The following is a 55869-nucleotide window of genomic DNA, read 5'->3' on the forward strand; positions in this document are numbered from 1 at the left end:
GGGTTGCTACTAACGTCTTGACTCTCGTGCCCCGGGGGGACAAAATAGCCCATTGGGGTCGCTATGTAATTTGTTGACCCGCAACGTCCACGGCGTCTTGGCCGCCCGCTGTCGTTCGACCGGGATGTCGCCCTTCAGACCGCGATGCTGACCTTTTGGCGTCATGGCTACGAGACCACGTCGGTGGCCGACCTGACCGCCGCCATGGGCGTGACGGCGCCCAGCCTCTACACCGCGTTTGGCGACAAGAAGCAGTTGTTCCTGGAAGCCGTGCGGCTGTACGCGGGCGATCCAGACGTCATGGCGCGGGCCATCGGCGATGCGCCCAGCGCCTTGGAGGCGGCGCGTGACCTGATGACCGCAGCCGCCACCGCCTATACCGGCGAGGAGACGCCCAGGGGCTGCCTGCTTGCCAGCGCGACCGCCAGCGGGTCGGCGGCGTCCTGCGACGTGCAACAGGCCGTCGCAGACATCCGGCGTGGCGTGCAACGGCGCCTTGATGAGAGAATTCAGCGAGACATCGCCGACGGCGCGCTCCCGTTGACCACGAACCCGGCCGAGCTTTCGGGGCTGGTCATGGCCGTCATACAGGGGATGTCCGTGCTCGCCCGGGACGGCGCGAGCCGCGCGTCCTTGCTGGCGACGGTCCAGGCGGCCTTGCGCGCCTGGCCTGGCATGGGCGCTGATCGATAGGGCCCGCCGGCGTCGCCGGCCGAGGTGGGTGACAGGCCCATGGGCCTGTCACCGTCCGCCCCTTTAGAGCATTTCCCGACCTGACTGCGTCAGGCCGTGAGCTCTAATCTTCTGTTTTGACGCACTTTTCTTCACACGAACCGGAACCACTTCGCTCGAAAAATGCTCTAGTGGTTATGCCTCGGCAGCTTGCTCGCCAGGTCCTGGTACTTGACCGCGAACTCCAGCACCGCGCCGGTTTCCAGCTGGCCGGTATGGGCGCGGTAGATTTCCTGCCAGGGCGTCATGGTGGCCGGCACGGCGGGGATGCCCTCCAGGCGCCGCTCGGCGATGGTCGCCTCGTCCACCAGGGCGTTGCACTGGCCGGTGTTGAGGTCGATGCGGATCCGGTCGCCGGTGCGCAGCCAGGACAGGCCGCCGCCGATCGCGCTTTCGGGCGAGGCGTTGAGGATCGAGGGGCTGTCGGCGGTGCCCGACTGGCGGCCGTCGCCCAGGGTGGGCAGGCTCATGATCCCGCGCTTCAGCAGGGCGTCCGGCGGCTGCATGTTCACGACCTCGGCCGAGCCCGGCCAGCCGATCGGACCGGCCCCGCGGATCACCAGTATGGTGCGCTCGTCGATCTCCAGCGACGGATCGTTGATCCGGGCGTGATAGTCGTCCGACCCGTCGAACACCACCGCCCGCGCCTCGAACGCGCCCGTATTGCCGGGCTCCGAGAGATAGCGGTCGCGGAACTCCTGGCTGATGACGCTGGTCTTCATGATCGCGAAGTCGAACAGGTTGCCCTTTAGCACCAGGAACCCGGCCCGCTCGCTCATCGGCGCCGCGTAGGGGAAGATCACCTCGCGGTCGCGGGTCTCGCGGCCTTCCAGGTTTTCCGCCATCGTCTTGCCGGTGACGGTCATGACGTCGCCGTGCAGGCGGCCGGCCTGCAGCAGCTCCCACAGCACCGCCGGCGCGCCGCCGGCCCGGTGGAAGCGCTCGCCGAGGTACTTGCCGGCCGGCTGCATGTTGAGGATCAGCGGGATGTCGTAGGCCGCCCGCCAGTCGTCGGCGGTGATGTTCAGGCCCGCGTGACGGGCCATGGCCACGATATGCGGCTGGGCGTTGGTCGAGCCGCCGGCCGCCGCCACCAAGGCGATGGCGTTCTCGAAGGCCTTTTGGGTTAGGATGTCGAGGGGCTTCACATCCTCATAGGCCAGGTCGACGATCCGCTGGCCGGTGCGATAGGCCATCTGGCCGCGCTCGCGATAGGGGGCGGGGATGGCCGCGCAGCCGGTCAGCGACAGGCCCAGGGCCTCGGCTACGGCGTTCATGGTCGAGGCCGTGCCCATGGTGTTGCAATGGCCGGCCGAGGGGGCGCTGTCGGAGGCGCGCTGGATGAACTCCTCCTCGTTGATCTCGCCGGCCGCCAGCTTGCGCCGCGAGCGCCAGATCACCGTGCCCGAGCCGACCAGCTCATTGTTGTGCCAGCCGTCCAGCATCGGCCCGCCCGACAGCACGATGGCCGGGATATTGACCGTGGTGGCGGCCATGATGCCGGCCGGGGTGGTCTTGTCGCAGCCGGTTGTCAGGACGACGGCGTCGATCGGATAGCCGTGCAGCACCTCGACCAGGCCCAGATAGGACAGGTTGCGGTCGAGCGCCGCGGTCGGGCGGCGGCAGTTCTCGAAGATCGGGTGGACCGGGAACTCCATCGGGATACCGCCGGAATCGCGGATGCCGTCGCGGATCCGGCTCACCAGGTCCAGGTGGATACGGTTGCACGGCGAGATATCGCTGCCGGTCTGGGCGATGCCGATGATCGGCTTGCCGCTGCGCAGTTCCTCAGGCGTGATCCCGTAGTTCATGAACCGCTCGAGGTAGAGCGCCGTCATGTCGATATGGTCGGGATTGTCGAACCAGTCGCGCGATCGGAACCGGCGTGGGGTACGGCCCGATGGGGTGTGATTAGAGGTCAAGACGCACCTCGTATTGGGGTTGGCCGGCGACGGCGACGGGCAGGGCGAACAGGCCGCCGCACAGGGGGAAGGCGGTGAGCTGGTCGTCGCTCAGCCCCTTGCGGGCGGTGGTGAAATAGACGGTCTTCAGGTCGGGCCCACCGAAACAGGGCTTGGTGACATTGATGGCCGGCAGGGTGATCCGGTCGACGACCTCGCCTTTCGGGGAGATCCGCACAGCGCCGTTGCCGCCCCACAGGGCGGTCCAGATGTAGCCGTCCGCGTCGACCACCGAGCCGTCGGGCCAGGCGTTTTCGAGCTCAAGCTTGAAGAACAGCCGCTTGTTCGACAGCGCCCCGCCCTCCATGTCGTAGGCCCAGATCACCTTCTCCAGCGTGTCGGTGTGATAGAAGGTCTGGCCGTCGGGACTGACGCAGGGGCCGTTGGTGATGCAGATGCCGGTGTCCTCGGCGATCGGCCGGCCGGCCTCGTCGAGGCGGTAGAGCGCGCCGCTCGGGTCCTCCTCGCCGTCGTCCATGGTGCCGAACCACAGCCGGCCCTCGCCATCCACCGTGGCGTCGTTGGGGCGATTGTTCAGCTCCGGCGGCTCGATCTCGCCCAGGAAGGTGAAGCCGATGTCGGGGTGGAAGTGATGCAGGCCGCTCTTCAGGCCCGCCACGAAGCCGCCGCCAGCCCGGGGCGCCAGGAAAGTCACTTGGTCGGGAGCGTCGAAGCTGGTCGTCTCGCCGCTGGCGGGGTGGAAGCGGTGGACCTTGTGGCTCTTGATATCGACAAACCACACGGCCTGTTCCTCAGCCGACCAGATCGGACCCTCGCCGAGCGTAGCCTTCAGGTCCCAGACGCAGAGGGGTTCGGGCATGAGTCTATCCATTTTTGAACCCTTCCCCCCGGAGGGGGGAAGGGTAGGGATGGGGGCGGCGCCGCCAGTTGGAAGCTGTGATTCCATCGCCCTATCCTGAACCGTTTCCACCCCCATCCCCAGCCCTTCCCCACTCCAGGGGGAAGGGGGCTCAAGGAGCAACCCCTAACGCCAGCCGGCGTCGATCCAGTATTCGTGACCCGTGCACAGGCTCGCATCGTCCGAGGCCAGGAACATCACCAGCGAGGCGATGTGGTCGGGCAGCAGCCGGCCCTTCAGGGCCTGGGCCTTGACGATCTCGGCCTCGCCCTCGGGCGTATACCACTTTTCCTGGCGCTTGGTCTTGACGTTGCCGGGCACCACGCAGGTGACGCGGATGTCGTCGGGGCCGAGCTCCCGGGCCAGGGCGCGGGTCATGCCCTCGATGCCGGCCTTGGCGGTCTCGTAGAGCACCAGGTCGGGCAGGCCGAGGTGCCAGCTGATCGAGCCGAAATTGATGATCGCCCCGCCGCCGCGCGCCTTCATGCCCGGCGCCACGGCCTGGGTGGCGAACAGCATGTGGCGCAGGTTGACGCCGATCCGCTCGTCCCAATAGGCGGGCGTGATGTCGGCCAGGCTGTGGCGGTCGTCATTGCCGGCGTTGTTGACCAGAACGTCGATGGGGCCAATCTCGGCGAAGGTCTTGGCCACGGCGTCCAGGTCGGTCAGATCGCAGCGGATATAGACCGGCGCGATCTCCGAGCCCGCGAGCCGCGCGGCCAGCGCCGAGGAATCTTCGTCGGCGACATCGAGAAAGATCACCTCGGACCCCTGGCGGACGAAGCCGGCGACGATGCCGGCCCCGATGCCCGAGCCGCCGCCGGTGATCACCACGCGCTTGCCCTTGAGGCTGGGATAGATAGCGGAAGACATGGAGATCACGACCAGGAGTAAGCGGTTTTGGTTTGGGTATAGAACTCGACCGCCGCGAAGCCCTGCTCGCGGGCTCCGTACGACGAGCCCTTCGAGCCGCCGAACGGCACGTGGTAATCGACGCCGGCCGTGGCCAGGTTGACCATGGTCATGCCAGCCTTGGCGTGGCGTTGGAAGTGGCGCGCGTGCTTCAGCGAGGTGGTGGCGATGCCTGCCGACAGACCGAACTCGGTGTTGTTGGCGACTTCCAGGGCTTCCTCGTAGCTCTTGACCCGGATGGTCGAGGCGACGGGGCCAAAGACCTCCTCATTGTTGATCCGCATCGACGGATCGGTGTCGGCGATCAGGGTGGGGTGCACGTACCAGCCGGGGTTTTCCAGCTTCAGACGCTGGCCGCCGGTGACCAGCCGGCCGCCTTCGCTCGTGGCGATGTCAATATAGCGGTAGCTGGTTTCCATCTGGTCCTCGGTGACGGCCGGACCGATCTGGGTGTTGGGGTCGAGCGCGTCGCCCACCCGCAGGGCCGCGACCTTCTCGGCCAGCAGGGCCACGAACCGGTCGTGGATGCCGTCCTGGACGATCAGGCGCGAGCTGGCCGTGCAGCGCTGGCCGGTGGCGAAATAGGAGCCGTCCAGGGCGATGGCCACGGCGCGTTCAAGGTCGGCGTCGTCGAGGATGATCAGCGGGTTCTTGCCGCCCATCTCCAGTTGCACACGGGCCTGGCGGGCCACGGCGGCGGCGGCCACCTGGCGTCCCACGCCCTGCGAGCCGGTGAACGACACGCCGTCCACGCCCGGATGCTTGACCAGGGCGTCGCCCATGGCCCCGCGCCCGAACAGCATGTTGAACACGCCGTCCGGCGCGCCGCATTCCTGGATGATGTCGGCCATGGCGGAGGCCGTGGCGGGCGTCGGGCCGGCCGGCTTGATGACCACGGTGTTGCCGAAGGCCAGGGCCGGGGCGGCCTTCCACGCCGGGATGGCGATCGGGAAGTTCCAGGGCGTCACCAAGCCGAAGACGCCGACGGCCTGGCGATAGGTCTGGATCTCGACGCCGGGGCGGGTGCTTTCCAGGTTCTGGCCGTGGCGGCGCAGGGCCTCGCCGGCGAAATATTTGAAGATCCGGCCGGCGCGGACTGTCTCGCCGACGCCCTCGGGCACGGTCTTGCCCTCCTCGCGGGCCAGCAGGCGGCCGATCTCGGCGCTGCGAGCGATGATCGTCGTGCCCACCTTGTCCAGCAGGTCCGAACGCACTTCGGGGGAGGATTCTGACCAGGCCGGGAAAGCCGCGCGGGCGGCGCTGACGGCGGCGTCAACCTCGGCCGCGCCGCCGTCGGGAAGTTGGGCGACGACGTCGTTGGTGTTGGACGGGTTGAGGCTCTGGGTCGGGGTGTCGCCGCTGACGCGTTGGCCGCCGATCAGGTGGTGCAGGGTGTCGGTCATGCCGGATTCCTAGAGACTAGAGCAGGCCGCGGCCGGCCAGATTGCGGATCAGGGCGGAGACGCCGAAGGTCCAAGGGGGGGCGAGATCGCAGGTGGTGACCTCGTTCTCCAGCACGCCCAGCTTGGGGGTGGCCACGCGCACCCGGTCGCCGATCTTGTGGGTGAAGCCCTGGCCGGGGGTGTCGCGGTCCTGGATCGGCGCGAACATCGTGCCCAAAAACAGGGCAAAGCCGTCGGGATACTGGTGTTGCTTGCCGAACGCCTGGCCGGCGAGGACGGCGGGGTCGCGGCTGATCAGGCTCATATTGCTGTGGCCATCGAGCACGAAATTGTCGCGGCCGGTGATCTTCAGGGTGACCTCGGCCGAGCGGACGTCGTTCAGGCTGAACCCGTCGTCGAACAGGCGGAAGAACGGACCGATGGCGCAGGAGGCGTTGTTGTCCTTGGCCTTGCTGAGCAGCAGGGCCGATCTGCCCTCGAAGTCGCGCAGGTTGACATCGTTGCCCAGCGAAGCGCCGCGGATCTGGCCTTGGCCGTCGCACAGCAGCACGACCTCGGGCTCGGGATTGTTCCAATGGCTGTCGCTGCGCACGCCGACCTGGTCGCCCCAGCCCATCGACGACAGGGTCGGGCCCTTGGTGAAGATCTCGGCGTCGGGGCCGATGGCCACTTCGAGATATTGCGACCACAGGCCGTCCTTGATCAGGGTCAGCTTCAGGCGCGCCGCGCCCTCCGAGCCCGGATCGACGGCGCGCAGGTCGCCGCCCATGCTGTCGGCCAGCTGGGCGCGGATCTTCAGGGCCTCGGCGGCGTCGCCGCGCGCCCGTTCCTCGATGACGCGTTCCAGGGTCGAGACGGCGAAGGTGACGCCGGCGGCCTTCAGGCACTGCAGGTCGACGGGGGCCAGCAGCTTGGCGGCCGCGCCCTGTGGGTCGGCCCAGACCGGGCGGACGTCCAGGTCTTCCAACTGGCCCAGGTCGACGCCAGCCGGGATCGTCTCGCCCGGCGCGAAGCGGTTCATCAGGTCGGAGGTGGTGGGGGCGATCTTGCTGACGTCCTCGATCCGGCCGCCGCGCACGAGAATCGGGGTCGGTCCGTCGCCGAAATCGACACGGCCCAGCAGGGTCGCGTCACGCCAATCCTCGGGAAGGAACTCCGAAATACCCACCGCGTCTTCTCCCTCGTCGAGCTTTGCAACCCTACCAAGGCCACGCTCGTTCCTGCAAACCCACCTGTTAGCGCTAACATGCCGGGGCGCGCAAGTCGGTGATTTGATATTACAAATGGCGGGGGCAGGTAAGTCGGTTCGGAGGCTTTTGTCTCGGGCGCGACGGGGACGGCGCGCAGGCCGCCCCGTCGAGGAATGAGGATGTGACGGCGCCTCAGGCCGCGTAGTTCATCGCCTCGAGGTCTTCAATCAGGCTCGGCCCGGTCGGGGTCCAGCCCAGTTCCCGTCGCGTCCAGGCGCTCGAGGCCGGCATGTCCAGGGTGATGAACCGGGCCATCCAGCCAAAATGGACCGCCGCCTTCTCCGGCGTCAGGGACACCACCGGAACCTTCAACCCGTCGCCGACCACCTCGGCGATCTCGCGGGCTGTCACGCCCTCCTCGGCCACCGCGTGGTAGCGGGCGCCGGGCTTGGCGTGCTCCAGCGCCAGCCGGTAGAGGCGGGCGACGTCCAGGACATGGCCCGCGGCCCAGCGATTGGCCCCGTCGCCGACATAAGCCGAGACGCCCTTCGCGCGGGCGATCTCCACGGCGGGGGTGATCAGGCCTTGCTTGACCGGGTCGTGGACCTGGGGAAGGCGCATGACCGAAACATTGACGCCGGTCGACAGGGCCGCCTGGCCGGCGACCTCCGAGGCGCTGCGCGGATTGGGATGCTCCAGGTTGAAGATGTCCTCGACGGCCGGCCGGCCGTCGCCCGGGCTGCCCATCCCCGCGCCCGAGGTAATGACCAGCGGGCGGTCGGTTCCGACCAGCGCCGAAGCCAGGGCCTCGATGGCCCGGCGGTCCTTGTCGCAATTGGCCAGGAAGTTCTCGAAATCGTGGTCGAAGGCGCAGTGAATCACGCCGTCCGCCTGGGCCGCGCCCGCCCGCAGGCTGTCCGGGTCCTCGAGGCTGCCGCGATGGCTGTCGGCCCCAGCGACGGCCATTTGCCGGGCCCCGGCCTCGGACCGCGTCAGGCCCACGACCTGATGGCCGGCTTGAAGAAGTTCGGGAATGACGGCGGAGCCGATGAAGCCGGTGGCCCCAGTGAGGAAAACACGCATGGAAACACTCCGATATTAGCTGTTCGAAGGACCATGACGCCCTGGACCGATACTGTTAAAGTAGTGACCTTATCAGGGTATAATAGCCAACAGGCTCAACATGACCGTCGATATTGACAATCGGCTGGGGACCTATCTGAAAAGCCGGCGCGGGCGCATGGATCCGGTCGCCCTGGGGTTTCCCGCCTCGCGCCGGCGCACCACGGGGTTGCGGCGCGAAGAGGTGGCCCAGCGCGCCAACATCAGCGCCACCTGGTATACCTGGCTGGAGCAAGGCCGGGGCGGGGCGCCGTCGGCCGACGTTCTGCATCGCATCGCTGGCGCGCTGATGCTGACCGATGTCGAGCGCGAGCATGTCTTCCTGCTCGGCCTGGGGCGGCCTCCCGAGGTTCGCTACAAGGCGCCGGAGGGGGTATCGCCCCGCCTGCAGCGGGTGCTGGACGGCATGACCTCCAGTCCCGCCATGATCAAGACCGCCACCTGGGACATCGTCGCGTGGAATCGGGCCGCCGCCGCCGTGCTGACCGACTACGGCGCGTTGGCGCCCGACCAGCGCAACGTGCTGCGGCTGATGTTCAGCAATTCCCAGGTCCGCGCCGCCCAGGAGAATTGGGAGAACGTCGCCCGGTTCGTGGTCAGCACGTTCAGGGCGGACGCCGCCCGCGCCGGGGCCGTTTCCGAGGTCAGCCAGCTCGTCGATGAGCTGTGCCTGACCAGCCCCGAGTTCAAGCGGTTCTGGTCCGAAAACGACGTCGGCCTGCATGGCGAGGGCGCCAAGCGGCTCCACCACCCTATCCTGGGCGTGCTAGCGCTAGAATATTCCGCCTTCGCCGTCGATGGACGGCCCGACCTCAGCATGATCGTCTATAATCCGGTCACGGCGGCGGACGCCGAGCGTATTGGTTCGCTGATCGCGCGGACCTAGAGCAAGTCGCGCGATATAGGAATCGCACGGCTTGCTCTAGACTTTTGTTTTCGCATCGCTTTTGCGGAAAACCGGTGGCCACTTTTCCGCGCGATGCTCTAGGCTTCCGGCGCCGGCCCGGTCGAATCCCGGACGATCAGCGTATGCGGGTGGACCAGTTGCCGGGGCTCGCCGGTCTTGGCGCGGTTGCGGCGAATCTCTTCCAGCACCAAGTCGACGGCGGCGCGGGCCATGGCGGCGATGGGCTGGTGGACGGTGGTCAGGGCCGGCCAGATATTGGCGGCGATCGAGGTGTCATCGAAACCGACGATCGACAGGTCGCCCGGCACGTCCAGGCCCAGGCGGTGAGCGACGCCGGCTGTGGCGGCGGCCATGTCGTCATTGCTGGCGAAGATGGCGGTGGGGCGATCCTCGACGGCCAGCAACCGCTCGGCCGCCTCCAGGCCAGAGCGATAGGTGAAATAGCCCTGCTCGATATGCACGGCGTCCTGCGTCATGCCTGCGGCCTTGAGGGCGGCCATGAAGCCGTCCAGCCGCTGCTGGCTGACCGTCTGGTTGGGGTGGCCCTTGATGAAGCCGAAACGCTTGTGGCCGAGATCCAGCAGATGCTGGCCCAGCTCGTAGGCGGCGGCTTCGTTGTCGATGCGGATGGTGGCCATGTCGGCGCTGGGCATGCCCGGGGCCACGGCCACGGCGGCGGCGCCGGCCGCCTTGACCTCGGCCAGGACCTGGGCGTTCTCGCACAGCGGCGCGGGCAGGATCAGGCCGTCGACGCCGGTCTTCAACAGGCGGGTCAGGGTGGCGCCGGCCAGTTCGGGCTCGGCGCATTTCTCGATCACCACCTGGGCGCCCGTGCGGCTGCTCTCGTCCAGCGCACCGACCAGGAATTCCGACAGGTAGCCCGTCGAGGGGTTGTCATAGAGCAGGCCGATGCGGGCCGGCGCCGAGCCGGCCAGGCTGCGGGCTGCGGGGTTGGGGGCGTAGTTGAGGTCGCGGATCGCCGCGTCGACCAGGGCCTTGGTCTCGGACTTGACCGTGGTCTCGCGGTTGATCACCCGCGACACCGTCATCGGCGAGACGCCCGCCAGGGCGGCGACGTCGCGGATGGTGGCGCTCTGGGTCGTCCGGCGCCTTTGACGCTCGTTACGTTCGTTCATGAATAGCCCGTCCCTTTATCGCGGCGGAGACTAGCCCTGTTCGGCCTCAACTTGAAAGACGCGCGCTTTTGTCCGCGGACGGTCTGTCCTAGGCTGCGCCCAATGACCCCCTTCGGCGCCATCATCCTGACCGGCGGCGGCTCGCGTCGCATGGGCGCCGACAAGGCGTTGCTCGACTGGAACGGTCAGCGGGCGGTGGACTGCGTGGTCGCCCTGGCGCGCGCGGCGGGCGCGGCGCGCGTGTTGACCGCCGGGCGCGATCACGGGTTGGAGCATGTAGAGGATCCCGAGCCCGACGCCGGGCCCGTGGGCGGGGTGCTGGCGGGCTGCGCGGCGCTGGCGGCGAGCGGCCTGACGCGAGCGCTGGTGCTGGCGGTCGATGCGCCGACCGTGACCTTGGCCGACCTCGCGCCGCTGCTCGCCGCGCCGGGGGTGGGGGCGTTTTACGAGGGGCTGCCGGTTCCGATGGTGCTGGCTTTGACCGCCGTGCCGGGTGACGCGGAGGTCGGCTGGCCGTTGCGGCGGCTCGTCGAGCGGGCGGGACTGGTCGCCGAGCCCTGCGACGAGGCCGTGCGGTTGAGGCTGCGCGGGGCCAACACGCCGGAGGAGCGGGCGAGGTTGATTGTTTTCCCTTCTCCAAGGGGAGAAGGATATTGAGGGCTGGCCACCTCCAGGCGCCGCGTCAGTAAACGTCGCGCCGGTACCGCCCCTCGTCGCTCAGCCGCTCCACGGCCTCCGCGCCCAGCACCGCGACCAGCGCGGCATGGACGTCGCCCGACATCCCCTCCAGCGACCCGCACACATAGATCGCCGCGCCGTCCGCCACCCAGGCCCGCAAGGCGTCGGCGGCCTGCATCAACCGGTGCTGGACATAGATCTTGCGGGTCTGGTCGCGGGAGAAGGCCAGGTCGAGACGTTCCAGCACGCCGCTGGCCCGCCAGGCCTCGATCTCGTCGCGGTGGAAGTAGTCGTGCGCCTGGGTCCGCTCGCCGAACACCAGCCAGTTGCGGTGGCGGCCGGCCGTCGCGCGGGCTTTTAGATGGGCCCGCAAGCCGGCTAGGCCAGTGCCGTTGCCGATCAGGATCAGCGGCCGATCGTCGGTCGGGCCATGGAAGCTTCGGTTGGTCCGCACACGCGCGGCGATCTCGGCGCCCTTCTCGGCGTGGACGGTCAGCCAGCCCGAGCCCACGCCCGGCCTGCCGTCGGCGCGTCGCATGGTCCGCACCAGCAGCTCCACCCCGCCGCCGGCCGGTAGCGAGGCGATGGAATATTCGCGGTGGGGCAGGGGCGACAGAGCGTCGATCAGGGCCTGGGGCGTCGTCGGGGCCGCGCCGTCTTGCGGCAGGCGCCGCCAGGCCAGGACCGCCGCCAAGGTCGCGCCTTCGTCGGCCAGCACCGCAGCGTCCGGGTCCAGGGCCAGGCCCGACAGCAAGGCGGCGACCTCGGCGGGGTCGTTGCACGGCCCGATCTCCAGGATGTCGCCAGCCTCCCAGGTCGCGGCCTCGGCGGGCTCCAGCCGAATGTGGAACGCCGCCTCGCCGGGGCTGCCCGGATTGAGCTGTCGACGCTCGGCCAGGCGCCAGAGACCATAGCGGGGTCGGGTCCAGTCGGGGCTGTCGGTGACGCCGGCCATTATCCCAACCTGGCCCTGCCAATGGCGCAGGGCGGCGGCGTCGCCGTCATCGACCTCGACCCGGTCGAACAGCGGATGGGCCCTACGCCGGGCCAACCAGGCGTCGAGCGTGCGGCCAAAGGCGCAGAAGTGGGCGTAGCTGCTGTCGCCCAGGGCCAGGACGCCAAAGCCAAGGTCGTGCAGGTCGGGCGCCGCGCTCATCACATCACGCAGGAAGCGGCGGGCGGTGTCGGGGGCGTCGCCTTCGCCGGTGGTGCTGACCACGAACAGGGCGCGCCCAGCTTTGGCCAAGTCGGCGGCGGTGACGTCGGCCAGGGCCTTCAGCGTCACCCTCGCGCCGCCGTCGCTGAGCAGCTTGGCGGTGGCCAGCGCCAGCTGCTCGGCGAAACCGGTCTGGCTGGCATGGGCTAGCAGGATCGCCGCGCTCTCTCCGGCCGACAGGGCGTGGGCCTCGCGGCGGACGGCGCGACGGCGGCGGGCCTCGCGCAGGGCGATAGCGAGGCAGAACAGGGCATAGACGCCTAGCACCAGGCCGGCGGCGCAAAGCCGGCGGGTCTCGGGAGACAGGGCGAGCCAGGCGCTCATGCGTCGAGCATCGCCGTCAGGGCCGGCGACAGGCGCTCTACCAGTCCGCCAGGACCGTCGGCCAAGACCAGCACGGCCAGGCCCCGCACCGTGGCCAAGGCCAGGGCGACGTCGGGCGTCATCACGGTCAGGGCTGTGGCGTAGGCGTCGGCGCGCATGCAGCTTTCGTCCAGGACCGTGACGCTGACGGCGCCGTGTTCGACGGGGGCGGCGGTGGCGGGATCCAGGGTGTGGGCGTAACGCCGGCCGTCATGCTCGAAGAACCGGCGGTAGTCGCCCGAGGTGGCGACCGACAGGCCGTGCAGGGCGACCAGGGTGCGCGGGTTCTCATTGGCGACCGGTGGCCGCTCAAGCTCGACCCACCACGGCTGGCCGTCCGGCTTGGCGCCGGTCCCGCGCAGTTCGCCGCCGACCTCGACGAGGTACGAGCGGGCGCCGGCGCGATCGAGCGCGGCGGCGACTTGATCGACCGCGAAGCCTTTGGCGACGCCGTTGAGGTCCAGTGTCAAGCCGCCGGGCTGGAACAGGCGGTCGCCGTGGAGGATCAGGCCACGCCAGCCGGCGGCGTCCTGGGCCTTGGCGATCGCCTCGGGCAACGGCGGCGCGCCGGTAAACGGGCGGGGCCCGAAGCCCCACAGGTCGACCAGGCCGCCCAAGGTGGGGTCGAAGGCGCCCTCCGTGGCCTCGGCGACTTCCAGAGCGCACCGCAGCACTCGAAGCATGGCCGGGGGTAGGGCAGTCCAAGTTCCGGCGGCGGCGCGGTTATAGCGCGACAGGTCGGAGTCAGGCTCCCAGGGGCTCATCTCACGCACGACGGTGTCGAGCTCGCACTGGACCATGGCGGTCAGGGCCCGCGCCTTGGCGGTGGGCGGGGCCACCAGCTTGACCGACCAGGTTGTGCCCATGGTCTCGCCACCAAGCGCCAGCACCGCGCCGCCGATCGGGCGGGCGGGCGGCTCGGCGAGCAGGGGGACGAGGACGCGGGTCATGGGGAGGGGCCGGCCCCACCGTCGTCATCCCCCGGACAGGTCGGGGGATTGACGACGTGGAGTGTTGGCCGACTAAGGCCGCAGCGCTTCGAGCGTGGCGGTGTAGCTGGCGCTCGTGCCGTCGCCCGCCAGGGGCGTGGCGGGGCCTTGCTGACCGGCGCCAGGATCGCCCATGCCAGGACCGCCGGGCGCGCCACCGGGACCACCAGGGCCGCCGCCTTCACCGCCGGCGCGACGACCGGTCTCGCCGGAACGCGCGACAGCGTTCATCCAGTAGAGGCCGGCCTCCGGGAAGGTGACCTTGAAGCTGCCGTCCGCGCCGGTCTTGACCTTGAAGTCGCCCGGCGTGGCGCGATAGCGAGCGCTGCCGGGGGCGAAGGTCACCTCCAGATCGGCCGCCGGCTTGCCGTCTAGCAGGAACTTGAAGGTCGCCGCCTCGCCCGACACCAGGTCGTTGGGATGGGTCACCGGGATCAGTTCCAGGCCCTTGCCGGTCGGCTTGAACACCGTGGTGGTCGGGGCGTCACGGGTGACGAAGGTTTCGTTGCGGTTGAAGCTCTTGATCGTCTTCAGGTCTGCGGCGCCGGCCGGAACCTGCTTGGCGAAGTCCTCGGGCGTGCCGCGGAAGCGCTTGACCGCGCCGTTCTCGGTCCAGCTGGCCATGATATTGGCCGAGGCCGCGCCGATCTTATAGGTGCCCGGCTTGGTCAGCTGGACATCGAAGGTCGAGCGGTACTTGGCGGTCAGGGCGTTCTGGATCTTGTCGACCGAACCGTCCGGCGCGGTGACGACCACGCCGTCCAGCCGCATCGGGTTATGGTCGGCATAGAACAGCTCGTTCGAGATCGCCGCGTCGAAGCTGACCCAGATGTCGCCCGACAGCACGGTGGCCGTGGGCGCGATCCAGCCGCGATGGGCTTGGGCCGCGAAGGGCAGGGCCAGGACGAAACCGCCCAGGGTCATGGACGCGGCGACGGCGAGAAGGCGCTTCTTGAAGGTCATGGCGTTTTCTCTCTTCTATTTGACGGCGACGGTGACGGCGCCGAGTTCGGCTGTCCCCTTGGCGGAGGCGGGCTTGCCGGGTTTGCCCCAGGCAAAGGGCACGCGGACGGCCTCATGGCCGCCGACCTCGCGAGCGGCCTCGACGACCAGGTTATACTGACCGGGCTTGAGGTCCTTCAGCGGTCCCTTGGCGCCGCTGAACACCAGCTTCTGCGGACCGGGCGCGCGGGTGGCGCCGCTCAGGCCGTCGGCCGGGAAGCTCATGGTGCGGCCGGCCTTGCGCCACCACTGGCGCATGTCCTTCAACCATTTGACGCCCTTGTCCTCCTTGGAGTCGGCGTCATACCAGACCGCCAGCGTCGCTGCGGCCGAGGCGTCCGGCGCCTCCACCCAGATGGCCACATAGGGCTTGTGATATTCCGCGACCGTCAGGCGCGGCACCTCGACGGTGACATTAAGGTCGGCGGCCAGGGCCGGGGTCGCGACGGCCGCGCCGGCGCCAAGAGCCGAGAAAGTCAGCAGGGACAGGGTGCGCTTCATGGATGGACGCTCACAGGTGGACGAAAAGAATGACGAGCAGCAGCGGGATCACCAGGCCGCCGGCCACCAAGGGCCAGGTCAGGGGCCGGGCCCGCGCGTGGAACTGCAGCAGGATCAGGCCGGTGACCGCGAAGATCACGCAGGCCCCGGCGAAGATGTCGATGAACCAGCCCCAGGCCTTGCCGGCGCTGCGACCCTTGTGCAGGTCGTTCAGCAGGCTGATCGCGCCGCGCGTGGTCTTCTCGTGCTCCACCGCGCCGGTTTCGCGGTCGATGCTGATCCAGGCGTCGCCTCCGGGACGGGCCAGGGCGACATAGACTTCTTCCGCCGTCCACTCGCCGTCGCGGCGGGCGATGTCGGCGTCGACGGCCTTGTCCAGCCAGGTCTCGACCCGGATCGGCAGCGGGCGCTTGCCCTCGGTCGGGCCCTTGGCCAGCAGGGCGATCAGGTCGGCGGGCAGGGTGGCCTTGTGGTCGATGACCACGGGCTTGGCCTCGATCTGGCCGGCATGGTTGAGGGTGAATCCCGTCACGGCGAAGCCCAGCAGGCCGACCAAACTCAGGGCCGCGCTGATCCAGTGCCACTGGTGCAGTTGCTTGAGCCAGAACGAGCGGCGTTGCGGAGCGGGAGCGGTCTTCACGTTATCCGGGTCGGGGGGAGGAGGAGCGCAGCTTCATGCCCATGTTTGAGAACGACTTGCAAGAGCAAGCTCTGCGAAGGGTCTGATCTCGGCTTTGCGGCCTCCCAAATACGGCGCCTGCGACGATAGCGCACGGGGACGGACCCGGCCTCGGAGACTAGATCTGTTCATGTGTTGTTAAGAAAAGCCGGGGGCCGTCGCGTGCAGAAAATCCTAGTCGCCGAGGACGATATCCTGCTGGCGACCCTTCACGAGATTACCCTGAGCGAGGCGGGCTTCGACGTGTTGGTGTGCCGCGACGGGCAGCAGGCGCTGGAGGCCATGGACGCCTTCGATCCCGACCTGCTGATCACCGACTTCTTCATGCCCCGCATGAACGGCGGCGAGCTGATCAAGGCCACCCGCCGTCGTCGCGGCGCGCGCACGGCCGTGCTGCTGGCCTCGGGCCGCGAAGAGCATTCGATGCAAGCCGACGAGCGCGGCGACGCCCGCCTGGAAAAGCCGATCACCCCCGGCCGCCTGCTGAGCGCGGTGCGGGCGCTGGAAGAGCGCTTCGTCGGCGGCGCGCTGGCCGCGTAAAGTCCGCAGCCAGGCGGCCTCGATCCTTCAATCCTTTGGGCACAGCCCCTTGGGCGTCCAGTCCGAGGTGAGGGTCGTCGGCGGACTGCTTTCGCCATGCAAGATCAGGGCGAAGCCCTGCCGCGTTTCTCGGCCAATCGCCATCAGCAGCATGGGCGGGCCACGCGGCACCATCAGCGAGTGGCCTTCGCCTCGGGCGACCTGAACGCCGGCGGGCGTTTCCAGACAGCTTGCGCCACGGATCGCATAGAAGGCTTCGGGTCCGGAATGCACATGCACCGGCGCGGTCATGCCAGGCGCGAAGGTCGATTTCAGATATTCGGCGCTAAGCTCGCCCGGCGCCGCCTCGATCGGCAGCGGGCCGATGTCGGCCAGATGGCGTCCGCCCTCGCGTTCAAGGCCCTTGCCCCCCACATCGAAGAGCCAGACCCGGCCAAAGGCCTGAACGACGGCGCCGTGCGGCGGCCTGACGCGTTCGGCGGCGGGCAGGTCGGCGAAGGTATAGATGTTCCAGTAGAGCGGCCCCGGCGGCGGCGTCCCCAGATCCTGGTGGGCGACGAGACAGGCCGGCCCCGGTGTCTCGCCGGCCTGCCCCTGACAGGTCCGCGAGGTGGCCTGGGCTTGGGCGGAAAGCGGTGAAAGCGCGAGAAGCGCGAAAACGCCCAAGGAGACGGTCAGAGGTTTGGAGGTCCAACTCATGGTTCTCGTCTCGATGAACAGTGCGGTCAGTTTTGCCAAATCCAGCGCCTGACATCCAGCCATAGTTGTCCCCGCTACGCCGGCTTCAGACCTGTCAGCTAACGCGGGTCGGTCAGGGCAGGGGGAGCCCGCTGCGTGGGCGGCCGTCAAAAAGGGAGCGAATCCGGTAGTCTCTGCAAAAGGCGACCTCGACAAGGCCGGCCTTAGGGGAGAAGTATCCTGCCTTTCGTCGTGGGAGCATGCCCGCGCGTCGCATTGGGGTCGTTTTTTGAAAACGCTGTTCCTTACCGCCTCCGCTCTCGCCCTGGTTCTGACGGGCGGCGCTTCCGCCCAGGACCGCGTGCCCGTCCAGGCGCCGCCCACCCCGCAGATCGCGGCCGCCCAGGATATCGCCTATCCCGGCGTGCTGAAACTGTCGGTCGACGCCACCGATCTGGACCGCAAGATCTTCCAGGTCCGCGAGACGATCCCGGTCGCAAAGCCAGGCCCGATGACCATCCTCTATCCGCAGTGGGTTCCCGGCGGCCACTCGCCCCGCAACGACCTGGACAAGCTTGCGGGCCTCGTCATCACAGCCAATGGCGCGAGCTTGCCCTGGACCCGCGACCCGGTCGCCGTCCACGCCTTCCATTTCGACGTGCCGGCCGGCGCGACCGAGATTCAGGTCAGCTTCCAGTTCCTCACCCCGGTGAAGGCCGATGTCGGCCGTATCCTGGTGACCGACGACATGCTGAACGTGCAGTGGCTGCAGCTGGGCTTCTACCCGGCCGGCTACTACATGCGCGGCATTCAGATCGAACCGACCGTCAAGCTGCCGGAAGGCTGGGGCTTCGGCACCGCGCTGGAGAAGGCCTCGGCCAGCGGCCAGACCACCACCTTCAAGACCACCACCTTCGAGACGCTGGTCGACTCGCCGATGTTCGCCGGCCGCTATTTCAAGCAGGTCGACCTGGACCCGGGCGCGGCTACGCCGGTGCGGCTGAACATCGTCGCCGACAAGCCCGATCTGCTGGAGATCAAGCCGGAAGCCCTGCAGATCCATCGCAACCTCGTGCAGCAGGCCTACAGGCTGTACGGCGCGCACCACTACGACCACTACGACTTCCTGCTGGCCCTGACCGACAAGATGGGCGGCATCGGCCTGGAGCATCACCGCTCCAGCGAAAATGGCGTCACCCCCAAATACTTCACCGACTGGGAAAAGACCTATGTGGGCCGCGACCTGCTGGCCCACGAATACACCCACTCGTGGAACGGCAAGTTCCGCCGCGCCGCCGACCTCTACACCCCGACGCTGAACGAGCCGATGCGCGACAGCCTGATGTGGGTCTATGAGGGCCAGACCCAGTATTGGGGCAACGTACTGGCCGCCCGCTCGGGCCTGCAGACCAAGCAGCAGGGCCTGGACTCTCTGGCCATGACCGCCGCCCTCTATGACACTCGCGCCGGCCGCAACTGGCGCAATGTGGAAGACACCACCAACGACCCGATCATCGCCAATCGCAAGCCGGCCTCGTGGACCAGCTGGCAGCGGAGCGAGGACTATTATTCGGAAGGCCAGCTGGTCTGGCTCGACGCCGACACCCTGATCCGCGAGAAGACCGGCGGCAAGAAGTCGCTGGACGACTTTGCCAAGGCCTTTTTCGGCGTCGAGAACGGCTCCTACGTGCCGCTGACCTACGACTTCGACACCGTGGTCACGACGCTGAACGGCGTGGTTCCCTATGATTGGTCAAGCTTTCTGAAGACCCGCATCCAGGGGCTCTCGGCGCGCGCCCCGCTGGATGGCCTGACACGCGGCGGCTACAAGCTGGTCTATACCGACACGCCCACCGAGTTCTTCAAGGCGGCCGAAACGCGCGGCAAGGTCGTCAATCTCAGCTATTCGCTGGGCATTACGGTCGGCGCGCTGGGCGTGCTGTCGGCCGTCAACTGGGACACCCCGGCCTTCAAGGCGGGCCTGACGGCCGGCGAGACCCTCGTGGCGGTCAACGGTACGGCCTATAGCGACGACGGCCTGAAGGACGCGGTCAAGGCCACGACCAAGACCGGCGCGGCGCCGGTCGAGCTGCTGATCAAGGACGGCGAGCGCTATCGCACGGTGAAGATCGACTATGCCGGCGGCCTGAAGTATCCGCGCCTGGAACGCATCGAGGGCACGCCCGCGCGGCTGGATGATATCTACGCGGCGCGGAAGTAGGCTGATTTCGCCCCGGCTTTCATGCGAAGGTCGGGGCGTCTTTCCTTTTCGTCCCTGTCGCGAGTTTCCGATGAACCGTATCGCCGCCCTGGCCCTGGGCCTTTGCCTGTTGTCGAGCCCCGCCCTGGCGCGGCAGGCCTCGCCGCCGCCGCAACTGGTCAACGCGGTCGACACCGCCAAGACGCTGGCCGACGGTCAGGCGTTCATGGTGAAGAACGCCAAGGCGCCTGGCGTGATCACCACCGCCTCGGGCCTGCAATACAAGATCACGACCTCGGGTCCGAAGACCGGCCCGTCGCCCAAGCTCGGCGACATCATCAAGGTGCATTACGAAGGCAAGCTGCTGGACGGCAGGGTGTTCGACAGCTCGTTCGAGCGCGGCAAGGCGGCGATCATGCCGTCGGACGGGCTCATCCCGGGCTGGATGGAGGCCCTGCCGCTGATGCATGTCGGCGATGAATGGACCCTGTGGATCCCGGCCAGCCTAGGCTACGGCGAACGCAACACCGGTCCGATCCCGGCCAACAGCGTGCTGGTGTTCCGCCTGCAGCTGATCGGGATGCTGGCGGTGGATTAGAAAAGGGGCTGGAGTGGCGGCGCACTTGCCCCCACCTGGCGATTGCGTCGCCTGTCCGCCCCCACAGGGGGCGGAGTTTCGCGCGACCTGAGCTCCGCCCCCTATGGGGGTGGACAGACGGCGAAGCCGTCAGGTGGAGGCAAGTCAGTGAGCCACCTAAATCCCCGCCCTTGATTTCATCAGCGGCTGAATCCGCGTCCCGAAGTTCTCCACCCCCGCAACGAAGTCGTCGAACACCAGCAGCACGCCGGCCGTGCCGTCGACGGCGGCGACCTCGTCGAGCATGCGGGCGACGCTCTCATACGACCCCACCAGGGTGCCCATGTTGAGGTTCACCGCCGATTCCGGGGCGGCCAGCTGGGCGGTATTGGTGGTGGAACCGGCGGCGGCGTTGGGGGCGGCCTGGTTGGTCAGCCAAGCCAGGGCCTCCTGGTCGGCGCCGGCGCGATAGGCCTGCCACTTGGCCATGGCGGCCTCGTCGGTCTCGTCGGCGATGATCATGAACAGGATGTAGGAGGCCACGTCGCGGCCGGTCTTGTCGGCGGCGGCCTTGAGGCGGTCATTGACCGAGCCGAAGGCGGTGGGGGTGTTGGTCCCCTTGCCCAGGGCGAAGCTGTAGTCGGCATACTTTGCGGTAAAGGCCAGGCCCTCGTTCGACGAGCCCGCGCAGATCAGCTTGGTGTCCTTCGGATGGGGGCTGACCCGGCAGTCGGTCATCTGGAAGTACTTGCCCTTGAAGTCCGACACCCCGGTCTCCAGCAGCTCGCGCAGCACCGTCGCGTATTCGGCCAGGTAGTTGTAGCGATCGGTATAGTGGCCCTCGCCCGGCCACAGGCCCATCTGGTCATATTCGGCCTTCTGCCAGCCGGTGACCAAGTTGATGCCGAACCGGCCCGGGGCGATCGAATCTATCGTGGAGGCCATGCGCGCCACGATGGCCGGCGGGATGGTCAGGGTGGCGGCGGTGGCGAAAATCTTGATCTTGCTGGTCACGGCCGCCAGGCCGGCCATCAGGGTGAAGCTCTCGAGATTGTGCTCCCAGAACTGGGTCTTGCCGCCAAAACCGCGCAGCTTGATCATCGAGAGGGCGAAGTCGAAGCCGTAGGTCTCCGCCTTCTGGACGATCTCCTTGTTGAGCTCGAACGTCGGCATGTACTGCGGAGCCGCTTCGGAGATCAGCCAGCCATTGTTGCCGATCGGAATGAAGACGCCAATTTCCATATCAATTCCCCCTGCCTAAGCTTGATGTTGTGTTGAGCGATTACTCGCCCATTTCCGTCTCCCCGGCGAAGGCCGGGGCCCAGAGCAAGCCGCGCGATATAGGAATCGCACGGCTTGCTCTAGACTTTTGTTTTCGCATCGCTTTTGCGGAAAACCGGTGGCCACTTTTCCGCGCGATGCTCTAGGTGAAACCCACGAGCCGCTCAGGATGAATCTGGGTCCCGGCCTTCGCCAGGAAGGCGGCTTGGGGCGTGCAAAAACACCTCACGCCCCCTCCAGAAAATCGACGAGCGTCGCGTTGAACGCCTCCGCCGCCGTCACCGTGAAGCCGTGGCCGCCCCAGGGTGCGATGTCGAGCGTGGCGTGGGGCAGGCGCTCGGCCAGGCGGCGCGAGCAGGACAGCGGCACCAGCATGTCGTCAGCGCTGGCGCTGACCAGTACGGGGCAGGCGATGCGCGGCAGGTCGGCGTCGATGTCGAAATCCAGGAGCGCCTGAATGCGGGCGCGCATCACGTCGGGATCCGGGAAGCCTTGGATATGGTGAACCTCCTCGGCCTCCAGCCGGGCGTGGTTGGCGCTCAGCCAGTCGGCAGGAAAGAGGAACAGCGGCTGGGCGTGCACATAGGCCGCGATCCCCGTGTTGTTCAGCAGGGCCAGGCGGGTGTCGAAACAGCGCTTGATGTGCGGGTCGGGCCGCGACCAGCCGTTGACCACCACCAGCTTGCCGATGCGGTCCGAGTGGGTTAGCGCCATGGCCAGGCCGGCATTGCCGCCCGCCGCGTGGCCGACCACGTGGGCGCGCTCCAGGCCGATGGCGTCCATGACCTTGACGATGTCCTCGCCCGTCGCCGCCACGGTGTGCGGGTCGGTCAGGGTCCGCGCGCTGCGGCTCGTGCCGCGATGGTCGTAGAGCACCACGCGGAACCGCCCGAGCAGCGCGTCCATCTGCGGCGCCCAGAAGGCCCCGGAGCCGCCGAGCCCGGCCGACAGGATCACCGTCTGGCGATCGGCGGCCGAGCCGCCATGGACCTCGTGGTACAGGCCGTCGACGGTTCCGGAATTCATCTACTTGCCGATGTGGGCGACGGTGGCGATCTCGACCAGGAAGTCGGGCCGCACCAGGCCGCACTGGATGCAATAGCGCGCGGGCTTCTCGCCGGGGAAGTACTCGGCATAGACCAGGTTGATGGCGGCGTAGTCGGCCCAGTCCTTCAGGAAGATGTGGTTCATGGTCACGTCCTCCATCGTGCCGCCGGCGGTTTCGATCACCGACTTGATGGTCTCCAGCACCTGCCGCGTCTGGGCCGAAGCGTCGCCGACATGGGCGACATTGTTGTCCTTGTCGAAGGCCAGGGTGCCCGAGACATAGACGATCCCGTCGGCCAGGGTTCCGGGCGAGAACGGGGCGATGGGCGTACCCGTGCCGGGCGGGGTGATGACGGTCTTGGGCATGTCTCTCTCCAGATTCTCAAAAGCGTGTCATCCCGGACAGGGCCCGCAGGGCCGCCGATCCGGGACCGCCGGAAGCGCCTGCGTTCACGCGTCGGTCCCGGATCTGCGCGCTACGCGCTTGTCCGGGATGACAACGGTTGCTGCTGCCCCACCGCCCCCTTGAAGTCTGCGGTCGTCGATACCCAGCCGAAGAACGTCTCGATGTTGTAGAGCGCCGCCTTCTGCACGAAGTCCGGGCCCGCTTGATGCGTGGCGTCCTCAAGCACCGTGCCGAAATATTCCAGGAAGAAGCCGTCCCTCAGCGTCGACTCGACGCAGACGTTCGTCGCGATCCCCACGAACACCAGATGACGGACGCCGCGCGAGCGCAGCACGCTGTCGAGCTGGGAATTGAAGAAGCCGCTGTAACGGGTTTTGTGCAGCTGGATGTCGCCGGGCTGGGGCTTGAGAGCGTCGACCAGCTCATAGTCCCAGCCGCCTCGGGCCAGCAGCTTGCCCTGCAGTTCGGGCCGGGCGCGCATGGTCTTGAGCGCGTTGGACTTGTGGAAGTTGGGCGAGCCCGGACCGCCGGCCTCGACATAGTCGCTGTCCCAGCCGTTCTGGAAATAGATCACCGGCATGCCCGCGCCGCGCGCCACGTCCAGCACGTCCTTGATCTTGTCGATCACGGCGGCCGCGCCGCTGATGTCGAAGCCCGCCAGGTCGAGATAGCCGCCCGGTGAAGCATAGGCGTTCTGCATGTCGATGACGATCACGGCCGTCTTGTCGACCGGCAGGGCGATCGGCTCGGGGCGGGCCGGCAGCATCAGGGTGTCGGGTGTCGTCATGCGCGCTCATTCCTGCGGTCAAGGATGGCCCTAGAGGTGAGCGACGCAGGTAAGACCATCGCGAGACGCGGCGCAATCGATCGATGATCGCCGAACGCCGAGTGCCCCACGGGGCGCCCAAGTCTTGGGCTAATTCAGAAATGGCTTACTCATTACCGACGCCCGTCTCAGGCGTTTCAGGCTTCGCGCCCGCGGGCGGCTTGGGTAGAGACAAGCTGAGCACGCAGACCAGGCCCGTGGGCCGATAGTCGAACCTGGCCTCGCCGCCCAGGTCGGACTTCAGGCTGGCGGCGATCAGGCGCGAGCCGAAGCCCGAACGGCTGGGGGCCGAGACGGTGGGACCGCCGCGCTCCTCCCAGTGCAGGGTGACATGATGGATGGCACGCGGATCGGCGTGCCAGACGATTGTCACCGAGCCTTCGGGCGCCGAGAGCGCGCCATATTTGACGGCGTTGGTGGCCAGTTCGTGGAACACCATCGACAGGGCCAGGGCGGCGTTGGGCGACAGGGCGACCGGCGGGCCGGCCAACACGGTCTGGCCCTCGTAGGGCTCCAGCGTCTGGTGCAGTATATCCTCCAGGTCGGCCCCTTCCCAGACGCTCTTGGTCAGGAGGTCGTGGGCCCTCGCCAAGGCCAGCAGGCGCTCGTTGAAGGCCGGCAGGCCGGGCACATCGGCCGGGCGTCCCAGGCTCTGGCGGGCCAGGGACTGGACCGTGGCCAGGGTGTTCTTCACCCGGTGGTTCAGCTCGTTGATCATCAGCCGCTGGCGCTGGCGGGCGCGATGCTCGTCGGCCTCGCGGGCCCGCAGCTGGGCGGCGGCGTCGTGCAGCGCGGCGCGCACCTCGGCGATCTCTTTCAGGCTGTCGGGGGCGGTCGACACCGTCTCGCCGGCCGCCACGGCCTTGGCGTCGATCACCAGGCCGCGCACCGCCACCGAGATATCGCGCGAGAACAGCGAGGCCACGGTTGCGCCGATGGCCAACAGCACCAGGCCCGCCAGGGTCAACAGACCCACCGAAACCCAGTTGGCCCGATCCAACTCGGCGCGCGGCACGCCGATGATGAACGCCCAGCCGCTGGTCGGCGATCGGCTGAAGGCCGAGAGGGTGGGCGTGCCGTCCAGGGTCCGACTCAGGATCACGCCGTCATTGCCTCGGGCCAAGGCCGCCCGCATGCTGCCGCTGGCCTTGTGGCCCAGGAAGCGGTCCTGGTCGCGAGACCGCGACACCACCGAATGGCTTCGATCGACAATGGTCGCCACCCAGGTCGGCGGGATGTTCTGGGCGGCGAAGATCGACGAAAAGGCCTTGGGCGACTGGATGTAGGCCAGGTCTTGCAAATGGCCATCGACGATCACCGGCATGTCGATCGCCACGAAGGCTTGCCTGGGATCGGCGCTCAGGACCAGGTTCGAGACTGCGGTTCGGCCCGAGCGCACCGCCTCCCAGCGATAGGGCGGCGTCTTCGACTGGGGCAGGGCGGCGCCGGGCGGCGATTGGGTGTTGAGCAACTGGCGCTGGCCGTCGAGCAGCACGACCCAGCCATCGCCGCCTTGCACCGCCGCGCGGGCCTGGCGCTCGAAGGTCGGGAGGTCGCCGGCGATCAGGGCGGGCGAGACCGCCAGGGTCTGCAGGATACTCTGCCCCTGGCCGATCTGGCGGTCGGTGGCCAGGGCCAGGGCCCGGGTCGTGGCTACCAGTTGCCGCTCATCACGGGCGCGGCTGTCGGAATATTCGGCGCGCGCCAGCAGGGCCATGAAGACCATGGCCGGAACCACCAGGCTCAGGGCCATCAGCAGCAGGCGCCGCCGCACCGTGCTGGCCGCCGGCGGGCTGGCTTGGACTGTCTCTTTCGCCAAACGGACGCGCTCACCCTGCTGTATCCGCCGCCAACAGAGAATGCCGGCCGCGTCGGGTCAAGCGCTTCCGCGTCTTCGAGCGTCGCGCGAGCTTCACGGCAACCTTCGGCCGCGCTTGGAATTCATTTGCGTACCCACGGCGAAGATGTCGGGGATTTTGGGAGACATCACACCATGCGCATCGTCACCATCGCGGCCGTCGCCGCCCTCGCCCTGACCGCCACCGCCTGCGAGAACAAGGCCGAGGAAGCCCAGAAGGCCGCCGCCGCCAGCGACGCCGCCGCCATGTCCAGCAAACAGGCCGCAGCCGCCGCGGAGACCGCGGCCCAGGCCAGCGCCACCGCCGCCGCGACCGGCGACGAAGCCACCCAGAAGGCCGCCGGCGACGCCGCCGCCGCCGCGGGCGACCAAGCCGAGAAGGCTGGCGACAAGGCCGAAAAGGCCGGCGACAAGGCCAAGGACGCCGCCCACTAAGCGTCCGCCGTCGAAGACTGAAGGGCCGGCCCCGCTTGTGCGGGGCCGGTCTTTATATTGCGCGGAGCAAACCCGGCTCGCGCCGCGTTGTTCTCGCATGACCAAGCCCCGCAAGACCCGCCGCAAGACGGCCACCGTCGTCGACGCGTTTTGCCTGGCCACGACGGCTGGAGAACTGGCCCTGGCCTCGTGGCAGGTGGTGGGCGCGCGCACGCCGATGATCGCCCAGGCTTTGCGCGACCCGATGCGCGGCGACTACGCCGAACTGACCAAGATGGTGTCCGAAAAGCCCCTGGCCTTCGCGCGCGGCGCGGCGGCGGGCGGCGCGGGTCTTTTGGCGATGGTGGCGGAATCCAATCGCTATCTCGGCGAGGCCTGGAAGGCGCCGGGCCTCGGCGTGGTGGCCGCTCCCGTGGCCGCGCCCATGGCGGCGATGGCCTTTTGGGGACGAATGATGTCGCTAAGCATGGCCTGGCAGGCGGCGATGATCACCCCGGTGCACGCCGCCGCGACGGCCAATGCTCGACGCCTTGGACCCAAGGCCGTGTCGAAAACGAGCGTTTTCCCCTAGCCCTGAACCGGAAATGGCCTTCATCCTGGGTTTTCTGAACCGAAGGCGGCGCCTAGATCGCCTCGGAACCGCGCGAGGAGCCCTGTGAGCATGTCCGGACCCGCCGTCGATTTCGACCGCATGACCACCCTTGGCGACGTGGCGCGCTACCATCGCGATGTGCGCCCGGAGGCCACGGCCCTGGTGTTCGAAGGGCGCTCGACGAGCTTCGCCGACTTCGACCGCCACACCGACCAGGTCGCCAACGCCCTGTTGGCGGAGGGATTGAGCGCCGGCGACCGCATCGCCTATGTCGGCAAGAACAGCGACCACTACTTCGAGCTGCTGTTCGGCGCGGCCAAGGCCGGGGTGGTGCTGGCTCCGATCGGCTGGCGCCTGGCCCCGCGCGAGATCGCCTACATCCTAGGCGACGCCGAGGCCCGCATGGTGTTCGTCGGCCCCGAACTGATCGCCCATGTCCAGGACGTGGCGGCCCTGATTCTCGACCAGCCGCTGCTGATCGCCATGGAGCCCGGCGAGGACGGCCATCCCGACTTCGCCACCTGGCGCGACGCCGCCTCCGCCGATGCGCCGACCGCGCGGATCATGCCGGCTGATATCGCCGTGCAGCTCTACACCTCGGGCACCACCGGCCGCCCCAAGGGCGCGATGCTGACCCACGACAACATCCTGGGGCCGCGCAAGCTGGCCGCCGCCGCCGACATGGACTGGAACCGCTGGGGTCCGGACGATGTCAGCCTGGTGGCCATGCCGGTGGCCCATATCGGCGGCACCGGCTGGGGCGTGGTCGGCCTGGTTAACGGCGCCAAGGGCGTGGTGGCCCGCGAGTTCGACCCGACCAAGGTGCTGGACTTCATCGAGAAGGACCAGATCTCCAAGATGTTCATGGTGCCGGCGGCCCTGCAGATCGTGGTCCGCCTGCCGAGCGCCCGCCAGGTTGACTACAGCCGCCTAACCCACATCCTCTACGGCGCCGCGCCTATCCCGTTGGACCTGCTGCGCGAGTGTCTCGAGGTGTTCGGCTGCGGCTTCGTCCAGCAGTACGGCATGACCGAGACGACCGGCACGGTGGTCTATCTGCCGCCACAGGACCACGACCCGGCCGGCAACGCCCGCATGCGCTCGGCCGGTCTGCCGATGCCGGGCGTGGAGCTGAAGGTGCTCGGCGAGAGCGGCCAGGCCCTGCCGCCGGGCGAGGTCGGCGAGATCGCGGTCCGTTCGCCCGCCAACATGGCCGGCTATTGGAGACTGCCCGAGGCCACCGCCGAGACCATCGCCGCCGACGGCTGGCTGCGCACGGGCGACGCCGGCTATATCGACGGCGACGGCTATCTGTTCATTCACGACCGGGTGAAGGACATGATCATCAGCGGCGGCGAGAACATCTATCCCGCCGAGGTCGAAAGCGCCGTCTACGGTCATCCGCACGTCGCCGAGGTGGCGGTGATCGGCGTGCCCGACGACACCTGGGGCGAGGCGGTCAAGGCGGTGGTGGCGCTCAAGCCCGGCGCCCCGGCCGATCCGGACGACATCATCGCCTTCGCCCGCACCCGCATCGCCGGCTTCAAGGCGCCCAAGACCATCGACTTCGTCGAGGTCCTGCCGCGCAACGCCTCGGGCAAGATCCTGCGCCGCGAGCTGCGCGAACCGTACTGGGCTGGCAAGGAAAGGCGCGTGAACTAGCATGGCCGACGGCGGTCGCCTGGCGAGCTTCGTTCAGGGTCTGATCCAGCCGGAGACCGGGCCACGCATCGACTTCCGCCAGCCGGCCGGCGAGCCCGCCTTGGCCGCCCCGGACTCGGTGTCGTGGCGGGTGTTCAAGAACCCGGTCTCGCTATTCGTCGGCGGCGTTGCGGCGGTGATCCTGGAACTCGCCGAGCCGCGCGTGCGCACGGGGGTCTGGCAATACAGCAGTTTTCGCACCGATCCCCTGCCGCGTCTCAAGCGCACGGGCCTGGCGGCGATGGTCACGGTCTATGGCGCGCGATCGGCCGCCGAGACGATGATCGCCGGCGTGCGGCGGATGCATGACCGGGTGGCGGGCTATACTCCAACCGGCGCCGCCTACCGCGCCAACGACGTCGAGCTGCTGGACTGGGTGCAGGCCACCGCCAGCTTCGGCTTCCTGGAGGCCTACCGCGCCTACGCCGCCCCGCTGACTGACGACGAACGCGACCGCTTCTACGCCGAGGCGGCGCCGGCGGCCGCCCTCTACGGCGCCGTGGGGGCGCCGGGTTCGGTGGTGGGATGGGAGGCTCAGCTCGTGGCCATGCTGCCGAAGCTCGAGCGACACGAGATCGTGTTTGAGTTCCTGGACCTGATGCGCCAGACGGCGATCCTGCCAGCGCCACTACAAGGCCTGCAGGGCGCGCTGATCCGAGCGGCGGTGGCGATCACCCCGGCGGAGGTTCGGGCGGTCGTGGGGCTTGGGCCTGAGTGGGACCTGGGGCCGGTGGAGGGCCGGTTGGTGCGCTGGGCCGGCGCGGCGGCCGATCGTTTACCAATCAAGGGCATGCCAGCGGTGGAGGCGTGCCTGCGGATGGGACTGCCGGCGGATTATCTGTATCGGCGCAAATGAGACCCTCTCCTCTCCGGGAGAAGGTTTTTAAGACTGCGCCGCCCGCTAGTCCGTATTCCCCTGGTGCTCCGTGCGGCCCTCGACCTCGGTGCGGGAGAACACCTCCTCCTGCCCGTCCTGCAACAGCTCCGCGGCGTTGTCGCGGTCCTGCTCGGCCTGGACCAGCACCAGCCGCAGGGCCTCGACCTCGGTGGGAGCCTCGACCACCATGCTGCGGAGCGGCGCCTGGGGCGGGGCGTCGCCCAGTCGGACATCAATGCGCCAGCGTACGGTCATGGGAGCCTCTTCTGGAATTGGACGTTCGTTCGCCCCACAGGTAACGCACCATTGCACCGGTCGGTGTTTCTGGCGAGGTTGCGCCAAAGCTTCAGTTAGGAAGATTCCATGGCGGATGGTGGCGGGCGGCAGGGCCTGGGTCGGCGCGAGTTCATGGCCGGCGCCGCAGGTCTGGCGGGGTTCGCCGTTATCTCGGTGGGGGCGGGAGCCGGCTCCGCCCGGGCGGCCTCGCCGCGCGTCGAGGCTCTGATCGTCCAGATGACCCTTGAGGAAAAGGCCGGCCAGCTCTCGTGCTATTCCGACACGATCCGTCCGCCGGTCGGGGACATCAATCCGGCGGTCAACGCCCGCAACACCCAGCAGATCCTGGCCGACACCCGGGCCGGCAGGATCGGCGTGCTGATGAATGGGGTGGGCATCGAGGGCGCCTTGCTGGCCCAGACCGCCGCCGTCGAACAGTCGCGCCTGGGCATCCCGCTGCTGCTGGCCGCCGACGTGATCCACGGTTTCAAGACCATCTTCCCCATCCCCTTGGCCGAATCGGCGAGCTTCGACCCTGTCCTGGCCGAGCGCACGGCCCGGGCGGCCGCCGTCGAGGCCAGCGCCCACGGCCTGCACTGGACCTTCGCCCCGATGGTCGACGTGGCCCGCGACCAGCGCTGGGGCCGGGGGGCCGAGGGCGCCGGAGAGGACGTGTTCCTGGGCGAGGTGATGGCCCAGGCCCGGGTGCGCGGCTTCCAGGGCCGCGACCTGACCGCCCCCGACAGCCTGTTGTCCACCGCCAAGCACTTCGCCGCCTATGGCGCGGTGATGGCCGGGCTCGATTACAACGCCGTCGACATCTCAGACGAGACCCTGCGCGAGGTGCACCTGCCGCCGTTCAAGGCCGCCTTCGACGCCGGCTGTCTGACGGTGATGTCGGCCTTCAACGACATCAACGGCGTGCCCTCCACCGCCAACCGCCACCTGTTGACCGATGTCCTGCGCGGCGAATGGGCCTTCAAGGGCGTGGTGATCTCCGACTACACCGCCGACCAGGAGCTGGTGGCCCACGGCTACGCCGCCGACGACAGGGACGCCGCGCGGCTGGCGATCCTGGCCGGGGTGGATATCAGCATGCAGAGCGGGCTCTACAGCCGCTACCTGCCCGAGCTGGTCGCCCAGGGCCGCGTGCCGATGGCGGTCGTCGACGCCGCCGTGCGCCGGGTGCTGAGCCTGAAGGAGGCCGTCGGCCTGTTCGACCGGCCGTTCCGCTCGATCGACCCCAAGGTCCAGGCCGCCCAAACCGCCACCCCGGCGGCGCGGGCGCTGTCGCGAGAAGCGGGCGCGCGATCCATCGTCCTGCTGAAGAACGATGGCGGCCTGCTGCCCCTGGCGACCCAGGGCAAGCGCATCGCCCTGATCGGGCCGTTCGCCGAGGACCGCGCCAACATCCTGGGCCCCTGGGCCTTTTTCGGCGATCCGGGCCTGAGCGTCGACCTGGCCACCGGCATCCGCGAGGCCCTGGCCGATTCGGCGTCGCTGACCGTCGCCCGCGGCTGCGATGTCGAGGCCACCATCCGCGGCGGCTTCGACCAGGCAGTGGCGGCGGCGCGGGCGGCCGACATCGTGCTGCTGGCGGTCGGCGAGGGGCAGAACATGTCCGGCGAGGCCCAATCGCGCACCGAGATCGGCCTGCCGCGCGTCCAGCAGCAACTGGCCGACCTGGTCGGCGCGGTGGGCAAGCCGACGGTGGTGCTGCTGCGTCACGGGCGGGCCCTGGTGCTGGAGGGGGCCGTCAAGGCCGCGCCGGCGATCCTCGCCACCTGGTTCCTGGGCAGCGAGACCGGCCACGCGGTGGCCGATGTGTTGTTTGGCAAGGTCAATCCGTCGGCCCGCCTGCCGGTCAGCTTCCCGCACGAGAGCGGCCAGGAGCCGTTCTTCTACAATCACCGCACCACCGGCCGGCCCGCGCCTCAGGCCGACGACAGCCAGGAGTACAAGGCTCGCTGGCGCACCACCCGCAACGAGGCGCTCTATCCGTTCGGCCATGGCCTGGGCTATGCGCCGTTCGCGCTCAGCGATGTGCGGTTGTCGACCACTCGCCTGGCCTGGGATGACAAGCTGACCATCACCGCCAATGTCACCAACATGGGCAAGGTGGCCGGCGAGCATGTGGTCCAGCTCTATGTGCATGACCGGGTCGCCAGCCGCACTCGGCCGGTGCGCGAGCTGAAGCGCTTCATCCGGGTGGCCCTGAAGCCCGGCGAGAAGCGCGAGGTGCGCTTCAGCCTGGAGCGCGGCGCGCTGATGTTCTTCGGCGAGAACGATCGCTGGATCGCCGAGCCGGGGATGTTCGACCTGTGGGTGGCCAATAACGCCGTCGATGGCTTGGCGGCGAGTTTCGAGTTGTTGGGGGGGTGAGCGGATTTGTGGAGCCTATTTGACATCTCGAGCCCCACCCATCATTCATCCTACAAATAAAGTCCCCGGAGTTCGCGAGGCCCCATGACCGCCGCCACCCCCATCCGCGTGGCCCTGATCGGCCTGGGCAAGATTGCCCGTGACCAGCACCTGCCGGCCATGGCCGCCGACCCGTGCTTCGAGCTGGTAGCGATCGTCAGCCGCCACGCCGAACAGCCGGGCCTACCCAGCTTCCACACCCTCGATGAGTTGCTGGCCAGCGAGGTCGCCTTCGACGCCGTGGCGCTGTGCACCCCGCCCCAGGTGCGCCACGGCCTGGCCCGCCAAGCGCTGGAAGCGGGGAAGCACGTGATGCTAGAAAAGCCGCCCGGCGCGACGCTGAGCGAGGTCGAGGACCTGCGGCAGTTCGCGCAGGCGAAGGCTGTCACCCTGCAGGCCACATGGCACTCGCGCCACGCCCCCGCCGTCGCCCCCGCGCGCGACTGGCTAGCCGGCCGGAGGATCAGCGCCGCCCGCATCATCTGGAAAGAGGACGTCCGCGTCTGGCACCCCGGCCAGGACTGGATATGGGAGCCGGGTGGCTTGGGCGTCTTCGACCCCGGCATCAACGCCCTGTCGATCGCCACCGCCGTCCTGCCCCGGTCGTTCTTCCTGACCAGCGCCACCCTGCACGTTCCCGAGAACCGCCAGTCGCCAATCGCCGCCGAGCTGGACTTTGTCGACACGGCGGGCGTGCCGATCACCGCAGTGTTCGACTTCCTGCAGACCGGCCCGCAGAGCTGGGACATCGAGGTCGACACCGACGGCGGCGCCCTGCGGCTGTCGCACGGCGGGTCCAAGCTTTGGATCGACGGCCTCCTGATGCACGAGCAGCCAGAGGCGGAGTATCCGAGCCTCTACACCCGGTTCGCCGAGCTGATCGCGACCGGCGCGTCGGACGTCGATGTCACGCCCCTGCGGCACGTGGCGGACGCTTTCCTGCTGGGACGCCGCGTCGCCGCTCCCGCCTTCGTGGAATAGCAAGGTCTCGCCGCCCTGCAACCCGAGCGACGTGCTCTTGCATAGAAGGGGTCTCGGACGTTAGGTACCGTCCGAGCGTAACGTTGACGGCCGACCAGGGTGTCGGAACGAGCGTGCGGCCCTGGGGAGAGATCAAGCGTGAAGTTGCTGGACGCCCCTTTGCCGCCGCCGCTGGCCGCCGCCTTGCGAGCCTGCAAGCCCCACTTCATGGCCGCCGCCGTGTTTAGCGCCATGATCAATCTGCTGCTGCTGGCCCCGACCATCTACATGATGCAGGTCTATGACCGGGTGGTGCCCACCGAGGGCCGGCTGACCCTGCTGTACCTGACCCTCGTCGTTGCCTTCGCCCTGGGCACTCAGACGGCGCTGGAGTCCGTGCGATCGCGTTTGCTGACCCTGGCCGGCCTGCGCGTGGATCGCCTGCTGGCCGGCGGCATCCTGCAGAGGTTGATGAGCGCCCTGTCGCCCGGCTCGTCGTCGCAGGGCATGCGCGAGTTCGACATCGTTCGCCAGGCCTTGTCTGGCCCCATCGCCATCGCCGCCTTCGACATCCCCTGGACACCGATCTACGTAATCGTAGCCTTCATGATCCACCCGGCCCTCGGCGCGATGACCATCGTCGGCGGCGCGATCCTGGTGGTCCTGGCTGTCCTCAACGAGCGCGCTACTCGCCTGCGGGCCCGCGAGGCGTTCTTGGCCCAGGCCCAGGCCTATGCCTCACAAGAGGCCGTCGCCGCCAACGCCGAGGTCGTGCGCGCTCTGGGCATGCGCGGCGCCCTGGGCGAGCGGCAGTTGGTCGACCGCCGCAAGGGCCTTGACCTGACCGCCAAGGCCCAGTTCACCGGCGGCGGCTATTCGGCGGCCACCAAGTTCACCCGAATGTTCCTGCAATCGGCGGCCTTGGGCCTGGGCGCCTGGCTGGCGGTGGACCGGCAGATCTCGGCGGGTTCGATCATCGCCGCCTCCGTGCTGATGAGCCGGGCCCTGCAGCCGATCGAGCAGATGGTCGGCGCCTGGACCACGGTGGGCCAGGCGCGCGGCGCGCTCAACAACCTGATCAAGCTGTTTCCAGCCCAGAATCTTGAATTGCCGAGCACGCAGCTGCCAGCGCCCTCGGGGCTTCTAACCCTTGAGCAGGTGGTGATCCGCGCGCCCGGCGATGGCCCGCTGTTGCTGCGCGGCGTGTCCCTGCGCTTGGCGCCGGGCGAGATCCTCGGGGTTATCGGCCCTAGCGGCGCCGGCAAGTCCACCCTGGCCCGCGTGACCGCCGGTGCGATCACGCCCGACGCCGGGGCGGTTCGGCTGGACGGCGCCAACATGAACGATTGGGACGGCGATCGCCTTGGGCGGTTCATCGGCTACCTGCCGCAGGACTCGGCCCTGATCGCCGGTTCGATCAAGGACAATGTCTCGCGCTTCGCGGCTTGGGCGGGGGGTGATCCCGCCGTCATCGACGCCGCCGTGGTGGCGGCCGCCCAGGCCGCGGGCGTGCACGAGCTGATCCTGCGTTTCCCCAATGGCTACGACACCGTGCTCGGGCCGGGCGGTCGCGGTCTGTCGGCGGGTCAAGCCCAGCGCGTGGCCCTGGCCCGCGCCCTTTATGAAAGTCCGCCGCTGCTTGTGCTGGACGAGCCCAATTCGGCGCTCGACGCCGAGGGCGAGGCGGCGTTGAACCAAACGATTCTGGCCGCCAAGGCCCGGGGCGCGGCGATCATGATCATCGCCCACCGCACGGGCATCCTTAACATCGCCGACCGCCTGCTGGTTCTGCGCGATGGACAGGTCGAGCGGATCGGGCCGCGAGCCGAGGTCATCGCCCAGATGGCCGCGGCCGCCAAGACCCCGCCCCGTTCTGCCACCGACGGCAACGCCATGTCCCTGCAGGGCGCCAAGCCATGACCGTACTGCCTCCCAACACCGCCCTGGCGACGTCGCGGATTTCTGACGACCCGGCCCTGATGATCCGTGTCGGCGCGGTGGTCGCTGGCGTGTTTTTCGTCGGCTTCCTGGGCTGGGCGGCGTTGGCGCCGCTGGACGCCGGGGCCTATGCCCACGGCGTGGTCGCCGTGTCGGGCAACCGCCAGGCCGTGCAGAACCGCGAAGGCGGCGTGGTCACCGGCATCCGGGTCAAGGAAGGCCAGACCGTGGTCAAGGGCCAGATCCTGGTCGAGCTGTCGGCGTCGGAACTGCGGGCCAGCGAACGCGGCATGACCGGCGAGATGCTGACCCTGCTGGCCCAGCGCGCCCGCCTGGTGGCCGAGCGCGACCGCCGCCCCGCGATCGCCGTCCCGCCGGAGTTCTCCACGTTGGCGCCCGAGGACAAGCCCCTGGCCGAGGACTCCCTGCGCCTGCAGCGCCAGCAGTTCCAGGCCCGTCGCGGTTCGCTGAACACCCAACGCGGCGTGCTCAACCAGCGCGTCCTTCAGTTGGGCCAGCAGACCAACGGCGCCGAGCGCCAGCTGGACGCCAATCGCGAGCAGCAGAAACTGATCGCCGAGGAGCTGACCGGTGTCCAGGAACTGGCCAGCAAGGGCTATGCGCCCAAGACCCGCGTTCTGGCCCTGCAGCGCAACGCCGCCTCCCTGACCGGCGAGGACGGGGCCTATCGGGCCCAGATCGCCCGATCCAACGAGCAGATCGGCGAAACCCGCCTGCAGACCCTGTCGCTGGAACGCCAGATGATGGAGGAGGTCTCCGGCCAACTGCGCGACGTGCAGGTGCGGCTGGACGACCTGCAGCCCAAGGTGCTGGCCGCTCGCGAACAGCTGGCCCGCGCCACAGTCCGCGCGCCCAGCAGCGGCAAGGTGGTGGGCCTCAATGTCTTCACCGTCGGCGGCGTGGCGGCGCCGGGCCAGACCCTGATGGAGATCGTGCCTCAGGACCGGCGGCTGGTGATCCAGGCCAAGGTCTCGCCCAATGACGCCGACGACCTGCAGCCCGGCCAGAAGACCCAGATTCGCTTCACCTCGCTGCACGAACGCGACCTGCCGCTGCTGAACGGCACCCTGACCGAGCTGTCGGCCGACAGCTTCACCGACGAGAAGAGTGGGGTGCAGTATTTCCGGGCCGAGGTGGCGGCCCCGCCCGAGGAGCTTGACAAGATCCGCCAGATCCGTGGCGCGCAGTCGGGCCTGCAGGCCGGCCTGCCGGTCGAGGTGCTGATCCCCCTCCGCAAGCGCTCGGCCCTGGCCTATCTGCTGGAGCCCCTGACCCAGACCTTCTGGCGGATGGGCCGCGAGCACTAGAGCATTTTTCGAGCGAAGTGGTTCCGGTTCGCGTGAAGAAAAGTGCGTCAAAACAAAAGATTAGAGCTCACGGCCTGACGCAGTCAGGTCGGGAAATGCTCTTGGACGGGCGTGGACCTTCCCTTCTCCCCTTGCGGGAGAAGGCGGCCTGAGAAGCAGGTCGGATGAGGGGTCGCGCCAGCCTATCGGCAATGCTGTGAAAACGCTTCGGTAGCCGCCCGTCGACCCTCATCCGTCGGCTACGCCGCCACCTTCCCCCGCAAGGGGAGAAGGAACGCGGCGGCAGGTCGATGACGTCCCCGACGGATCCGCGGAAACAAAAAAGGCGGCCCCCCCAAGGCCCGCCTTCAGTTGGTTCCCCCCACAGGGTTTGGCGGCGCTGACAAACAGCCAGTCTCTGGCCTGGGCGGTGCGCCGTTCTTCGAACCGATGTCGCCAGCGGCCGTCGCGTCGGGACGAAAGTCTTCCCGAAGCGCTCGCGTCATCGACCAACGTTCTCCCGATGGCTGGATACCAGGAAGGCGTTCGGCGCGCCAAACGTTACATGCGGGTCCCTTTTCCTTGACCGCTTGTCTCAAAGGACAAACCTGTCTCGCCCCATGCGACGAACGCCCGCATGGGGCGGGTCTCGTAAATCAGCGACTATGACTAACGGGGGGACACATGAGCGATTTCGAACAGCCGCGCGCGGGGCTGCCGTCCCTCGCCCGGTCGAATTTCAGTACCCGGAGCGTACCGGCCGAAGAGCGGCACGACTATTACCGGCGTGAAGTGCTCGTAGCGCTGGACGCCCGTGACCCCGAGCCCGGCTTCACCGCCAGCATCACCTCGCTGCGTCTGGGCGACCACGCCTTCTATGTGACCGAGACCGGCGGCCACACGATGTTCCGTACGCCGGAAATGATCGCCGCCGACGGCCACGACGCCCACATCGTTCAGTTCAACATCGCCGGCTCGCACACCGGCGACTTCGATGGCGTGCCGTTCGCGGCCGGTCCGGGCGAGGTGGGCATCTGCGACCTTTCGCGGCCCATGCTGCTGCACAGCACGTCGGTCAAGGTGCTCTCCACCTTCCTGCCGCGCGTCCAGGTCCAGACCGTCGTGCCGGGCATCGACCTGCATGGCATGGTGCTGGACGGCAACCGGGCGGGCCTGTTGATCGAACACCTGACCTCGGTGACCCGCTGGTTCCCGCAACTGATCCCCCAGACCCTGCCCGGCATCACCCGCGCCACCGTCGAACTGCTGGGCGCGTGCCTGGCCATGGAGGCGGGACGGGCCGATTTCGGGGTGCGCGAGTCGCCCGTGCTGCTGCGCGCCCGCGGCTATGTCGAGCACAACCTGCTGGAACCCAGCCTGAACCCGGCCAAGATCAGCGAAGCCCTGGGCGTGTCGCGCTCCACGCTCTATCGCCTGTTCGAACCCCTGGGCGGGGTCACCGCCTATGTCTGGGACCGCCGCCTGCATCTGGCCCGCGCCGCCCTGCTGGACCCCAAGCGGGTCCGCCGCATCAGCGAGATCGCCTTCCAGTGCGGCTTCAGTAGCGAGGCCCATTTCAGCCGCAGCTTCCGCAAGGCGTTCAACATTCGCCCCAGCGACCTGCGCTCGCTGCAGCCCAGCCTGCCCGACGAGCCCGATGGCCCGTTCGGACGGTGGACCGAGAGGGTCAAGGCGGGGTAGGGCCTGCACGAAATCTGCACGGCAAACGCGCGCGACCGCCTCGACGTCTCCGTTGACCCCAGACGCGGAGCCCTGAACATGGGCGCCATGCAGCGCACGATCCTGATCGTCGACGACGATCCCCACATCCGCCAGCTCCTGGTGTTCGCCCTGGCCAAGGTGGGCTTGCAGACCCGCGAAGCGGCCGACGGCGAAGCGGCCCTGGCCAGCGTGGCCGAGCGCGCCCCCGACCTGGTGGTGCTCGACATCAACATGCCGCGCCTGGACGGGCTGGAGGTCTGCCGCCGGCTGCGGGCCCAGGGCGAGCTGCCGATCCTGTTCCTGAGCTCGCGCGACGACGAGATCGACCGGGTGCTGGGCATCGAGCTGGGGGCCGACGACTATGTGGTCAAGCCGTTCAGCCCGCGCGAGGTGGTGGCCCGCGTCCAGGCCATTCTGCGACGCACCGGGGCCAAGGCCGCGGCGACAGGCCTGGACGGTGTGATCACCCGGGGCCGACTGGCCCTCGACCCCGAGGCCTGGAGCGCGCGTTGGGCCGGCGCCGAGTTGTCGCTGACCGTCACCGAATTCACGATCCTCAAGACCCTGGCGGCCACACCGACCAAGGTGTTCAGCCGCGACGCCATCATCGACCGTCTGCGCGGGCCGGGCTTCGCGGTCACCGACCGCACCATCGACAGCCATGTGCGCAACCTGCGGGCCAAGTTCGCGGGCGTGGGCGGTCACGACCTGATCGAGACGCGGGCCGGGATCGGTTACCGGCTAGGCGCTTGTGCTGGCGGCGTCGAGCCGTGATCCAGCCGCTGCGGGCCTGGCTGCGCACCTGGTGGCCGGCGCTTCGGCTGCGGGCCATCCTGCTGACCGTGCTGCTGTTCGCCGCCGCCATGCCGGCCATAGGCGCGGTGTTCCTGCGCACCTACGAGAACACCCTGGTGCGCCAGACCGAGGCCGAACTCGCGTCGCAAGGCGCGGCCCTGGCGGCGGCGGCCGGCGCCCTGTGGCCCGGCGCCGTGCGCGACACCACCCCGGCCGACCCCGACGCCCGCGACGATCCCGGCTATTACCGGCCCGAGGCTGTCAGCATCGACCTGCGCGCCTCGCCGGTGCTGCCCGAGCGCCCCGGCCCCGCGCCCGCGCCGCCCGCCGACCCGCAGGCCGTGGCCGCCGCCGACGCCCTGGAGCCGATCCTCGACCAGACCAGCCGCAGCACCCTGGCCTCAATCCTGATCGTCGACCGCCACGGCGTGGTGGTGCGCGGTCTTGGCCAAGGCGGCAGCCTGGCGGCCCTGCCGGAGATCCAGGCGGCGCTGGCGGGCCACTCGCGCACCGTGCTGCGGCGCAATGGGGCCTATCATCCGCGCTATTCGTTCGAGTGGCTGAGCCGGGCCTCGGCCCTGCGGCTGCATCACGCGCGGGCGATCCGGGTCAATGGCCAAGTGGTGGGGGCGCTGCTGCTGTCGCGCTCGCCCCGCGCCCTGTTCCGGGGGGTCTATCAGGACCGGGGCAAGATCCTGCTGGGGGCGGGGGCGACGGTGCTGCTGCTGGTGCTGCTGTCGGGCCTGGTGTCGCGCGGCGTGACCCGGCCAATCGAGGCGCTCAGCGCGGCCACCAAGGGCGTGGCGGCGGGGCAGGGCGAGGTTCCGGAGACCCCGGTCACCGCCGCGGTCGAGATCCGCGCCCTCTACCAGGACTTCCGGGTGATGGCCGGCGCCATCGCCGTGCGCTCGCGCTACCTGCGCGACTTCGCCGCCGCCGTCAGCCACGAGTTCAAGACCCCCCTGGCCGGGATCACTGGCGCGGTCGAGCTGCTGGACGACCATTTCGCCACCATGAGCCCCGAGGAGCGCCACCGCTTCCTGGGCAATATCTCGGCCGACAGCGCCCGGCTCTCGGCCCTGGTCGGCCGGTTGATGGACATGGCCCGCGCCGACATGGCCATGCCCCAGGCCGGCGTGGTCTGCGCCGTGGCCTCGCCGGCCCGCCGGGTGGCCGACGCCCAAGGCCGCGACATCGCCGTGGTCCTGGACCTGCCGGACGACCTCCCGCAGGTCGCCGCGCCCGAGGCGACGGTGGAGACCGTGCTGACCACCCTGGTGGAGAACAGCCGCCAGGCGGGGGCGGGGAGGGTCTGGATCTCGGCTTTGGTGATGGGCGAAGACGTGGTGCTGCGCGTCAGCGACGACGGCCCCGGCGTCCCGCCCGCCGACCGCGCCCGCCTGTTCGAACCGTTCTTCACCAGCCGGCGCGAGGCGGGCGGCACGGGGCTCGGCCTGTCGATCGCCCGATCGCTGCTGGCGGCGAGTTCGGGGCGGATCGGGCTGGTCGAAGGGGAGGCGGGGGCGGTGTTCGAGGTGCGGTTGGGGCGGGGGTGAGGGTAGGGCCTGGCCGGGGCTAGCTAACTGCTTGGTTGCGGCCCATAGGTGACTTCAGGTGCCCCGAACTGAAAGTCCGCGTTGCTCAGAAGAAGCGGACCTCTGGCCAGCTGCGCTCGATTCGGCAGGCAGGCACTCACCCCAACCCTGTGAACTACCGGCTCTGTCATCAGGCAGATCGAAGCAGGGCTCGCGTGGATAGTGCATAGTGGTCAAGCTGCGGGCGTCGTCCCTTAAATGGAGAACAGTCGTGTCCTGGGCCAACTGGATCCCTGCCATCACCTCCTCCACCCTTCTGGCGGGGATAGGCTATGTCTTGAGCGCTGCCTACAAGGCTGCTTTCGAGAAGAGCGTTCAGCATTCGTTCGACAGAAAGCTTGAAGAGCTCAGGGCGACTATCCGACAGAATGATGAGCAGGTAGCCGCCCTGCGAGGTGGTGCCCTGTCAGGGTTAGTTAGTCGTCAGGGAAACTTAGATCGGCGTCGCTTGGAGGCTGTTGAACGCGTGTGGGCGGAGACCGTCTCCTTCGCCCGCTATAGGAACCTTTCAATGATGACTGGGGCCATGGACATCATCCTCAAGAGCGCGGCGGGCACTGGGCGCGACGCTCAGAAGACACGCGAGCTCGCCGAAATGATGCTGAACACTGCCGGTCTTGGCGAACTAGAACCTGCAAACTACACAGCCGATAAAGAACGGCCTTTTCTCGATCCCGTTTGTTGGGCGCTTTTTTCAGCCTACCGCCAGTGCTCCATGTATCCGGCCATGCTATTTCAGCTCGCGAAGGTTGGCGTTGGGCCTGAAATTCTAGAGAGTTCGTCGTCGATGCTCCGGGCGCTCAAGGCGGTTCTGCCAGAACATGCTGAATACATTGAAGAGCAAGGCCTGGGGTCATTGCATCAACTTCTGCAGCCACTGGAAGATCGGCTTCTAGCCGCGTTCAATGCGAGCTTGAGCGGACGTGAGTCCAGTGAAGTTGCGGTTCGCCATGCCGCTGAAATCATCGGAAAGGTGCAGGAGGCTGATACGGCAATTAGGGCCGGCCGTAACCGGGTCGCGGATACTTCAGCCCTCGGTTGAATAAACTATCCGCCCCGGATGAGGCCGCGCCTTAAGCCCTTGGAGGATCGGAGCTCTGGCGGCTGGCGGTGTCAAGGACCGCCTCTGGCGGCCGCGTCGCGGCGGCGCGGCGCGCCGTCCTTTACACCGTCGGACGGCGGAGCAGGCTCCGCTGAGGGTTTGAGGCGGGGCGTCGGCGATGCGCGTGGAGGGAAGAGGGGCTCAAATGGCGACCCCCACAAACCCGCTCATCCCGGCGAATGCCGTGACCCAGATGGGTGGCTTTGGGCCTGACGCCATCAGCTCTGAGCGCCTCCAACCCACTTCAACGCCATGGGATCTGGGTCCCGGCATTCGCCGGAATGAGCGGATTTTGGGATGGCTGGCGGCCTTTCTTCGCTCCCCCGCTCCCCCGTTGCGCGGGTGAGGAGAGGCCGGCGCCTTCCGCGCCGTCGCGCGTTACCCCGCCATGACCAAGCCCACAGCGCTCCTCCTGGCCGCCGTCCTCGCCACGCCGCTCGCCGCCCAGGCCGCCGCGCCGGCGGCCAATGTCAAGGCGGCGTTCGGCAATACCGTGCTGACCATCGACCCCGACGGGCGGTCGCGGAAGATCTGGCTGAAGCCTGACGGGACCTGGACGGGCCTCAGCCGCCGGGGCCTGGACCTGGCCGGCAAGTGGAGCGTCAAGGGCGACAAGGTCTGCCTGAAACAGTCCAAGCCCAAGCTGTTCGGCAGCCTGTGCGAGACCTTCCCGACCGACCCCGAGGTCGGCCTGACGTCCAAGGACCCGACGGGCAAGACGATCCAGCTGAAGCTGGTCAAGGGGCATGTGACGAAGTAGGCGGGCGTAGGATCACACCCACTTGCCCCCACCTGACCGCTTTGCGGTCTGTCCGCCCCCATAGGGGGCGGAGCTCAGGCGCATTTGAGCTCTTCCCCCTTTGGCGGAAGACGATCGCGGAGCGACCCGTAGGGGGCAGTCTGTGCCCCCGGCTCACAACCGCCCCTGCGCTGCCGTCCTGGAGCGTGAGGATCGGAAACGTGCGTTTTTGTGCAAGGGGCTGATAGGATTGGGGTTTTTCCTGTGACAGGTGGGAATGGACGGCCGCCCTGTGGATAACTTCTGCCGTTTTTCCTCACCCTCTCCCTTTGGGATAGGGTTTCAGATGTGCGCCCCCCGCTAGCTCCACCCACCCCCCAGCGCCTTGTAGATTGCCACGACGTTGGTGTTGACGCCCGTCTCGGCCACGGTCAGCGAGTCTTCAGCGGCCAGCAGCGTGCGTTCGGCGTCGAGCAGCACGAGGAAGTCGATGCCGCCTTCCTTGTACTGGATCCGCGCCAGCTCGGCGGCGCGGCGGGAGGCGGCGGCCTGGTTGGTGAGGCTCACGAGCTGGGCCTGTTGCTGGCGGTAGCCGACCAGGGCGTTCTCCAGGTCCTCCAGCGCGCCCAGCACGGTCTGGTCATAGACCGCCAGGCTGGCGTCGTTGCGGGCCTGCGCCGCCTTCAGCCGCTGATGGGCGCCGCCCAGGTCGAGGGCCGGCCAACTGACGGTGGGGGCCACCGACCAGGCCTGGCTGGCGCTGTTGCCAAAGCCGCCGGCCGAGCCCGACAGGAAGCCGATGAAGCCGGTCACCCGTACGCGCGGGAAGAGGTCGGCCGTGGCCACGCCCACCTTGGCGGTCTGGGCGGCCAGGCGGCGCTCGGCGGCCTGGACGTCGGGACGCCGGCGCAGCAGGTCCGTCGCATCGCCGATCGGCAGGGCGGTGATGAGCGGCGTGACCTCGGCGTTCTGGACCACCAGGGTGGCGTTCAGGGCGCCGGGCCGCTGACCGGTCAGCACGCACAGCCGGTAGTTGGCGCGCTTCTCGGCGGTGATCAAAGCCGGGATCACCGCCTCGGTGGCGTTGAGGCGGGCCTGGGCGCTGGCGACGTCGATCGGGCTGCCGGCCCCGGCGTCGTAGCGCACCTTGGTCAGGCGCACCGTCTCGCGCTGGGTTTCCAGGTTGCGGTTGGCCACGGCCAGCCGGGCCTGGGCGCCGCGCAGTTCGAGATAATTTCGAGCGACTTCCGCGGCGATGGTCACCTGGGCGTCGCGCAGGTCGGCCTTGGCCGCCCCGGCCTCGGCCCGCGCCGATTCCACGCCCCGGCGAACGCGGCCGAACAGGTCGATCTCCCAGCCGGCGTCGAAGCCGCCCGTATAGGTCTCGCCCTCGACCCGCTCGCCGTTCGAGCCCGGCTGCTGCTGGTCGCTCTTCTGATAGCCGCCGCTGGCGGTGACCCGCGGCAGCTGGTCGAGACGCGCGTCCTTGAACAGGGCGCGGGCCTCGTCGACCCGGGCGACCGCGACCTTGAGGTCGAGATTGCCGGCCAGGGCCTGGCTGACCAGGCCATCGAGCACCGGGTCGCCGAACAGCTTCCACCAGTCCGCCTCCGGCTGGGCGGCGGAATAGGTGGCGGCCGGGGCGTTCTGCAAGACCACCGGCGCGGTGACCGGGGTCTTGTAGTCGTGACCGACGGCGCAGGCCGAGAGCAGGGTCATGCTGGCGAACAGGCCCAGCTGGACCCGGAGGTTTCGCCTGCCGTAGTTGGGGGTGAGAGCTTGAGACATCAGTGCGCCTCCACGGCGGTCGTCGGGGTTTTCGCCGCCTTCAGCGCCGCCTTGCGGGCGGTGTTGCGGCGGATGACGAAGTAGAAGATCGGGGTCAAAACCAGGCCGAAGACCGTGACGCCCAGCATGCCGGAGAACACCGCCACGCCCATGGCCCGGCGCATTTCGGCGCCCGCCCCGTGGGAAGTGACCAGCGGGGCCACGCCCATGATGAAGGCGATCGAGGTCATCAGGATCGGCCGCAGGCGCAGGCGGCAGGCCTCCAGCACCGCCTGCATCGGCGTGTCGCCGTGCTCCTCGCGCTCCTTGGCGAATTCGACGATCAGGATGGCGTTTTTACAGGCCAGCCCCACCAGCACGATCAGCCCGATCTGGGTGAAGATGTTGTTGTCGCCATGAGTCAGCAGCACGCCGGACAGGGCCGACAGCAGGGTCATGGGCACGATCAGGATCACCACCAGGGGCAGGGTCCAGCTTTCGTACTGGGCTACCAGCACCAGGAAGGCCAGCAGCACGCACAGCGGGAAGACATAGATCGCCGTGTTGCCGGCCAGGATCTGCTGATAGGTCAGCTCGGTCCATTCGAAGCCCATGCCGTTGGGCAGTTCCTGCTTGGCCAGGTCTTCCAGCGCCTTCTGGGCCTGGCCCGTCGAATAGCCCGGGGCCGGGCCGCCGTTGATCTCGGCCGTGAGCACGCCGTTATAATGGCTCTCGCGGTCGGGGCCGGTGGCCTCCTTGAAGCTGACGAAGGCGCCCAGCGGGATCATCTGGCCAGAGCCGTTGCGGGTCTGCAGCCGCAGCATCTGTTCCGGCTGCATGCGGAATTTCTGGTCGGCCTGGACATTGACCTCGTAGGTGCGGCCAAAGCGGTTGAAGTCGTTGACATAGAGCGAGCCCAGATAGACCTGCATGGTCTCGAACAGGTCGGTCAGGCTGACGCCCGAGGCCCGGGCCTTTTCCCGGTCGATGCTGGCCTCGATCTTCGGCACCCCGACCTGGTAGGTCGAGAACACGCCGGTCAGGGCGGGGTCCTTGCGGGCCTTGTCGATCAGGTTCTGGGTTTGCTTGTTCAGCTCGTCGGGGCCGAGGCCCGCGCGATCGACGATCTGCATGCGGAAGCCGCCGATCGTGCCCAGCCCCTGCACCGAAGGTGGCGGGAAGACCGCGATCTGGGCGTCGGGAATGGCGCCGAACTTGGCGTTCAGCTGGCCGACGATGGCGTTGGCCGACATCGACTTGTCCTTGCGGTCCTTGAAGTCCGACAGCGGGAAGAACACCGCGCCGGAATTGGGGCTGTTGATGAAGCCGTTGGCCGACAGGCCGGGGAAGGCCACCGAGTGCTTGATGCCCGGCACCTTCATGGCGATGTCGCCCATCTGGCGGATCACGGCCTCGGTGCGGTCCAGCGAGGCGGCGTCGGGCAGCTGCACGACGGCGACCACATAGGCCTTGTCCTGTTGGGGCACGAAGCCGCCGGGCGTCTTTGCGAAGGCGCCGATCGTCAGCAGCAGCAGCAGGCCATAGATCACCAACCCCGCGGTCGACTTGCCCAGGGTGCGGCCGACATTGTGGACATAGCCGTTGGAGGCCTTGGCGGACATCCGGTTGAAGGGGTTGAACAGCCAGCCCAGGGCCGCGTCGATCATCTTCTGGAAGCGGTCCTTGGGGGCGTCGTGGCTCTTCAGGAGCACGGCGGCCAGGGCCGGCGACAGGGTTAGGGAGTTGAAGGCAGAGATCACCGTCGAGATGGCGATGGTCAGGGCGAACTGCCGGTAGAACTGGCCCGACAGGCCGCTGATGAAGGCGGTGGGGATGAAGACGGCGCACAGCACCAGGGCGGTGGAGACGATGGGTCCGGTGACCTCGCTCATCGCCTTGCGGGTGGCCGCCGCCGGCTCCAAGCCATTGGCGATATTTCGCTCGACGTTCTCGACCACGACGATGGCGTCATCGACGACGATGCCGATGGCCAGGACGAGGCCAAACAGCGTCAGGGCGTTGAGGCCAAAGCCCAGCATCAGCAACACCGCGAAGGTGCCGATCAGCGAGACGGGCACGGCGATCAGCGGGATGATCGAGGCGCGCCAGCCCTGCAGGAACAGCACCACCACCAGCACCACCAGGATGATGGCCTCGATCAGGGTGTGGACCACCGAATTGATGGATTCCTGCACGAAGGCGGTAGTATCGTAGATGATCTCGTAGTCGACGTCCTCGGGGAAATCCTTCTTCAGGTCCTTCATGGTGGCCTTGATGTCGGCGGCCATCTTCAGGGCGTTGGAACCGGGGCGCTGGAAGATCGGCATGGCCACGGCCGACTTGTTGTCGAGCAAGGAGCGCAGGGCGTAGTTGTTGGCGCCCATCTCCACGCGGGCCACGTCGCCCAGGTGGGTGATCTCGCCCTTGTCGCCCGAGCGAATGATGACGTCTCGGAACTGCTCCTCGTCGGTCAGGCGGCCGGGGGCGTTGACCGACAGCTGGAACTCGGCGCCGCCCGGGGTGGGGGGCGCGCCCAGCTGGCCGGCGGCGACCTGGACGTTCTGCTCGCGCAGGGCTTTCACCACATCGCCGGCCGTCATGTTCAGCGAGGCCAGCTTTTCCGGGTCCAGCCAGATCCGCATGGAATAGGAACCGGCGCCGAAGATCTGGACGTCGCCCACGCCATCGACGCGCTTGAGGCGGTCGCGAACGTTCAGCTGCGCGTAGTTGCTGAGGTACAGCATGTCGTAGCGGTTGTTGGGCGAGATCATGTGCACGACCAGGGTCAGGTCGGGCGAGGCCTTGTCGGTGGTGACGCCGATGCGTTGCACCTCCTGGGGCAGTTTCGGCAGGGCCTGGGCGACGCGGTTCTGCACCTGCACCTGGGCCTTATCGAGATCGGTGCCGAGCGCGAAGGTGACGGTCAGGATCATCGCGCCGTCTGAGGCCGACTGCGAGGACTGGTAGATCATCCCCTCGACGCCGTTGATCGCCTGCTCCAGCGGAGCGGCGACGGTCTGGCCGATGACGGCGGGGTTGGCCCCCGGATAGGCGGCGCGCACGACCACGGTCGGCGGCGCCACTTCCGGATATTCCGAGATCGGCAGGCGCGGCAGCGCCACCAGCCCGGCGATGAAGATGACGATCGACAGCACGGCGGCGAACCGCGGCCGACTGACGAAGAATTTGGAGAAGTTCATGAGCGGCGCCTTTTACGGGCGAAAAGGGGGAGGAGGCGAGGAGGGAGTAGGCGCACACGTTCCGCTCATCCCGGCGAATGCCGGGACCGAGATGGAAAGGCGGTGTGGCTGACGCCAGGCGCGCTGAGCTACTCCAACCCGCCCCATCGCTTGGGGATCTGGGTCCCGGCATTCGCCGGGATGAGCGGTTTAAAGGATCAGTTCTGGCCCACGCTGTTGATCATCGCGACGCGCTGGGGTGCGGTCTCGAACTGGCGCAGGTCGCCGGCCGTTTCGGTCTTGATGACCACCGGCTTTACGACATCGCCCGGCTTGACCTTCTGCAGGCCGCCGACGATCACCTTGTCGCCGGGCTTCAGACCGGTGCGGATGATGCGCAGGCTGCCGGCCAGCGGACCGATCTCAACGGGGCGGTACTCGGCCTTGTTATTGGCGCCGACCACCACGACGTAGCGCTTGCCCAGGTCGGTGGCGATTGCCCGGTCTGGGGCCAGGGCCACCACCTGCGAGGTGTCGCTGACCACCCGGATGCGGGCGAACAGGCCTGGGGTGAAGCGGCCGTCTGCATTATCGAAGATTGCCCGGCCATTGATGGTGCCGCTCTTGGCGTCCATGGCGTTGTCGATGAACTTCAGCTGGCCCTGGTGGGGATAACCGTCCTCGGTCATCAGGCCCATATAGACCGGGCTGGCCTTGCCGCGTTCAGCCGAGGCGTACTTGAGGAAGGTCTGCTCGTCGGCGTTGAAGGTGGCGTAGATCGGGCTCTCGCTGACCACGGTGGTCAGCAGGTCCGAGGGCGTCACCAGGTTGCCGCGGGTGATCGCGGCCTTGGAGACCCGGCCGTCGATCGGCGAGACCACGCGGGTCCATTCCAGGTTCAGGCGGGCCGTCTGATAGGTGGCTGCTGCGGCGGCGACATTGGCCTGGGCGGCTTTCTCCTCGGCGGACAACCGGTCGAATTCGCTCTGGGCCAGGGCGTTCTGCTCGATCAGCCGGCGGCCGCGCTCGCGGTTGACGACGGCCAGGTTCAACTGGGCCTTGGCGCGGTCCACCTCGGCGGCGGCGCGATTGGCCTCGGCCTGGTAGGGGCGCGGGTCGATCTGGAACAGCACCTGGCCCTTGCGGATCCGCGCGCCTTCCTCGAACCGCGCGCCGTCGATGTAACCCCCGACGCGAGGGCGGATGTCGACGGTGTCGACGGCTTCCAGGCGACCGGTGAAGTCATCCCACTGGCGCAGGTCCTTGAAGTCCACGGCGGTGATGGTGACCTGGGCCGGCGGCGGAGCGGCTTCCGGCTTGGCCTGGGCGGTGCAGGCGGCCAGGACGGCGGCCGCAGCCAGGACGGCGAAGGATTTGAGAGCGGGAGAGACGGGCAAGGACGAGAGGGGGGCGGGATGCTTGCGCATGGAAACACCTGAAGACGGACGATGGGGAGGCGGAACGGAAGCGGTCAGTGTGCTATTCGAGGACAGGGCGCTTGGCCGAGCGGGTCGTCCGGCGGCGGGGTTCGGCGGCCTGGGCGATCCAGGCCTTGGCGGACGCCAGCCACGGTCGGCTGGCTGGGGCGCCCAGGGGGCGGGCGGGGTCCTGGCTTGCACTGGGGGACATGGCTCGCGCTCCGTTCTGGGTTGGGATGAAAATGTCGCAGTGGCTGTTGCTTGACGTGGCGGCCATCTGTGACGATTTAGATGGATGTGACGGTACCGTTCGGTATCATTCACGCGGTGAGAGATACTGACCGGTAACTCTCACGTCAAGGTGAGGCGCATTGAAAATGGCTGAGAGAAATTCTAGCGAGGGCAAGATGGACGCCATGGAGGCGCCGGTTTGCGCCCCATTGTCCAAACGACCAGCTCGCGACCGGATTTTCGAAACGGCCCGCGAGCTGTTCTATCAGCACGGCATCCGCGCGGTGGGCGTCGAGGCGATCGCCCACGAGGCCGACGCCACCAAGATGACGCTGTATCGCAACTTCCCGTCCAAGGACGAGCTGGTCGCCGAGGTGCTGCGCGAGCAGGAACGCGACTACTGGATATGGTGGGATGAAGTGACCGGTTGCACGTGCGGCGACCCTCGCGTGCAGCTGGAAGCGATCTTCGACGCCTTCGAGACCAAGGCCTGCAACGCCGATGTTCACGGCTGCCCGCTGTCGAACGCCGCCCTTGAACTGCACGAGGTGGATCACCCGGCCCAGAAGGTGTCGGTGGCCTACAAGCAGCGGCTTCATGCCCGACTGGTCGATCTGTGCAAGCAGGCCGGCGCGCCGGACGAGGACCTGGCCGACAGCCTCATGCTGCTGATGGAGGGCGCTTATACGGCTCGCGTGACGCTGGGTCCCAACGGCCCCGTGCGGGCCGTGGCGCGAGCGGGACGGGCGCTGATCAAGGCGCATCTAGGCGCCTAGGACTGCCGAGACGGGACGCCCCCCCGTCACAGCGCGTAGTCGCGCCGCGCGGATCATCCATCCCCCGACGGATCCGCACGGCGCGGGCCGGCGGCGCCCAAAGGGGAGGAAGGGCGCAGCCTTCTAAAACATACTGATTTAGTAGGAATTAAGTCGAGGCAGTTTTTCTGGGTCGACCTTCAGAACATTGAACGACCCGAGAAACTGACAACGGCGTGAGGAGTTCTAGCTCGCATAAGTCGCATTCCAGTCATACCCATGTCGTCAAGTTGTGAGAATGCGAGCCTATAAGATGTGTCGACGCTACCCCCACCCAGGGCGAATGCCGGCCTGATCCCGCAACTTCGGGGCCCCGTCCAACCGCTCGAAGATCCGCTCGTTCGCGCCTCGATGGGCGCACCCCAAGTCGTTTTGCGTAAGGAGCTCCCGATGGCTCTGCTGATTTCCGTGACGCCGGCCGAGCAGGGCTGGTCTGTCCGTTCCGAAGCCCTCGAGGCCGACCTCACCTTCGAGCGCGGCGGTCGCGCCGAGGCCGCCGCCCGCGATCTCGCCAATCGCGTCGCCGCTTCTGGCCGCTCCGCCGAGGTGAGAGTGTTCCTGCGCGACGGCGCCGAGGCCGGGCGTTTCCTGCATCCCGCGCGGGCGTGGGCGAGCTAGAGCCTTTTTCGAGCGAAGTGGTTCCTGTTCGCGCGAAGAAAAATGTGTCAAAACAAAAGATTAGAGCTCACGGCCTGACGCAGTCAGGTCGGAAAATGCTCTAGAAAGGGTCCGGCCAGGGCCTCTACAGCCAGCCGTTCTTCTTGAACCGCACATAGAGCACGCCGATGATCGAGGTGATGCCAATTATCACCGCCGGGTAGCCCCAAACCCACCGCAGTTCGGGCATGTGCTCGAAGTTCATGCCGTATACGCCGGCGATCGCCGTCGGCACAGCCAGGATGGCGGCCCAGGCGGCGAGCTTGCGGGTGATGGCGCCCTGGCGCTGCTGTTCCAGCAGGGATGCGGCCTCGAACACCGAGGTGATTACCTCGCGCAAGGCATCCACCATGTTCTCGACCTTCTGCGTGTGATCGTGCACGTCGCGGAAATAGGGTCGCACGTCGCTATCCAGACAGGGTGTCTCCAGGTGCTCCAGGCGACCGCTGACCTCGGCCATGGGACTTAGCACCCGTTTAAAGCGGATCAGGTCGCGACGAAGGTGGAACAGGCGCTTGACCTCCGCGTGGCTGAGGAAGGTCTCGAGCGTGCGGCGCTCGATGTCGAGCACCTCATCCTCCAGCGCCTCGATGATTGGCAGATAGCCATCGACCACGAAGTCCAGCACCGCGTGCAGCACGTAGTCCGAGCCCTTGGCCAGCAGGTCGGGCGAGGCTTCCAACTGCTGGCGCAGGTCGCTATGGGCCCGGGCCGATCCGTGGCGGACGGTGATGATGTGGCCCTGCCCGACAAAAATCGCCGTTTCGCCGTAGCAGATCTTGTCCTCGACCAGTTGGGCGGTTCGCGCCACCACGAACAACTCCCGGCCATAGACCTCGACCTTGGGCGACTGGTGAGCGTTGAGAGCGTCCTCGACCGCCAGCGGATGCAGCTTGAAGCGGGTCGCCAACCGGCTCATCTCGGCCTCACTGGGATCGTAGAGGCCAATCCACACGAACTCGCCAAGCTTGGTGACCAGGGCTTGCGGGTCGTCCAGCGACACTTCGCGTTTCCGGACGCCGTCCTTGTAGATGTAGGCCGCGACGACGCTCATGCGGGGGTGCTCTCCTGAAGGGCGACAGCGACGCTCAAAGACTCAGCGCCAACGCTTCGGCTTTCAACCAGTTCATGTAGGCTCTCGCCATCGCAATCGGTCGAGGGCATGATGGTTGCGGTAACATGAGCCGCGCCAATAGCGGCCTTCAGGGGGAAGATGCGATGGGCAGCGACACCACGGCGACGAACGCCGGCAAACCGGCCAAGGGCGCCAAGGATGGCCGTCCCGTCGGGCGCAAGGACGCCCTGGTCATCGGGGCCGCCTCGGTGGGCACGGTGTTCGAATGGTATGACTTCTACCTCTACGGCTCGCTCGCCACCTACATCACCAAGCATTTCTTCTCGGGGGTCAACGAGACCACGGGCTACATCTTCGCCCTGCTGGCCTTCGCGGCAGGCTTCGCGGTGCGGCCGTTCGGAGCGCTGGTGTTCGGGCGGCTGGGCGATCTGTGGGGGCGCAAGAACACCTTCCTGGTCACCATGCTGCTGATGGGCCTGTCGACCTTCGTGGTCGGGCTGCTGCCCAGCTACGCGCAGATCGGCATCGCGGCGCCGATCGCCCTGGTCGTCATGCGCCTGGTCCAAGGCCTGGCGCTCGGCGGTGAATATGGCGGGGCGGCGACCTATGTGGCCGAGCATGCGCCCGCCGGTCGGCGCGGCCTCTACACAAGCTTCATCCAGGTGACCGCCACCTTCGGCCTGTTCCTCAGCCTGGTGGTCATACTGCTGACCCGCAACGCGTTGGGCGATGACAACTTCCAGGCCTTCGGCTGGCGCATCCCGTTCCTGATCTCGGTGCTGCTGCTGGGCGTGTCGCTATGGATCCGCCTGCAATTGGCCGAAAGCCCATCGTTTCAGAAGATGGTCGACGAGGGCAAGGGCAGCAAGAAGCCCCTGGCCGACTCGTTCGCCAAGTGGGGCAATCTGAAGATCGTCATTCTCGCCCTGGTCGGTCTGACGATGGGGCAAGCGGTTGTCTGGTACACCGGCCAGTTCTACGCCCTGTTCTTCCTGGAGAAGATGCTCAAGGTCGATGGCGGCACGACCAACCTGCTGGTGGCCATCGCCCTGCTGATCGGCACGCCGTTCTTCGTGTTTTTCGGCTGGCTGTCGGACAAGATCGGCCGCAAGCCGATCATCATGCTGGGCTGCGTCCTGGCGGCCCTGACCTATTTCCCGCTGTTCAAGACCCTGACCACGGCGGCCAATCCGCAACTGGCGGCGGCGGTGGCCAGCGCGCCGGTGACCGTGGTCGCTGACCCGGCCGACTGCTCGTTCCAGTTCGACCCCGTGGGCAAGACCGTATTCAACCGCTCCTGCGACCTGGCCAAATCCTACCTGGCCAAGGCCGGCGTCACCTACGCCAACCAAGCCGCCCCGGCCGGCGCGATCACCCAGGTGCGGATCGGCCCGGCGGTGCTCGCCTCGTTCCCGGGCCAGACCCTCGACAAGGCCGCCTTCAAGGCCCGCAAGACCGCCTGGGAGAAAGAGCTCGGTGCGACGCTGAAGGCCGCCGGCTATCCGGCCAAGGCTGACGACGCCCTGATGAACAAGCCCCTGGTGGTCGGCGTGCTGGCGATCCTGGTTCTGTACGTGACCATGGTCTACGGCCCGATCGCCGCCATGCTGGTCGAACTTTTCCCAACCAACATCCGCTACACCTCGATGAGCCTGCCCTACCATATCGGCAACGGTTGGTTCGGCGGCTTCCTGCCGACCACGGCCTTCGCCATGGTCGCCGCCACGGGCAATATCTACTACGGCCTATGGTATCCGATCGTCGTCGCCGGACTTACCGCGGTGATCGGCACGCTGTTCCTCAAGGAAACCAAGGACGTCGACATCGAAGCGTAGGCAAGGCGGAGAACTGCCCCTCACCCGCCGCTCCACAAGCCGTCGATGTGGCTGGCCTGAGCCGTGTCGCGGCGCGCGTCGAGATCGGCCGTCACCCGGTCGAGGGTCGGCGGCCCGGGCGCGGCTGCTGGCGGCCGCCAGTCGGCCCCCACGGTGACCCAGGTGGCGCTGAGCCATGGGTCTGGGAACTGGGGCGCTTCGCCGGCACCTATCGCTGCATGTTCGGGGAGGCCCCGTCGGAGACCCCATCGGAGACCCCTCGCCGGGCCGGCGGCGGCCTTATATTACAAGTACCTGCTGCGCGGGCTGGTGATCAACCGGCCCAATCAGGTCTGGTGCTCGGACATTACTTACATCCCGATGCGCCGGGGCTTTCTGTACTAGAGCATTTCCCGACCTGACTGCGTCATGCCGTGAGCTCTAATTTTTTGTTTTGACGCATTTTTCTTCACGCGAACTGGAACCACTTCGCTCGAAAAATGCTCTAGTGGCGGTGATGGACTGGGCGATGAGGAAGGTGCTGTCCTGGCGGCTGTCCAACAGCATGGACGCCGAGTTCTGCATCCAGGCCCGGGAGCAGGCCATGGCCCGTTACAGGCCGCCAGAGATCTTCAACACCGACCAAGGCAGCCCGTTTACCTCGCCCCGCTTCATCGACGTGCTGAAGGACGCCGGCGTGCGGGTCTCCATGGACGGCCGCGGCCGCTGGATAGACGACGTCTTCATCGAGCGGCTCTGGCGCAGCCTCAAATACGAGCGCGTCTAAATCCATGCCTTCGAGACCGGCTCGGAGCTGCGGGCCGGCCTGACCAAGTGGATCGGCTACTACAACACCAACCGGCCCCACTTGGCCCTATCCGGGGCTCGCCCCGGATAGGGCCAACCTCGAGCACAAACTGGCGGCGTGATCTGAACCTGAGCCAACCCTAGCCAAGCCGCCAAACTGTGCGGACCACCGGCGCCACCTCATTCCTGCAAGCCCAGGTTGCCATCTATCCGGGGCCCATTGATTCGCGCGAGGCACCCGTCTCGTCATCGAATTCGAAAATGGGACCGAAAACGGGGCAGCAGAAACGACGCGTAAATATTATCCAGTAAACACAATATGTTGGATGAGGGCGGTGGCGGTGAGAGAGGGATTCGAACCCTCGTTAGGCTTTCACCTAAACACGCTTTCCAAGCGTGCGCCATCAACCACTCGGCCACCTCACCATGCGCACTTGATTCGAAGGCGGTTGAAGGCCCCCGTCGCAGGAAGGGGCGCAATATACTCAGGAAGGTTGCGGGGGCAAGCGGCCATGCGAGGTGAAACGGAGCCACGGGCGACTTATAGTGCCTGGCCCGCGTCAAAGGACCCGTGATGACTCCCAAAACCTTCGACGCCGCCGCCATGGCCCTGCCCGGCGCGACCATGACCGTCCAGTGGGGCGACAACCACGTCTACAAGGTTGGCGGCAAGATGTTCGCCGTGCTGGGCGGGGCGATAGGCGGCAAGGGGTTTTCGTTGAAGGCCTCGGATGTGGCGTTCGAAGTGCTTGGCGAGACTGGCCAGGCCGTTCCCGCCCCCTATCTGGCTCGGGCCAAATGGCTGTATTTCGAGGACCTGGCGGGCCAGGACAAGGCCGAGGTCAATGATTGGCTGAAGACCGCCCACGGCCTGATCGCCGCCAAGCTTACCAAGAAGGTCCGGGCCGGGCTCGGGCTCCAGAGCTCACGACCTTACTGCGTCAGGCCGTGAGCGCTAATCTCTTGTTTTGACGCATTTTTCTTCACGCGAACCGAAACCACTTCGCTCGAAAAATGCTCTAGGACAGACTCGCCTGGTCGTCGCGCGGCAGGTGGGGTCCGGTCGTCACGGGCTGAGCCTCGAGGATCTCACGGATGCGGCGGACGGCGACCGAGGCCGGGCTACGGCGCTGGCGCCAGAGCAATAGCGCCATGGCCCCGCCCGTCGCCGCCGCGAAGGCGATCGGACCCAGCAGCCAGGCGGCGGCGGCCAGGGCGAAATAGTAGCCGCGCACCCCGGCGTTGAACGACGACAGGGCGGGGTTGAGCACCGCCCCGGTCGCCTCGGCATAGTCTTCCAGCACCTTGCGCGGGGCCCACATCGGCGTGGCGCCAATGGCGGCCAGGCAGTAGTTCATCTGGCGGATCGCCCAGATGAAGTCGAGCAGGCCACGCGCCAGGGCGATCAGCACCAGGCCCATCTTGATCTGGAACACCAGGGTCGAAGCCGGGGCCAGCACGGCCAGGCCCTCGATGCTCTTCAGCGCGCTGTCGCCGCCAAACAGCACCCCGGCCGCGGCGGCGATTAAGATCAGGTTGGACGAAGCAAAGAACGAGGCCGAGTTGATGGCGTGGCCGAGCAGCTGGCCATCCAGTAGGGCGATCTCGCGCACCGCCATCTCGGCCATCCAGCGCCGGCGGATCACCGTCATGTCGGTGTTGATGACGTTCTTGGCGTGGCCCAGGCGCTTGAGCAGCGGTTCGTAGAACAGCCAGCAGAACGCGAAGAAGCCCAGGACGACCAGATCGAAGGTCGGCAGGGGAAAGGCGTGCAGGGCGTGACGGATCGAAGCGTGCATGGGGTGAGCTTAGGTCTGGAACGAGAGTCGGTGAAAGGGGCGAGGGACCGCTATCAGTCTTCGAGGATCAGGCTGTGCTTGCCGGTGTCGCGCAGCAACAGCGCCACCACCAACCCCACGGCCATGATCGCAGAAACATAGAGGTAGAAGCCGCTTTCCATGCCCTCGCGCTTGAACCACAAGGCGACATATTCGGCGGTGCCGCCGAACGCGGCGTTGCCCAGGGCGTATGGAAGTGCCACCCCCAGAGCCCGCACATGGGTGGGGAACAACTCGGCCTTCACCACGGCGCTGATCGAGGTGTAGCCCGATTGCACGACCAGGGCGGTCATGATCAGGGCGAAGGCGATCAGCGGGCTGGCGGCCTTGGCGGTCAGGGTGAACACCGGCCAGGCGATCAGCGCCCCGACCCCGAAGGCGAAGACCAGCATGATCTTGCGGCCCAGGCGATCCGACAGCCAGCCGAACAGCGGCTGCAGGAGCATGAACCCGAACAGGGTCGCCAAGTTGACCGCCCCGGCCGTGGCCTTGTCGAAGCCGGTGGTGTTGGTCAGGAACTTCAGCATGTAGGTGGTGTAGGCATAGAAGGCCAAGGAGCCCGCCGCGCTCAGCCCGATGATCGCCAGGGTTTGTTTGGGATGGCGCGAGACCAGCGGCGCGGCGAGCGCCACATAGGTCATGATCAGCAAGACCACCGAGACGCCTTGGGCCGCGCCCGCGAAGGACCAGGCGGTGAAGCCAACCACCATCGCCGCCACGGTCAGCAGCAGCAGGGTGGTCACCG

At 67.8% G+C, this 55869-nt stretch carries 49 protein-coding genes, 1 tRNA gene and 1 pseudogene (1 of these 51 only partly in view); 24 read left to right on the forward strand and 27 right to left on the reverse strand.

What is annotated here, in order from left to right; translation table 11 throughout:
- The first annotated feature begins 144 nt into the window (after positions 1–144).
- Positions 145–693, forward strand: a complete 549-nt coding sequence (locus ACP7AG_RS13370; protein WP_426031401.1) for a TetR/AcrR family transcriptional regulator — start codon at positions 145–147, stop codon at positions 691–693.
- Between the two features lie 167 nt (positions 694–860).
- Here the strand turns inward: ACP7AG_RS13370 and xylD are convergent, their stop codons facing one another.
- The 6 genes from xylD to ACP7AG_RS13400 form a co-directional block, all read right to left on the reverse strand.
- The gene (xylD, locus tag ACP7AG_RS13375) at positions 861–2654 is read right to left on the reverse strand and encodes a xylonate dehydratase XylD (protein ID WP_426031402.1); all 1794 of its coding nucleotides are present in this window, start codon (positions 2652–2654) and stop codon (positions 861–863) included.
- Positions 2644–3513, reverse strand: a complete 870-nt coding sequence (locus tag ACP7AG_RS13380) for an SMP-30/gluconolactonase/LRE family protein (RefSeq protein ID WP_426031404.1) — start codon at positions 3511–3513, stop codon at positions 2644–2646. Before ACP7AG_RS13380 ends, xylD begins: the two co-directional genes overlap by 11 nt.
- Before the next feature lie 165 nt (positions 3514–3678).
- A complete protein-coding gene (gene xylB, locus ACP7AG_RS13385) occupies positions 3679–4425 on the reverse strand; it encodes a D-xylose 1-dehydrogenase (RefSeq protein WP_426013097.1) in 747 nt (248 codons plus the stop codon).
- 5 nt (positions 4426–4430) lie between these two features.
- On the reverse strand, positions 4431–5867 hold the full coding sequence (locus ACP7AG_RS13390; protein WP_426013095.1) for an aldehyde dehydrogenase family protein: 1437 nt from the start codon (positions 5865–5867) through the stop codon (positions 4431–4433).
- 16 nt (positions 5868–5883) lie between these two features.
- Complete coding sequence (locus tag ACP7AG_RS13395) at positions 5884–7035, reverse strand: fumarylacetoacetate hydrolase family protein (RefSeq protein ID WP_426031406.1); 1152 nt, start codon at positions 7033–7035, stop codon at positions 5884–5886.
- A 214-nt stretch (positions 7036–7249) separates the two neighbouring features.
- Complete coding sequence (locus ACP7AG_RS13400) at positions 7250–8140, reverse strand: SDR family oxidoreductase (RefSeq protein ID WP_426031408.1); 891 nt, start codon at positions 8138–8140, stop codon at positions 7250–7252.
- A gap of 100 nt (positions 8141–8240) precedes the next feature.
- Between ACP7AG_RS13400 and ACP7AG_RS13405 the strand changes: the two genes are divergently transcribed.
- Positions 8241–9065 carry a helix-turn-helix transcriptional regulator gene (locus ACP7AG_RS13405; protein ID WP_426031410.1) on the forward strand — a complete coding sequence of 275 codons (825 nt, stop codon included), beginning with the start codon at positions 8241–8243 and terminating at the stop codon, positions 9063–9065.
- A 98-nt stretch (positions 9066–9163) separates the two neighbouring features.
- Here the strand turns inward: ACP7AG_RS13405 and ACP7AG_RS13410 are convergent, their stop codons facing one another.
- Positions 9164–10222: a LacI family DNA-binding transcriptional regulator gene (locus ACP7AG_RS13410; RefSeq protein WP_426031412.1), complete on the reverse strand. Its 1059-nt coding sequence runs from the start codon at positions 10220–10222 to the stop codon at positions 9164–9166.
- Positions 10223–10324: 102 nt separating this feature from the next.
- Here ACP7AG_RS13410 and ACP7AG_RS13415 point away from each other — a divergent pair, with 102 nt between their 5' ends.
- Complete coding sequence (locus ACP7AG_RS13415) at positions 10325–10879, forward strand: NTP transferase domain-containing protein (protein WP_426031414.1); 555 nt, start codon at positions 10325–10327, stop codon at positions 10877–10879.
- A gap of 25 nt (positions 10880–10904) precedes the next feature.
- Here ACP7AG_RS13415 and ACP7AG_RS13420 read toward each other — a convergent pair whose 3' ends face one another.
- The 5 genes from ACP7AG_RS13420 to ACP7AG_RS13440 form a co-directional block, all read right to left on the reverse strand.
- Positions 10905–12440 carry a sulfite reductase subunit alpha gene (locus tag ACP7AG_RS13420; protein ID WP_426031416.1) on the reverse strand — a complete coding sequence of 512 codons (1536 nt, stop codon included), beginning with the start codon at positions 12438–12440 and terminating at the stop codon, positions 10905–10907.
- Positions 12437–13429 (reverse strand): FAD:protein FMN transferase, encoded by a 993-nt coding sequence (locus ACP7AG_RS13425; protein WP_426031418.1) that lies wholly within the window; start codon positions 13427–13429, stop codon positions 12437–12439. The genes ACP7AG_RS13420 and ACP7AG_RS13425 overlap by 4 nt, the downstream gene beginning before the upstream one ends.
- A 72-nt stretch (positions 13430–13501) precedes the next feature.
- The gene (locus ACP7AG_RS13430) at positions 13502–14431 is read right to left on the reverse strand and encodes a DUF4198 domain-containing protein (protein WP_426031420.1); all 930 of its coding nucleotides are present in this window, start codon (positions 14429–14431) and stop codon (positions 13502–13504) included.
- A gap of 15 nt (positions 14432–14446) precedes the next feature.
- Positions 14447–14971 carry a DUF2271 domain-containing protein gene (locus tag ACP7AG_RS13435; RefSeq protein ID WP_426013079.1) on the reverse strand — a complete coding sequence of 175 codons (525 nt, stop codon included), beginning with the start codon at positions 14969–14971 and terminating at the stop codon, positions 14447–14449.
- Positions 14972–14981: 10 nt separating this feature from the next.
- Positions 14982–15611, reverse strand: a complete 630-nt coding sequence (locus tag ACP7AG_RS13440) for a PepSY-associated TM helix domain-containing protein (protein WP_426013078.1) — start codon at positions 15609–15611, stop codon at positions 14982–14984.
- Positions 15612–15812: 201 nt separating this feature from the next.
- Here ACP7AG_RS13440 and ACP7AG_RS13445 point away from each other — a divergent pair, with 201 nt between their 5' ends.
- Positions 15813–16190: a response regulator gene (locus tag ACP7AG_RS13445; protein ID WP_426013076.1), complete on the forward strand. Its 378-nt coding sequence runs from the start codon at positions 15813–15815 to the stop codon at positions 16188–16190.
- Positions 16191–16217: 27 nt separating this feature from the next.
- Here the strand turns inward: ACP7AG_RS13445 and ACP7AG_RS13450 are convergent, their stop codons facing one another.
- Positions 16218–16889: a hypothetical protein gene (locus ACP7AG_RS13450; protein WP_426031422.1), complete on the reverse strand. Its 672-nt coding sequence runs from the start codon at positions 16887–16889 to the stop codon at positions 16218–16220.
- A 268-nt stretch (positions 16890–17157) separates the two neighbouring features.
- On the opposite strand from ACP7AG_RS13450, the gene ACP7AG_RS13455 reads away from it, so the two are divergent.
- Positions 17158–19089 carry a M61 family metallopeptidase gene (locus tag ACP7AG_RS13455; RefSeq protein ID WP_426031424.1) on the forward strand — a complete coding sequence of 644 codons (1932 nt, stop codon included), beginning with the start codon at positions 17158–17160 and terminating at the stop codon, positions 19087–19089.
- Between the two features lie 70 nt (positions 19090–19159).
- Positions 19160–19666 (forward strand): FKBP-type peptidyl-prolyl cis-trans isomerase, encoded by a 507-nt coding sequence (locus ACP7AG_RS13460; RefSeq protein ID WP_426031426.1) that lies wholly within the window; start codon positions 19160–19162, stop codon positions 19664–19666.
- Positions 19667–19822: 156 nt separating this feature from the next.
- On the opposite strand, the gene rutA is transcribed toward ACP7AG_RS13460, so the two are convergent.
- From rutA to ACP7AG_RS13485, 5 genes are all read right to left on the reverse strand, one after another.
- On the reverse strand, positions 19823–20887 hold the full coding sequence (rutA, locus tag ACP7AG_RS13465) for a pyrimidine utilization protein A (RefSeq protein WP_426031428.1): 1065 nt from the start codon (positions 20885–20887) through the stop codon (positions 19823–19825).
- A 264-nt stretch (positions 20888–21151) separates the two neighbouring features.
- Positions 21152–21952 carry a pyrimidine utilization protein D gene (gene rutD, locus ACP7AG_RS13470; protein ID WP_426031430.1) on the reverse strand — a complete coding sequence of 267 codons (801 nt, stop codon included), beginning with the start codon at positions 21950–21952 and terminating at the stop codon, positions 21152–21154.
- A complete protein-coding gene (gene rutC / locus ACP7AG_RS13475; RefSeq protein ID WP_426013067.1) occupies positions 21953–22339 on the reverse strand; it encodes a pyrimidine utilization protein C in 387 nt (128 codons plus the stop codon).
- A 110-nt stretch (positions 22340–22449) separates the two neighbouring features.
- The gene (rutB, locus tag ACP7AG_RS13480) at positions 22450–23166 is read right to left on the reverse strand and encodes a pyrimidine utilization protein B (protein WP_426031432.1); all 717 of its coding nucleotides are present in this window, start codon (positions 23164–23166) and stop codon (positions 22450–22452) included.
- A 145-nt stretch (positions 23167–23311) separates the two neighbouring features.
- Positions 23312–24958, reverse strand: a complete 1647-nt coding sequence (locus ACP7AG_RS13485; RefSeq protein ID WP_426031482.1) for a sensor histidine kinase — start codon at positions 24956–24958, stop codon at positions 23312–23314.
- 240 nt (positions 24959–25198) lie between these two features.
- Between ACP7AG_RS13485 and ACP7AG_RS13490 the strand changes: the two genes are divergently transcribed.
- The 4 genes from ACP7AG_RS13490 (at position 25199) to ACP7AG_RS13505 (ending at position 28647) form a co-directional block, all read left to right on the forward strand.
- Positions 25199–25498 (forward strand): hypothetical protein, encoded by a 300-nt coding sequence (locus tag ACP7AG_RS13490; protein ID WP_426013063.1) that lies wholly within the window; start codon positions 25199–25201, stop codon positions 25496–25498.
- Between the two features lie 97 nt (positions 25499–25595).
- Positions 25596–26069 carry a hypothetical protein gene (locus ACP7AG_RS13495; protein ID WP_426031434.1) on the forward strand — a complete coding sequence of 158 codons (474 nt, stop codon included), beginning with the start codon at positions 25596–25598 and terminating at the stop codon, positions 26067–26069.
- A 90-nt stretch (positions 26070–26159) separates the two neighbouring features.
- Positions 26160–27752: a fatty acid--CoA ligase gene (locus ACP7AG_RS13500; protein WP_426013060.1), complete on the forward strand. Its 1593-nt coding sequence runs from the start codon at positions 26160–26162 to the stop codon at positions 27750–27752.
- Position 27753: 1 nt separating this feature from the next.
- Positions 27754–28647, forward strand: coding sequence for an oxygenase MpaB family protein (locus ACP7AG_RS13505; protein WP_426031436.1), 894 nt, complete (start codon positions 27754–27756; stop codon positions 28645–28647).
- Positions 28648–28692: 45 nt separating this feature from the next.
- On the opposite strand, the gene ACP7AG_RS13510 is transcribed toward ACP7AG_RS13505, so the two are convergent.
- Positions 28693–28923, reverse strand: coding sequence for a hypothetical protein (locus ACP7AG_RS13510; protein WP_426013056.1), 231 nt, complete (start codon positions 28921–28923; stop codon positions 28693–28695).
- 108 nt (positions 28924–29031) lie between these two features.
- Between ACP7AG_RS13510 and bglX the strand changes: the two genes are divergently transcribed.
- The 9 genes from bglX (at position 29032) to ACP7AG_RS13555 (ending at position 41544) form a co-directional block, all read left to right on the forward strand.
- Positions 29032–31326, forward strand: a complete 2295-nt coding sequence (bglX, locus tag ACP7AG_RS13515; protein WP_426031438.1) for a beta-glucosidase BglX — start codon at positions 29032–29034, stop codon at positions 31324–31326.
- 84 nt (positions 31327–31410) lie between these two features.
- Positions 31411–32346, forward strand: a complete 936-nt coding sequence (locus ACP7AG_RS13520) for a Gfo/Idh/MocA family protein (protein ID WP_426031440.1) — start codon at positions 31411–31413, stop codon at positions 32344–32346.
- 138 nt (positions 32347–32484) lie between these two features.
- Positions 32485–34245 (forward strand): type I secretion system permease/ATPase, encoded by a 1761-nt coding sequence (locus ACP7AG_RS13525; RefSeq protein ID WP_426031442.1) that lies wholly within the window; start codon positions 32485–32487, stop codon positions 34243–34245.
- Positions 34242–35591: an HlyD family type I secretion periplasmic adaptor subunit gene (locus tag ACP7AG_RS13530; protein WP_426031444.1), complete on the forward strand. Its 1350-nt coding sequence runs from the start codon at positions 34242–34244 to the stop codon at positions 35589–35591. Before ACP7AG_RS13525 ends, ACP7AG_RS13530 begins: the two co-directional genes overlap by 4 nt.
- A 663-nt stretch (positions 35592–36254) precedes the next feature.
- Positions 36255–37271: a helix-turn-helix domain-containing protein gene (locus ACP7AG_RS13535; RefSeq protein WP_426031446.1), complete on the forward strand. Its 1017-nt coding sequence runs from the start codon at positions 36255–36257 to the stop codon at positions 37269–37271.
- A 78-nt stretch (positions 37272–37349) separates the two neighbouring features.
- Positions 37350–38066 carry a response regulator transcription factor gene (locus tag ACP7AG_RS13540; protein ID WP_426031448.1) on the forward strand — a complete coding sequence of 239 codons (717 nt, stop codon included), beginning with the start codon at positions 37350–37352 and terminating at the stop codon, positions 38064–38066.
- A complete protein-coding gene (locus ACP7AG_RS13545; protein ID WP_426031450.1) occupies positions 38063–39643 on the forward strand; it encodes a sensor histidine kinase in 1581 nt (526 codons plus the stop codon). Before ACP7AG_RS13540 ends, ACP7AG_RS13545 begins: the two co-directional genes overlap by 4 nt.
- A gap of 250 nt (positions 39644–39893) precedes the next feature.
- Entirely contained in the window at positions 39894–40724 is an 831-nt protein-coding gene (locus ACP7AG_RS13550; protein ID WP_426031452.1) for a hypothetical protein, read from the forward strand.
- A 448-nt stretch (positions 40725–41172) separates the two neighbouring features.
- Complete coding sequence (locus tag ACP7AG_RS13555; protein WP_426031454.1) at positions 41173–41544, forward strand: hypothetical protein; 372 nt, start codon at positions 41173–41175, stop codon at positions 41542–41544.
- A gap of 339 nt (positions 41545–41883) precedes the next feature.
- On the opposite strand, the gene ACP7AG_RS13560 is transcribed toward ACP7AG_RS13555, so the two are convergent.
- From ACP7AG_RS13560 to ACP7AG_RS13575, 4 genes are all read right to left on the reverse strand, one after another.
- A complete protein-coding gene (locus ACP7AG_RS13560; protein WP_426031456.1) occupies positions 41884–43311 on the reverse strand; it encodes an efflux transporter outer membrane subunit in 1428 nt (475 codons plus the stop codon).
- On the reverse strand, positions 43311–46490 hold the full coding sequence (locus ACP7AG_RS13565; RefSeq protein ID WP_426031458.1) for an efflux RND transporter permease subunit: 3180 nt from the start codon (positions 46488–46490) through the stop codon (positions 43311–43313). Before ACP7AG_RS13565 ends, ACP7AG_RS13560 begins: the two co-directional genes overlap by 1 nt.
- 197 nt (positions 46491–46687) lie before the next feature.
- Positions 46688–47896, reverse strand: a complete 1209-nt coding sequence (locus tag ACP7AG_RS13570) for an efflux RND transporter periplasmic adaptor subunit (protein ID WP_426031460.1) — start codon at positions 47894–47896, stop codon at positions 46688–46690.
- A 52-nt stretch (positions 47897–47948) separates the two neighbouring features.
- On the reverse strand, positions 47949–48098 hold the full coding sequence (locus ACP7AG_RS13575) for a hypothetical protein (protein WP_426031462.1): 150 nt from the start codon (positions 48096–48098) through the stop codon (positions 47949–47951).
- A 166-nt stretch (positions 48099–48264) separates the two neighbouring features.
- On the opposite strand from ACP7AG_RS13575, the gene ACP7AG_RS13580 reads away from it, so the two are divergent.
- Together ACP7AG_RS13580 and ACP7AG_RS13585 are read left to right on the forward strand one after the other, a co-directional pair.
- Positions 48265–48894, forward strand: coding sequence for a TetR/AcrR family transcriptional regulator (locus ACP7AG_RS13580; protein ID WP_426013032.1), 630 nt, complete (start codon positions 48265–48267; stop codon positions 48892–48894).
- Between the two features lie 429 nt (positions 48895–49323).
- Complete coding sequence (locus ACP7AG_RS13585; RefSeq protein ID WP_426013030.1) at positions 49324–49551, forward strand: hypothetical protein; 228 nt, start codon at positions 49324–49326, stop codon at positions 49549–49551.
- A gap of 124 nt (positions 49552–49675) precedes the next feature.
- Here ACP7AG_RS13585 and corA read toward each other — a convergent pair whose 3' ends face one another.
- Positions 49676–50644, reverse strand: coding sequence for a magnesium/cobalt transporter CorA (gene corA / locus ACP7AG_RS13590; protein ID WP_426013028.1), 969 nt, complete (start codon positions 50642–50644; stop codon positions 49676–49678).
- 164 nt (positions 50645–50808) lie between these two features.
- Between corA and ACP7AG_RS13595 the strand changes: the two genes are divergently transcribed.
- Together ACP7AG_RS13595 and ACP7AG_RS13600 are read left to right on the forward strand one after the other, a co-directional pair.
- A complete protein-coding gene (locus tag ACP7AG_RS13595) occupies positions 50809–52500 on the forward strand; it encodes an MFS transporter (RefSeq protein ID WP_426013269.1) in 1692 nt (563 codons plus the stop codon).
- A gap of 484 nt (positions 52501–52984) precedes the next feature.
- Positions 52985–53377, forward strand: a pseudogene (locus ACP7AG_RS13600) (transposase); the annotation flags it as partial.
- A gap of 245 nt (positions 53378–53622) precedes the next feature.
- Here the strand turns inward: ACP7AG_RS13600 and ACP7AG_RS13605 are convergent.
- Positions 53623–53712: transfer RNA gene (locus ACP7AG_RS13605), tRNA-Ser, on the reverse strand.
- Between the two features lie 148 nt (positions 53713–53860).
- Here ACP7AG_RS13605 and ACP7AG_RS13610 point away from each other — a divergent pair.
- Positions 53861–54238: an MmcQ/YjbR family DNA-binding protein gene (locus ACP7AG_RS13610; RefSeq protein ID WP_426031464.1), complete on the forward strand. Its 378-nt coding sequence runs from the start codon at positions 53861–53863 to the stop codon at positions 54236–54238.
- Between the two features lie 67 nt (positions 54239–54305).
- On the opposite strand, the gene ACP7AG_RS13615 is transcribed toward ACP7AG_RS13610, so the two are convergent.
- Entirely contained in the window at positions 54306–55085 is a 780-nt protein-coding gene (locus tag ACP7AG_RS13615) for a DUF599 domain-containing protein (RefSeq protein ID WP_426013022.1), read from the reverse strand.
- Positions 55086–55138: 53 nt separating this feature from the next.
- Positions 55139–55869, reverse strand: the 3' portion of a protein-coding gene (locus ACP7AG_RS13620) for an MFS transporter (RefSeq protein ID WP_426031466.1). The gene runs 730 nt beyond the window's last position; only the last 731 of its 1461 coding nucleotides appear in the window; its start codon lies beyond the right edge, outside the window; it ends in the stop codon at positions 55139–55141.

Source organism: Caulobacter sp. DWP3-1-3b2 (assembly GCF_049896325.1).
Lineage (GTDB): Bacteria > Pseudomonadota > Alphaproteobacteria > Caulobacterales > Caulobacteraceae > Caulobacter.

What these genes read in the sequence shown, in the direction of transcription:
- ACP7AG_RS13370 (WP_426031401.1), top strand. Translation starts at nt 145, where the DNA reads ATGCTGACCTTTTGGCGTCATGGCTACGAGACCACGTCGGTGGCCGAC.
- ACP7AG_RS13380 (WP_426031404.1), bottom strand. Translation starts at nt 3,513, where the DNA reads ATGCCCGAACCCCTCTGCGTCTGGGACCTGAAGGCTACGCTCGGCGAG.
- xylB (WP_426013097.1), bottom strand. Translation starts at nt 4,425, where the DNA reads ATGTCTTCCGCTATCTATCCCAGCCTCAAGGGCAAGCGCGTGGTGATC.
- ACP7AG_RS13390 (WP_426013095.1), bottom strand. Translation starts at nt 5,867, where the DNA reads ATGACCGACACCCTGCACCACCTGATCGGCGGCCAACGCGTCAGCGGC.
- ACP7AG_RS13400 (WP_426031408.1), bottom strand. Translation starts at nt 8,140, where the DNA reads ATGCGTGTTTTCCTCACTGGGGCCACCGGCTTCATCGGCTCCGCCGTC.
- ACP7AG_RS13405 (WP_426031410.1), top strand. Translation starts at nt 8,241, where the DNA reads ATGACCGTCGATATTGACAATCGGCTGGGGACCTATCTGAAAAGCCGG.
- ACP7AG_RS13410 (WP_426031412.1), bottom strand. Translation starts at nt 10,222, where the DNA reads ATGAACGAACGTAACGAGCGTCAAAGGCGCCGGACGACCCAGAGCGCC.
- ACP7AG_RS13415 (WP_426031414.1), top strand. Translation starts at nt 10,325, where the DNA reads ATGACCCCCTTCGGCGCCATCATCCTGACCGGCGGCGGCTCGCGTCGC.
- ACP7AG_RS13420 (WP_426031416.1), bottom strand. Translation starts at nt 12,440, where the DNA reads ATGAGCGCCTGGCTCGCCCTGTCTCCCGAGACCCGCCGGCTTTGCGCC.
- ACP7AG_RS13425 (WP_426031418.1), bottom strand. Translation starts at nt 13,429, where the DNA reads ATGACCCGCGTCCTCGTCCCCCTGCTCGCCGAGCCGCCCGCCCGCCCG.
- ACP7AG_RS13430 (WP_426031420.1), bottom strand. Translation starts at nt 14,431, where the DNA reads ATGACCTTCAAGAAGCGCCTTCTCGCCGTCGCCGCGTCCATGACCCTG.
- ACP7AG_RS13435 (WP_426013079.1), bottom strand. Translation starts at nt 14,971, where the DNA reads ATGAAGCGCACCCTGTCCCTGCTGACTTTCTCGGCTCTTGGCGCCGGC.
- ACP7AG_RS13450 (WP_426031422.1), bottom strand. Translation starts at nt 16,889, where the DNA reads ATGAGTTGGACCTCCAAACCTCTGACCGTCTCCTTGGGCGTTTTCGCG.
- ACP7AG_RS13460 (WP_426031426.1), top strand. Translation starts at nt 19,160, where the DNA reads ATGAACCGTATCGCCGCCCTGGCCCTGGGCCTTTGCCTGTTGTCGAGC.
- rutA (WP_426031428.1), bottom strand. Translation starts at nt 20,887, where the DNA reads ATGGAAATTGGCGTCTTCATTCCGATCGGCAACAATGGCTGGCTGATC.
- rutD (WP_426031430.1), bottom strand. Translation starts at nt 21,952, where the DNA reads ATGAATTCCGGAACCGTCGACGGCCTGTACCACGAGGTCCATGGCGGC.
- rutC (WP_426013067.1), bottom strand. Translation starts at nt 22,339, where the DNA reads ATGCCCAAGACCGTCATCACCCCGCCCGGCACGGGTACGCCCATCGCC.
- rutB (WP_426031432.1), bottom strand. Translation starts at nt 23,166, where the DNA reads ATGACGACACCCGACACCCTGATGCTGCCGGCCCGCCCCGAGCCGATC.
- ACP7AG_RS13485 (WP_426031482.1), bottom strand. Translation starts at nt 24,958, where the DNA reads ATGGCCCTGAGCCTGGTGGTTCCGGCCATGGTCTTCATGGCCCTGCTG.
- ACP7AG_RS13490 (WP_426013063.1), top strand. Translation starts at nt 25,199, where the DNA reads ATGCGCATCGTCACCATCGCGGCCGTCGCCGCCCTCGCCCTGACCGCC.
- ACP7AG_RS13495 (WP_426031434.1), top strand. Translation starts at nt 25,596, where the DNA reads ATGACCAAGCCCCGCAAGACCCGCCGCAAGACGGCCACCGTCGTCGAC.
- ACP7AG_RS13500 (WP_426013060.1), top strand. Translation starts at nt 26,160, where the DNA reads ATGTCCGGACCCGCCGTCGATTTCGACCGCATGACCACCCTTGGCGAC.
- ACP7AG_RS13505 (WP_426031436.1), top strand. Translation starts at nt 27,754, where the DNA reads ATGGCCGACGGCGGTCGCCTGGCGAGCTTCGTTCAGGGTCTGATCCAG.
- ACP7AG_RS13510 (WP_426013056.1), bottom strand. Translation starts at nt 28,923, where the DNA reads ATGACCGTACGCTGGCGCATTGATGTCCGACTGGGCGACGCCCCGCCC.
- bglX (WP_426031438.1), top strand. Translation starts at nt 29,032, where the DNA reads ATGGCGGATGGTGGCGGGCGGCAGGGCCTGGGTCGGCGCGAGTTCATG.
- ACP7AG_RS13520 (WP_426031440.1), top strand. Translation starts at nt 31,411, where the DNA reads ATGACCGCCGCCACCCCCATCCGCGTGGCCCTGATCGGCCTGGGCAAG.
- ACP7AG_RS13530 (WP_426031444.1), top strand. Translation starts at nt 34,242, where the DNA reads ATGACCGTACTGCCTCCCAACACCGCCCTGGCGACGTCGCGGATTTCT.
- ACP7AG_RS13535 (WP_426031446.1), top strand. Translation starts at nt 36,255, where the DNA reads ATGAGCGATTTCGAACAGCCGCGCGCGGGGCTGCCGTCCCTCGCCCGG.
- ACP7AG_RS13540 (WP_426031448.1), top strand. Translation starts at nt 37,350, where the DNA reads ATGGGCGCCATGCAGCGCACGATCCTGATCGTCGACGACGATCCCCAC.
- ACP7AG_RS13555 (WP_426031454.1), top strand. Translation starts at nt 41,173, where the DNA reads ATGACCAAGCCCACAGCGCTCCTCCTGGCCGCCGTCCTCGCCACGCCG.
- ACP7AG_RS13560 (WP_426031456.1), bottom strand. Translation starts at nt 43,311, where the DNA reads ATGTCTCAAGCTCTCACCCCCAACTACGGCAGGCGAAACCTCCGGGTC.
- ACP7AG_RS13565 (WP_426031458.1), bottom strand. Translation starts at nt 46,490, where the DNA reads ATGAACTTCTCCAAATTCTTCGTCAGTCGGCCGCGGTTCGCCGCCGTG.
- ACP7AG_RS13570 (WP_426031460.1), bottom strand. Translation starts at nt 47,896, where the DNA reads ATGCGCAAGCATCCCGCCCCCCTCTCGTCCTTGCCCGTCTCTCCCGCT.
- ACP7AG_RS13575 (WP_426031462.1), bottom strand. Translation starts at nt 48,098, where the DNA reads ATGTCCCCCAGTGCAAGCCAGGACCCCGCCCGCCCCCTGGGCGCCCCA.
- ACP7AG_RS13580 (WP_426013032.1), top strand. Translation starts at nt 48,265, where the DNA reads ATGGCTGAGAGAAATTCTAGCGAGGGCAAGATGGACGCCATGGAGGCG.
- ACP7AG_RS13585 (WP_426013030.1), top strand. Translation starts at nt 49,324, where the DNA reads ATGGCTCTGCTGATTTCCGTGACGCCGGCCGAGCAGGGCTGGTCTGTC.
- corA (WP_426013028.1), bottom strand. Translation starts at nt 50,644, where the DNA reads ATGAGCGTCGTCGCGGCCTACATCTACAAGGACGGCGTCCGGAAACGC.
- ACP7AG_RS13595 (WP_426013269.1), top strand. Translation starts at nt 50,809, where the DNA reads ATGGGCAGCGACACCACGGCGACGAACGCCGGCAAACCGGCCAAGGGC.
- ACP7AG_RS13610 (WP_426031464.1), top strand. Translation starts at nt 53,861, where the DNA reads ATGACTCCCAAAACCTTCGACGCCGCCGCCATGGCCCTGCCCGGCGCG.
- ACP7AG_RS13615 (WP_426013022.1), bottom strand. Translation starts at nt 55,085, where the DNA reads ATGCACGCTTCGATCCGTCACGCCCTGCACGCCTTTCCCCTGCCGACC.